Origin of the sequence: Pseudorhodoferax aquiterrae, from assembly GCF_014652235.1 — a bacterium.
In the GTDB taxonomy this organism is placed as follows: Bacteria; Pseudomonadota; Gammaproteobacteria; order Burkholderiales; family Burkholderiaceae_C; genus Pseudorhodoferax; species Pseudorhodoferax aquiterrae.
The window spans coordinates 1-55,789 of the sequence record NZ_BMYK01000027.1 but is presented as its reverse complement, the minus strand read 5'-3'; the positions used below and the strand labels follow the sequence as shown (position 1 = coordinate 55,789).

At 70.0% G+C, this 55,789-nt stretch carries 49 protein-coding genes and 1 other RNA gene (1 of these 50 cut by a window edge); 26 read left to right on the top strand and 24 right to left on the bottom strand.

The features are described 5' to 3' along the window. Positions 1-845, bottom strand: partial view of a TRAP transporter substrate-binding protein gene (locus tag IE209_RS27545; protein WP_189690082.1) — the 5' portion only. 124 nt of this gene lie to the left of the window's left edge; only the first 845 of its 969 coding nucleotides appear in the window; its start codon is at positions 843-845; the stop codon falls past the left edge of the window. Positions 846-961: 116 nt separating this feature from the next. Between IE209_RS27545 and IE209_RS27540 the strand changes: the two genes are divergently transcribed. Further along, positions 962-4,636: a hydantoinase B/oxoprolinase family protein gene (locus IE209_RS27540; RefSeq protein WP_189690081.1), complete on the top strand. Its 3,675-nt coding sequence runs from the start codon at positions 962-964 to the stop codon at positions 4,634-4,636. Here IE209_RS27540 and IE209_RS27535 read toward each other — a convergent pair. The 12 genes from IE209_RS27535 to gyrA form a co-directional block, all read right to left on the bottom strand. Further along, a complete protein-coding gene (locus IE209_RS27535; RefSeq protein ID WP_189690080.1) occupies positions 4,588-4,887 on the bottom strand; it encodes a ComEA family DNA-binding protein in 300 nt (99 codons plus the stop codon). The genes IE209_RS27540 and IE209_RS27535 overlap by 49 nt on opposite strands. A gap of 4 nt (positions 4,888-4,891) precedes the next feature. Further along, a complete protein-coding gene (gene rfaD, locus IE209_RS27530; protein ID WP_189690079.1) occupies positions 4,892-5,890 on the bottom strand; it encodes an ADP-glyceromanno-heptose 6-epimerase in 999 nt (332 codons plus the stop codon). 1 nt (position 5,891) lies between these two features. Further along, a complete protein-coding gene (gene rfaE1, locus IE209_RS27525) occupies positions 5,892-6,857 on the bottom strand; it encodes a D-glycero-beta-D-manno-heptose-7-phosphate kinase (RefSeq protein WP_189690078.1) in 966 nt (321 codons plus the stop codon). Continuing rightward, entirely contained in the window at positions 6,854-8,011 is a 1,158-nt protein-coding gene (gene lapB / locus IE209_RS27520; protein ID WP_189690077.1) for a lipopolysaccharide assembly protein LapB, read from the bottom strand. The genes rfaE1 and lapB overlap by 4 nt, the downstream gene beginning before the upstream one ends. Further along, positions 8,001-8,333 carry a lipopolysaccharide assembly protein LapA domain-containing protein gene (locus IE209_RS27515; RefSeq protein WP_189690076.1) on the bottom strand — a complete coding sequence of 111 codons (333 nt, stop codon included), beginning with the start codon at positions 8,331-8,333 and terminating at the stop codon, positions 8,001-8,003. The genes lapB and IE209_RS27515 overlap by 11 nt, the downstream gene beginning before the upstream one ends. Positions 8,334-8,397: 64 nt before the next feature. Then, complete coding sequence (locus IE209_RS27510) at positions 8,398-8,712, bottom strand: integration host factor subunit beta (RefSeq protein WP_189690075.1); 315 nt, start codon at positions 8,710-8,712, stop codon at positions 8,398-8,400. 120 nt (positions 8,713-8,832) lie between these two features. Then, positions 8,833-10,791: a 30S ribosomal protein S1 gene (gene rpsA / locus IE209_RS27505; protein WP_268245978.1), complete on the bottom strand. Its 1,959-nt coding sequence runs from the start codon at positions 10,789-10,791 to the stop codon at positions 8,833-8,835. Then, positions 10,703-12,718 carry a bifunctional 3-phosphoshikimate 1-carboxyvinyltransferase/cytidylate kinase gene (locus IE209_RS27500; protein WP_189690073.1) on the bottom strand — a complete coding sequence of 672 codons (2,016 nt, stop codon included), beginning with the start codon at positions 12,716-12,718 and terminating at the stop codon, positions 10,703-10,705. Before IE209_RS27500 ends, rpsA begins: the two co-directional genes overlap by 89 nt. Before the next feature lie 3 nt (positions 12,719-12,721). After that, a complete protein-coding gene (locus tag IE209_RS27495; RefSeq protein WP_189690072.1) occupies positions 12,722-13,600 on the bottom strand; it encodes a prephenate dehydrogenase in 879 nt (292 codons plus the stop codon). Positions 13,601-13,613: 13 nt separating this feature from the next. Beyond that, complete coding sequence (gene pheA / locus IE209_RS27490; RefSeq protein WP_189690071.1) at positions 13,614-14,720, bottom strand: prephenate dehydratase; 1,107 nt, start codon at positions 14,718-14,720, stop codon at positions 13,614-13,616. Between the two features lie 28 nt (positions 14,721-14,748). Beyond that, on the bottom strand, positions 14,749-15,858 hold the full coding sequence (serC, locus tag IE209_RS27485; RefSeq protein ID WP_189690070.1) for a 3-phosphoserine/phosphohydroxythreonine transaminase: 1,110 nt from the start codon (positions 15,856-15,858) through the stop codon (positions 14,749-14,751). A gap of 70 nt (positions 15,859-15,928) precedes the next feature. Further along, positions 15,929-18,562: a DNA gyrase subunit A gene (gyrA, locus tag IE209_RS27480; RefSeq protein ID WP_189690069.1), complete on the bottom strand. Its 2,634-nt coding sequence runs from the start codon at positions 18,560-18,562 to the stop codon at positions 15,929-15,931. A gap of 212 nt (positions 18,563-18,774) precedes the next feature. On the opposite strand from gyrA, the gene ompA reads away from it, so the two are divergent. The 4 genes from ompA (at position 18,775) to ssrA (ending at position 21,309) form a co-directional block, all read left to right on the top strand. After that, positions 18,775-19,419: an outer membrane protein OmpA gene (ompA, locus tag IE209_RS27475; protein ID WP_189690068.1), complete on the top strand. Its 645-nt coding sequence runs from the start codon at positions 18,775-18,777 to the stop codon at positions 19,417-19,419. Positions 19,420-19,512: 93 nt separating this feature from the next. Further along, complete coding sequence (gene ubiG / locus IE209_RS27470) at positions 19,513-20,241, top strand: bifunctional 2-polyprenyl-6-hydroxyphenol methylase/3-demethylubiquinol 3-O-methyltransferase UbiG (protein WP_189690067.1); 729 nt, start codon at positions 19,513-19,515, stop codon at positions 20,239-20,241. Beyond that, positions 20,231-20,914 (top strand): HAD-IA family hydrolase, encoded by a 684-nt coding sequence (locus IE209_RS27465; protein ID WP_189690066.1) that lies wholly within the window; start codon positions 20,231-20,233, stop codon positions 20,912-20,914. Before ubiG ends, IE209_RS27465 begins: the two co-directional genes overlap by 11 nt. Positions 20,915-20,922: 8 nt before the next feature. Continuing rightward, positions 20,923-21,309, top strand: a transfer-messenger RNA (tmRNA) gene (ssrA, locus tag IE209_RS27460). Positions 21,310-21,362: 53 nt separating this feature from the next. Here the strand turns inward: ssrA and IE209_RS27455 are convergent. Next, a complete protein-coding gene (locus IE209_RS27455) occupies positions 21,363-21,596 on the bottom strand; it encodes a hypothetical protein (RefSeq protein ID WP_189690065.1) in 234 nt (77 codons plus the stop codon). 104 nt (positions 21,597-21,700) lie between these two features. After that, positions 21,701-22,456, bottom strand: a complete 756-nt coding sequence (locus IE209_RS27450; RefSeq protein ID WP_189690064.1) for a response regulator — start codon at positions 22,454-22,456, stop codon at positions 21,701-21,703. Positions 22,457-22,745: 289 nt separating this feature from the next. On the opposite strand from IE209_RS27450, the gene IE209_RS27445 reads away from it, so the two are divergent. Beyond that, a complete protein-coding gene (locus IE209_RS27445; protein ID WP_189690063.1) occupies positions 22,746-23,045 on the top strand; it encodes a response regulator transcription factor in 300 nt (99 codons plus the stop codon). Between the two features lie 3 nt (positions 23,046-23,048). Here the strand turns inward: IE209_RS27445 and IE209_RS27440 are convergent, their stop codons facing one another. After that, positions 23,049-25,400, bottom strand: coding sequence for a PAS domain-containing sensor histidine kinase (locus tag IE209_RS27440; RefSeq protein WP_189690062.1), 2,352 nt, complete (start codon positions 25,398-25,400; stop codon positions 23,049-23,051). Between the two features lie 77 nt (positions 25,401-25,477). Next, on the bottom strand, positions 25,478-26,128 hold the full coding sequence (locus IE209_RS27435; protein ID WP_189690061.1) for a LuxR C-terminal-related transcriptional regulator: 651 nt from the start codon (positions 26,126-26,128) through the stop codon (positions 25,478-25,480). 273 nt (positions 26,129-26,401) lie between these two features. On the opposite strand from IE209_RS27435, the gene IE209_RS27430 reads away from it, so the two are divergent. After that, positions 26,402-26,986, top strand: a complete 585-nt coding sequence (locus IE209_RS27430) for a LuxR C-terminal-related transcriptional regulator (RefSeq protein WP_189690060.1) — start codon at positions 26,402-26,404, stop codon at positions 26,984-26,986. Positions 26,987-27,025: 39 nt separating this feature from the next. Here the strand turns inward: IE209_RS27430 and IE209_RS27425 are convergent, their stop codons facing one another. After that, the gene (locus IE209_RS27425; RefSeq protein ID WP_189690059.1) at positions 27,026-27,937 is read right to left on the bottom strand and encodes a YihY/virulence factor BrkB family protein; all 912 of its coding nucleotides are present in this window, start codon (positions 27,935-27,937) and stop codon (positions 27,026-27,028) included. Between the two features lie 233 nt (positions 27,938-28,170). On the opposite strand from IE209_RS27425, the gene IE209_RS27420 reads away from it, so the two are divergent. Together IE209_RS27420 and IE209_RS27415 are read left to right on the top strand one after the other, a co-directional pair. Beyond that, complete coding sequence (locus tag IE209_RS27420; protein ID WP_189690058.1) at positions 28,171-29,601, top strand: catalase; 1,431 nt, start codon at positions 28,171-28,173, stop codon at positions 29,599-29,601. A gap of 13 nt (positions 29,602-29,614) precedes the next feature. Next, positions 29,615-30,121 carry a hypothetical protein gene (locus IE209_RS27415; protein WP_189690057.1) on the top strand — a complete coding sequence of 169 codons (507 nt, stop codon included), beginning with the start codon at positions 29,615-29,617 and terminating at the stop codon, positions 30,119-30,121. A gap of 11 nt (positions 30,122-30,132) precedes the next feature. Here the strand turns inward: IE209_RS27415 and IE209_RS27410 are convergent, their stop codons facing one another. The 3 genes from IE209_RS27410 to IE209_RS27400 all read right to left on the bottom strand — a co-directional run bounded on the left by IE209_RS27410 (position 30,133) and on the right by IE209_RS27400 (position 32,232). Further along, positions 30,133-30,816 (bottom strand): MOSC domain-containing protein, encoded by a 684-nt coding sequence (locus IE209_RS27410; protein ID WP_189690056.1) that lies wholly within the window; start codon positions 30,814-30,816, stop codon positions 30,133-30,135. Then, positions 30,813-31,514: a glutamine amidotransferase gene (locus IE209_RS27405; protein WP_189690104.1), complete on the bottom strand. Its 702-nt coding sequence runs from the start codon at positions 31,512-31,514 to the stop codon at positions 30,813-30,815. The genes IE209_RS27410 and IE209_RS27405 overlap by 4 nt, the downstream gene beginning before the upstream one ends. A gap of 169 nt (positions 31,515-31,683) precedes the next feature. Beyond that, positions 31,684-32,232 (bottom strand): carboxymuconolactone decarboxylase family protein, encoded by a 549-nt coding sequence (locus tag IE209_RS27400; RefSeq protein ID WP_189690055.1) that lies wholly within the window; start codon positions 32,230-32,232, stop codon positions 31,684-31,686. A gap of 80 nt (positions 32,233-32,312) precedes the next feature. Here IE209_RS27400 and IE209_RS27395 point away from each other — a divergent pair, with 80 nt between their 5' ends. The 4 genes from IE209_RS27395 to IE209_RS27380 all read left to right on the top strand — a co-directional run bounded on the left by IE209_RS27395 (position 32,313) and on the right by IE209_RS27380 (position 38,170). Then, positions 32,313-33,188, top strand: coding sequence for a helix-turn-helix transcriptional regulator (locus IE209_RS27395; protein ID WP_189690054.1), 876 nt, complete (start codon positions 32,313-32,315; stop codon positions 33,186-33,188). Between the two features lie 120 nt (positions 33,189-33,308). Further along, complete coding sequence (locus IE209_RS27390) at positions 33,309-34,268, top strand: Bug family tripartite tricarboxylate transporter substrate binding protein (RefSeq protein ID WP_189690053.1); 960 nt, start codon at positions 33,309-33,311, stop codon at positions 34,266-34,268. An 80-nt stretch (positions 34,269-34,348) separates the two neighbouring features. Continuing rightward, entirely contained in the window at positions 34,349-35,287 is a 939-nt protein-coding gene (locus tag IE209_RS27385) for an oxidoreductase (RefSeq protein ID WP_189690052.1), read from the top strand. Positions 35,288-35,311: 24 nt separating this feature from the next. Then, the gene (locus tag IE209_RS27380; RefSeq protein ID WP_189690051.1) at positions 35,312-38,170 is read left to right on the top strand and encodes an ATP-binding protein; all 2,859 of its coding nucleotides are present in this window, start codon (positions 35,312-35,314) and stop codon (positions 38,168-38,170) included. A gap of 53 nt (positions 38,171-38,223) precedes the next feature. On the opposite strand, the gene IE209_RS27375 is transcribed toward IE209_RS27380, so the two are convergent. Continuing rightward, positions 38,224-39,186 (bottom strand): alpha/beta fold hydrolase, encoded by a 963-nt coding sequence (locus IE209_RS27375; protein WP_229883079.1) that lies wholly within the window; start codon positions 39,184-39,186, stop codon positions 38,224-38,226. 166 nt (positions 39,187-39,352) lie between these two features. Further along, positions 39,353-40,444, bottom strand: a complete 1,092-nt coding sequence (locus tag IE209_RS27370; protein WP_189690049.1) for an SMP-30/gluconolactonase/LRE family protein — start codon at positions 40,442-40,444, stop codon at positions 39,353-39,355. A 159-nt stretch (positions 40,445-40,603) separates the two neighbouring features. On the opposite strand from IE209_RS27370, the gene IE209_RS27365 reads away from it, so the two are divergent. From IE209_RS27365 to ntrC, 13 genes are all read left to right on the top strand, one after another. Beyond that, positions 40,604-41,509: an alpha/beta fold hydrolase gene (locus IE209_RS27365; RefSeq protein WP_189690048.1), complete on the top strand. Its 906-nt coding sequence runs from the start codon at positions 40,604-40,606 to the stop codon at positions 41,507-41,509. Positions 41,510-41,752: 243 nt separating this feature from the next. Further along, complete coding sequence (locus IE209_RS27360; RefSeq protein WP_189690047.1) at positions 41,753-42,505, top strand: 16S rRNA pseudouridine(516) synthase; 753 nt, start codon at positions 41,753-41,755, stop codon at positions 42,503-42,505. Positions 42,506-42,897: 392 nt separating this feature from the next. After that, a complete protein-coding gene (locus IE209_RS27355) occupies positions 42,898-43,974 on the top strand; it encodes a glycosyltransferase family 4 protein (protein WP_189690046.1) in 1,077 nt (358 codons plus the stop codon). Positions 43,975-44,087: 113 nt separating this feature from the next. Continuing rightward, a complete protein-coding gene (locus IE209_RS27350) occupies positions 44,088-45,287 on the top strand; it encodes an O-antigen ligase family protein (RefSeq protein ID WP_189690045.1) in 1,200 nt (399 codons plus the stop codon). Between the two features lie 136 nt (positions 45,288-45,423). Further along, positions 45,424-46,410 carry a YncE family protein gene (locus IE209_RS27345; RefSeq protein WP_189690044.1) on the top strand — a complete coding sequence of 329 codons (987 nt, stop codon included), beginning with the start codon at positions 45,424-45,426 and terminating at the stop codon, positions 46,408-46,410. Then, entirely contained in the window at positions 46,397-47,230 is an 834-nt protein-coding gene (locus IE209_RS27340; RefSeq protein ID WP_229883077.1) for a polysaccharide deacetylase family protein, read from the top strand. Before IE209_RS27345 ends, IE209_RS27340 begins: the two co-directional genes overlap by 14 nt. Beyond that, on the top strand, positions 47,218-48,189 hold the full coding sequence (locus tag IE209_RS27335) for a sterol desaturase family protein (RefSeq protein WP_189690042.1): 972 nt from the start codon (positions 47,218-47,220) through the stop codon (positions 48,187-48,189). Before IE209_RS27340 ends, IE209_RS27335 begins: the two co-directional genes overlap by 13 nt. A gap of 21 nt (positions 48,190-48,210) precedes the next feature. Continuing rightward, on the top strand, positions 48,211-49,131 hold the full coding sequence (locus tag IE209_RS27330; RefSeq protein ID WP_145546146.1) for an EI24 domain-containing protein: 921 nt from the start codon (positions 48,211-48,213) through the stop codon (positions 49,129-49,131). Beyond that, positions 49,103-49,939, top strand: coding sequence for a competence/damage-inducible protein A (locus IE209_RS27325; RefSeq protein ID WP_189690041.1), 837 nt, complete (start codon positions 49,103-49,105; stop codon positions 49,937-49,939). The genes IE209_RS27330 and IE209_RS27325 overlap by 29 nt, the downstream gene beginning before the upstream one ends. 216 nt (positions 49,940-50,155) lie before the next feature. Further along, complete coding sequence (gene glnA / locus IE209_RS27320) at positions 50,156-51,571, top strand: type I glutamate--ammonia ligase (RefSeq protein ID WP_189690040.1); 1,416 nt, start codon at positions 50,156-50,158, stop codon at positions 51,569-51,571. Between the two features lie 158 nt (positions 51,572-51,729). After that, entirely contained in the window at positions 51,730-52,221 is a 492-nt protein-coding gene (locus IE209_RS27315; RefSeq protein WP_189690039.1) for a hypothetical protein, read from the top strand. A 41-nt stretch (positions 52,222-52,262) separates the two neighbouring features. After that, positions 52,263-53,327 (top strand): nitrogen regulation protein NR(II), encoded by a 1,065-nt coding sequence (glnL, locus tag IE209_RS27310; RefSeq protein WP_189690103.1) that lies wholly within the window; start codon positions 52,263-52,265, stop codon positions 53,325-53,327. 43 nt (positions 53,328-53,370) lie between these two features. Next, a complete protein-coding gene (gene ntrC, locus IE209_RS27305; protein WP_189690038.1) occupies positions 53,371-54,906 on the top strand; it encodes a nitrogen regulation protein NR(I) in 1,536 nt (511 codons plus the stop codon). Here ntrC and xth read toward each other — a convergent pair whose 3' ends face one another. Further along, the gene (gene xth, locus IE209_RS27300) at positions 54,907-55,680 is read right to left on the bottom strand and encodes an exodeoxyribonuclease III (protein ID WP_189690037.1); all 774 of its coding nucleotides are present in this window, start codon (positions 55,678-55,680) and stop codon (positions 54,907-54,909) included. It abuts the gene before it with no gap. Positions 55,681-55,789 lie beyond the last annotated feature (109 nt).

Sequence of the window (55,789 nt, the reverse complement as noted above, 5' to 3'; positions counted from 1 at the left end):
TTCATGCCGTTGGCCTTGAGCTTTTCCTGCGTGTCGGTGTTTTCCTTCTTGGACGCCGCCCAGCCGCGCGTCTCGGCCTCGGCAGCGGCCTTGAGCAGCGCTGCCCTGGTCGTTGCGTCGAGGGCGTCGAGCGCGGCCTTGTTGACGATGACGGCGTTCTTGGGCAACCAGGCCTGGGTGTCGTACCAGTACTTGATGTGTTCGTAGGTCTTGGTGTCGAAGCCGGTGGACCCCGAGGACATGTAGGACTCGATGACGCCGGTGGCCATGGCCTGCGACAGTTCGGCGGCCTGCACCGTGACGGGCTGGGCGCCCACGAGCTCGGCGATGCGGGCCGTGGCCGGGCTGTAGGCGCGCCACTTCACGCCCTTGAGGTCGGCGGCGGACTGGATCGGCTTCTTCACGTAGATGCCCTGGGGCGGCCAGGCCACGGTGTAGAGCAGGGCCATGCCCTGTTCGCCGAGCTTCTTGTCCAGCAGCGGCTTTTGCGCCTGGTAGAGCTTCCAGGCGGAGTCGTAGCTGTCGGCCAGGAACGGGATGCCGTCGGCGCCGAACACCTGCCATTCGTTCTGGAAGTTCACGAGCAGGATCTCGCCTGCCTGGGCCTGGCCACCCTGCACGGCGCGCTTGATCTCGGGCGCCTTGAACAGCGAGGCGTTGGCATGCACCGTGATCTTGAGCTTGCCGCCGGTGGCCTTGTCCACGTCGGCCGCGAACTGGTTCAGGTTGACGGTGTGGAAGTTGGTGGCCGGGTAGGCGGCCGGAAGGTCCCACTTGGCCTGGGCGGATGCATGGGACGCACAGGCCAGCGCGGCAGTCGCGAGCAGGACGGAATGAAGCTTCATGGTCTCTCCGGTGGATGGGGAAGGCGAAGAAAGCCAGCATAGACGCAATTCCCGGGCCACCCGCCCCGTGTTTGTCCGCAAGGGCGGGCACGTACCATGCATGCGGAGTCCTGCGCATGCAAACCAACGAAACCGCTTCCCCTTCCCCCGCCCGCTGGCAGTTCTGGATCGACCGCGGCGGCACCTTCACCGACATCGTGGGCCGCCGGCCCGACGGCAGCCTTGTCACGCACAAGCTGCTGTCCGAGAACCCGGAGCGCTATGACGACGCGGCCGTGGCCGGCATCCGCGCACTGCTCGGCCTGGCCAGTGGGGAGCCCATCACGGCCGAGCGCGTGGCCTGCGTGAAGATGGGCACCACGGTGGCCACCAACGCACTGCTCGAGCGCAAGGGCGCGCCCACGCTGCTGGTGACCACGCGCGGCTTTCGCGATGCGCTGCGCATCGCCTACCAGAACCGGCCCCGGCTGTTCGACCGCCACATCGTGCTGCCCGAGCTGCTCTACAGCGCCGTGGTCGAGGCCGAAGAACGCGTGGCGGCCGATGGCGCGGTGCTGCAGCCGCTGGACGAGGACGGGCTGCGCGTGCAGCTGCAACAGGCCTTCGACGGCGGCCTGCGCAGCGTGGCCATCGTGTTCCTGCACGGCTGGCGCTTCACGGCGCACGAACAGGCGGCCGCGCGCATCGCCACCGAGCTCGGCTTCACCCAGGTCAGCGCCTCGCACCGCACCAGCCCGCTCATGAAGCTCGTGAGCCGCGGCGACACCACGGTGGTCGATGCCTACCTCTCGCCCATCCTGCGCCGCTACGTGGACCGCGTCGCAGAGCAGATGCCGGGCGTGCGGCTGCTGTTCATGCAGTCTTCCGGCGGGCTGGCCGATGCCCATGCCTTCCAGGGCAAGGACGCGATCCTGTCGGGCCCGGCCGGCGGCATCGTGGGCATGGCGCGGACAGCGGAGCTGGCCTGCACCGATGACGCGGCAGCGCCGGGCGGCGAGGCGCGCGTGATCGGCTTCGACATGGGCGGCACCTCGACCGACGTGTCGCACTACGCCGGCAGCTTCGAGCGCGAGTTCGAGACCCAGGTGGCCGGCGTGCGCATGCGTGCGCCCATGCTGTCCATCCACACCGTGGCAGCCGGCGGCGGCTCCATCCTGCAGTTCGACGGCCAGCGCTTTCGCGTGGGACCGCAGAGCGCGGGCGCCAACCCGGGGCCGGCCAGCTACGGCCGTGGCGGCCCGCTCGCGGTGACCGATGCCAACGTGCTGCTGGGCAAGCTGCAGCCTGACTGGTTCCCGCGCGTGTTCGGACCGGGCGGCGAGGCGCCGCTGGACCTGGCCGTGGTGCGCCAGCGCTTCGCCGAACTCGCGGCCCAGGCCGGGCGCAGCGCCGAGCAGGTGGCCGAGGGCTGCATCGCGATCGCGGTGCAGCAGATGGCCAATGCGATCAAGAAGATCTCGGTGGCGCGCGGCTACGACGTGACGCGCTACACCCTCCAGTGCTTCGGCGGCGCGGGCGGCCAGCATGCCTGCCTCGTGGCCGATGCGCTGGGCATGGACCGGGTCTTCGTGCATCCGCTGGCCGGCGTGCTGAGCGCCTACGGCATGGGCCTCGCGGACCAGGCCGTGATCCGCGAGCAGGCCCTGGAGCTGCCGCTGCTGTCCGAGCATCTGCCGGCCGTGGTGGCCGCGCTGGAGCGCCTGGTCGATGCGGCCGGCACCGAACTTGCGCGCCAGGCCTTCGGCGAGGGCGCCGCCCTGGTGCACCGGCGCGTGCACCTGCGCTACCAGGGCAGCGACACGGCGCTGGTCGTGCCCTTCGGCGGTCTGGACCAGATGCAGGCCGCGTTCGAGGCCGCCTACCGCCAGCGTTTCTCCTTCGGGATGCCGGGCAAGGCCCTGGTGGTCGAGGCCGTGTCGGTCGAGGCGGTGCTGGCGGGCGATGCACCGGCCGAGCCGCTGCTGCCGCTGGCCGCGCCACGGCCCACGCCGGTGCGCGCGCAGGTGCGCATGTACTGCGATGGCGCCTGGCGCGAGGCCGCGCTGGTGGTGCGCGAGGACCTGCGGCCCGGCGACCGCATCGCCGGCCCGGCCATCATCGCCGAGCGCAATGCGACCACGGTGCTGGAGCCCGGCTGGGAGGCCAGGCTGACGGGCCGAGACCACCTCGTGCTGCAGCGCCGCCAGGCCCGCGCCCTGGCCCATGCGGCCGGCACCACGGTGGACCCGGTGCTGCTGGAGGTCTTCAACAACCTGTTCATGAACATCGCCGAGCAGATGGGCCTGCAGCTGCAGAACACCGCCCACTCGGTCAACATCAAGGAGCGCCTGGATTTCAGCTGCGCGCTGTTCGACGGCGCCGGCCACCTGGTCGCCAATGCGCCGCACATGCCCGTGCACCTGGGCTCCATGGGCGAGAGCATCCAGGCCGTGATCCGCGCCAACCAGGGCCGGATGCAGCCGGGCGACGTGTTCGCGCTGAACGATCCCTACCACGGCGGCACGCACCTGCCCGATGTGACGGTGATCACGCCGGTCTACCTGCGCGACGACGACGCGCAGCCGCTGTTCTACGTGGGCTCGCGCGGCCACCATGCCGACATCGGCGGCAGCACGCCGGGCTCGATGCCGCCGTTCTCCACGCGCATCGAAGAAGAGGGCGTGCGCATCGTCAACTTCAAGCTGGTCGAGCGTGGGCAGCTGCGCGAGGCCGAGCTGCTGGCCCTGCTGCGTTCCGGGGAGTTCCCGGCGCGCAATCCGCAGCAGAACCTGGCCGACCTCAAGGCGCAGATCGCGGCGAACGAGAAGGGCGTGCAGGAGCTGCGCCGCATGGTGGCGCAACACGGCCTGGACGTGGTGCGCGCCTACATGGGTCATGTGCAGGACCACGCCGAGGAATCGGTGCGCCGCGTCATCACGCGCCTGAAGGACGGTGCCTTCAGGCTGCCGCTGGACAACGGCGCGCAGATCCAGGTGGCGGTGCGCGTGGACGCCGCGGCGCGCAGCGCCGTGATCGACTTCACGGGCACCTCGCCCCAGCAGACGCACAACTTCAACGCGCCCACGGCGGTCTGCATGGCGGCCGTGCTCTACGTGTTCCGCACGCTGGTGGACGACGACATCCCGCTCAACGCGGGCTGCCTCAAGCCGCTCAAGGTCATCATCCCGCCGGGCTCCATGCTGAACCCGAACCCGCCGGCCTCGGTGGTGGCGGGCAACGTGGAGACCTCGACCTGCATCACCAATGCCTTGTTCGGCGCGCTGGGCGTGATGGCGGCCGGCCAGTGCACGATGAACAACTTCACCTTCGGCAACGCGCAGCACCAGTACTACGAGACGATCGCGGGCGGCTCGGGCGCGGGCCAGGGTTTCGATGGCACCAGCGTCGTGCAGACCCACATGACGAACTCGCGCCTGACCGATCCCGAGGTGCTGGAGCACCGCTTCCCGGTGCGGCTGGAGAGCTACGCCATCCGCGCCGGCTCGGGTGGCGCCGGCCGCTGGCGCGGCGGCGACGGCGGCGTGCGGCGCGTGCGCTTCCTGGAGCCCATGACGGCCAGCATCCTGTCGAACGGGCGCGTGCACCCGGCCTTCGGCATGGCCGGCGGCGACCCCGGTGCGCCGGGCCTGAACCGCGTGCTGCGCGCCGATGGCCGCGTGGAGGCACTGGGCCACATCGGCCAGGTGCAGATGCAGCCCGGCGACGTGTTCGAGATCCACACGCCGGGCGGCGGGGGCTTCGGTCAGTGCGCGGCGGAGGCGGCCTTGGACGCTGGCGTGGGCGGTTCGTAGGCCTGGCCGTTCACGCGCAGGCCCTGGGCCGAGAAGCGCGCCGCGTTGCCCGGCCCGATCCCCTTGATGCGGGCCATCAGATCGGCCCAGTCGCGGAACGGCGCCTTGGCGCGCTCCTCGAGCATGGGCGTGGACAGGCCGGGGCCGATGCCGCGCAGGCCGTCCAGCTCTGCGGCGCTGGCCTGGTTGACTTCGAGCGCCCAGACGGGCGTGGCCAGGGCCAGCAGCACGGCGACCAGGGCGCTGCGCATGGGCTCAGGCGCCCGCGAGGGCCAGGGCCTGCATGTAGGCCGTCACGCCCGTGCGCACGTCGGCGAAGGCATGGTCGCAGCCGGCCGCGCGCAGGGCGGTGAGGTCGGCCTGGGTGTGGCACTGGTACTTGCCGCGCAGCGCATCGGGGAAGGGCGTGTAGACGATGGCCTCCTGCTGCACGGCCTCCTCCAGCGTCAGCGCAGTGCCGCGGCGGGCGTTGACCACGGCCAGCGCCACGTCGTTGAAGGGTTGGGCCCGGCCCGTGCCGAGGTTGAACAGGCCCGAGCGTTCCGGGTGGTCCAGGAACCAGAGGTTCACGGCCACCACGTCGTCGATCCAGACAAAGTCGCGCTCCTGCTCGCCGGGTGCGTAGCCGCCGTACTCGCCGAACAGGCGCACCTGCTGCTCGGCCTGGAACTGGTGGTACTGGTGGAAGGCCACGCTGGCCATGCGGCCCTTGTGCTGTTCGCGCGGGCCGTAGACGTTGAAGTAGCGGAATCCCACGGTCTGCTGGCGCGCGCGCTCGAATGCGGTGCCGATCTCGCGGCGCAGGCGCTGGTCCACCAGCAGCTTGGAGTAGCCGTAGACGTTGAGCGGTGCTTCGTTGGCCGGCTCTTCCTTGAACACGGCCGAGCCGCCGTAGGTGGCGGCCGAGGAGGCATACAGCAAGCGCGTGCGCTGGCGCTGGCAGGCTTCCCAGAGGTGCACCGTGAGCGTGTAGTTGTTGGCCATCATGTACTGGCCATTGCTCTCCATGGTGTCGCTGCAGGCGCCTTCGTGGAACACGGCCTCGACGCGGCCGTAGTGGCCCTGGTCGAAGCGGGTGTAGAAGTCGGCCGCGTCCACGTAGTCGGCGATCGAGAGGTCCACGAGGTTGCGGAACTTGTCGCCCTGCGTGAGGTCGTCCACCGCGATGATGTCGGTCTCGCCGCGGGCGTTCAGACCCTTCACGAGGTTGCTGCCGATGAAGCCGGCGGCGCCGGTGACTACGTAGCGTGGCATCTCAATCGGTCCCGAACAGTTCTTCGTAGCTGGCCGTGGCCGTGCCGAACTTGCCGACCACGATGGCGCCGGCCTTGTTGGCCATGGGCATGGCGTCGCGCAGGCTGCAGCCGGCGGCGACCAGCGCGGCCATGGTGGCGATCACGGTGTCGCCGGCGCCCGTCACGTCGAAGACTTCGCGCGCCTGGGCCGCGACATGGGCCTCGCCATGTTCGTCGAACAGCGTCATGCCTTCCTCGCTGCGCGTGAGCAGGAGCCCTTCGAGCGCGAGTTCGCTGCGCAGGCGCTGGGCCTTGGCGCGCAGTTCGTCCTCGTTGCGCCAGCCGCCGACCACCTGTTGCAGTTCGGCGCGGTTGGGCGTGATCAGCGTGGCGCCGCGGTAGCGCGAGTAGTCGCTGCCCTTGGGGTCGATCAGCACGGCCTTGCCGGCCGCGCGCGCGGCTTCGATCATCTGCTCCACGTGGGCCAGGCCGCCCTTGCCGTAATCGGAAAAGAGCACGGCGGCATGCTGCGGCATGAGTTCGGCGAACAGCGCGGACTGCGAGGCCAGCGTCTCGGTCTCGGGCACGGTCTCGAAATCCAGCCGCAGCAACTGCTGCTGGCGGCCGATCACGCGCAGCTTGACCGTGGTGCGCATCTGCGCGTCGCGGCCGAAATGCGGCACGATGCCGGTGGCGGCGACCAAGTCCTCGAGCTTGTGGCTGGCTTCGTCCTCGCCGACCACGGTCAGCAGCGAGGCCTGCGCGCCCAGCGTGACGATGTTGTAGGCCACGTTGGCCGCCGCGCCGATGCGCTCTTCCTCGCGCGTGACGCGCACCACGGGCACGGGGGCCTCGGGCGAGATGCGGTCGACCGCGCCGTACCAATAGCGGTCCAGCATGGCGTCGCCGACGACGAGCACGCGGGCTTCGGCGAGCGCGTCGCGGCTCGGAAAGGGGTTGCGCAGCAGCGCAGGGGTGGTCGTCATAGTTCCTCCACGCGGCGCGGCGGATAGCTGTCCCAGGCCTGGCAGCCCGGGCACTGCCAGAAGTGCTGCTTGGCCTCGAAACCGCAGGCGGCGCAGCGGTAGCGCGTGAGCGGCCGCGTGGCGTGCTCGATGGCGCGCTGCACCTGGGGATGGAACTGCTCGTGCTCGAGCTTCTCGCCGGCCAGCCAGCGCGCCGTGGCCACCAGCGACTGCTCGCGCTCCAGGTGCTGCAGGTAGCGTTGGCGTGCCTGGTCGCGCCGGTCGCCCTGTGCGCCTTCGAGGGCCACGATGGCGTCCAGCACGTCCAGCGAGGGGAAGTGGTCGTAGCTTTCCTGCAGCGCGGCCAGCGTGCGTTCCGCCTGGCCGCTGGCGCTGCCGGTCTGGGCCAGCGCGTGGGCGATCAGCGGCACAGACTGCGGTGCGACGGCGGCCAGTTCCAGCAGCGTGTGCAGCGCGTCGGCATGCCGCTCGGCCTTGACCTGCATCAGCGCCTGGTCGATGCGCGGGCGCGGTGCTTGCGGCGCGGTGACGATGGCACGCGCGAGCAGCTGCGCCGCGCCGTCCGGGTCGCCCGCCGCGTTGCGCGCGGCAGCCTGCTCGCACAGGTAATGGGCCATGCGCCCGCTGAAGCTGCCCTCGCCATGGTCCTGCAGCTTCTGCGCGATCTCGGTGGCCTGCGGCCAGTCGCGCGAGCGTTCGTAGATGGCCAGCAATGCAAGCAGGGCCTGGGCCTCGTAGCGCGTGCCTTCGAGCTTGCGCAGCGCGTCTTCGGCGCGGTCGAGCAGGCCCGCCTTGAGGAAGTCCAGCGCCAGATCGTGCTGGGCGCGGTGGCGGTCGGCGGCGCTGAGGTCGGCGCGCGAGAGCAGGTGTTCGTGCACGCGCACGGCACGCTGGTATTCGCCGCGGCGGCGGAACAGGTTGCCCAGCGCGAAGTGCAGCTCGGTGGTGTCCGGGTCCTTCTGCACGGCCTCGATGAAGGCGTCGATGGCCTGGTCCTGCTGCTCGTTGAGCAGGTAGTTCAGGCCCTTGAAGTAGGCCTTGGGCGCGCGCCGGTTCTCGATGCGCAGCTGGCGCAGGTCCAGCCGCGAGGCCAGCCAGCCCAGCACGAAGGCCACCGGCAGGCCCAGCAGGATCCAGCCGAGATCAAAGTCCATGACGCGGCACGTTGCCCAGGCTGGTGTCGGTGGCGGCCTCGGCAGGCGGTGGCGGGGCGATGGGCGCGGGCACGGGCGGCTCGACCACCATGCCACGCTGGGCCTGGCGCTGGCGCCACCAGCGCGGCGCCATAGCGACCACGCCGAGCGCCAGGCCCAGCGCGAACGCGGCCAGCACCACGAGCACCATGGGCGCACGCCATTCGGTGCCGAAGAAAAAGCGCACCGCACCCTCGTGCTGGTTGTTCAGCGCGAATGCGAACAGGGTAAAAAAAATGGCTGCTTTCAGTATCCACTTGAGCAGCCACACCAGATTCTTCATGAAGCGAATGTCCTCATCCAGGGCATTCTACGGTCGGGCCGCAGGCCCGAAAGACCACGCCGCGTCAGCGGTCGTAACGCCGATCGTCGGCGTCCAGCGGACCCTTGTCCACGGCCTCGCGCAGCGCCTTGCCGGGCTTGAAATGCGGCACGCGCTTTTCGGGAATGGCCACGGCCTCGCCGCTGCGCGGGTTGCGGCCCATGCGCGGCGGACGCCGGTTGATCGAGAAGCTGCCGAAGCCGCGGATCTCCACGCGGTGGCCTCGGACCAGCGCGTCGCCCACGGCGTCCAGGATGGTCTTGACCGCGTGCTCGGCATCGCGGTGGGTCAGCTGGCTGAAGCGGGCCGCCAGTTCTTCAACGAGATCGGATCGGGTCATGTCGGTTCAAGGCTGCATCAATGGAATCGGGCCAGTCCTCCAACCCCTGGTGGGGTGGCGGTGCTGGCCCGACGAATGTCGCACAGGAACATGCGTTCCCGTGCGCCTTTCAAGCAACGCTCAGTTGTTGCTGTTGTTGTCCAGCTTGGCGCGCAGCAGGGCGCCCAGGCTGGTCGTGCCGGCGTTCTCACGCGCGGATTGCTGGGCCAGCGAGGCCATGGCTTCGTTCTGGTCGGCAGCATCCTTGGCCTTGATGGACAGCTGGATGTTGCGCGTCTTGCGGTCCACGTTCACGACCACGGCCGTGACTTCGTCGCCTTCCTTCAGCACGTTGCGCGCGTCTTCCACGCGGTCGCGGCTGATTTCGGAGGCACGCAGGTAACCGATGACGTCGCCGCCCAGGTCGATCTCGGCGCCGCGCGGGTCCACCGTCCTGACCTTGCCGGTCACGGTCTGGCCCTTGTCGTTGACCGTCACGAAGGTCGTGAACGGGTCGCCGTCGAGCTGCTTGATGCCCAGCGAGATGCGCTCGCGGTCCACGTCCACGGCCAGCACGATCGCCTCGACTTCCTGGCCCTTCTTGTAGTTGCGCACGGCGGATTCGCCGGGCTCGTTCCACGAGAGGTCGGACAGGTGCACCAGGCCGTCGATGCCGGCAGCCAGGCCCACGAACACGCCGAAGTCGGTGATCGACTTGATCGGGCCCTTGACGCGGTCGCCGCGCTTGGTGTTCTGCGCGAATTCCTGCCAGGGGTTGGCCTTGCACTGCTTCATGCCCAGGCTGATGCGGCGCTTGTCTTCGTCGATCTCCAGGACCATGACTTCGACTTCGTCACCCAGCGAGACCAGCTTGGAGGGGGCGATGTTCTTGTTGGTCCAGTCCATCTCGGAGACGTGCACCAGGCCTTCGATGCCGGGCTCCAGCTCGACGAACGCGCCGTAGTCGGCGATGTTCGTGACACGGCCGAACAGGCGCGTGCCTTGCGGGTAGCGGCGCGAGACACCCATCCACGGGTCGTCGCCCATCTGCTTGAGGCCCAGCGAGACGCGGTTCTTCTCGGTGTCGAACTTGAGGATCTTGGCCGTGATTTCCTGGCCGGCCTGCACCACTTCGCTCGGGTGGCGCACGCGACGCCAGGCCATGTCGGTGATGTGCAGCAGACCGTCGATGCCGCCCAGGTCGACGAACGCACCGTATTCGGTGATGTTCTTGACCACGCCTTGCACGATGGCGCCTTCCTTCAGCGTTTCCATCAGCTTGGCGCGCTCTTCACCCATGGAGGCTTCCACCACGGCGCGGCGCGACAGCACCACGTTGTTGCGCTTGCGGTCGAGCTTGATGACCTTGAATTCCAGGGTCTTGTTCTCGTACGGCGTCAGGTCCTTGACGGGGCGCGTGTCGATCAGCGAGCCGGGCAGGAAGGCGCGGATGCCGTTCACGAGGACGGTCAGGCCGCCCTTGACCTTGCCGCTGGTCGTGCCGGTCACGAACTCGCCGGACTCCAGCGCCTTTTCCAGGGCCATCCAGGAGGCCAGGCGCTTGGCGGTGTCGCGGCTGACGATGGTGTCGCCGTAGCCGTTCTCGATGGCGACGATGGCCACCGGCACGAACTGGCCGATCTGCACTTCGACTTCGCCCTGGTCGTTCTTGAACTCGTCGACCGGAACGTAGGACTCGGACTTGAGGCCGGCGTTGACGACGACGAAGTTGTGCTCGATGCGAACGACTTCGGCGGTGACGACTTCACCGACGCGCGTTTCGGTTTTCTGCAGCGACTCGGCGAACAGATCGGCAAAAGATTCAGACATGTATTTCCTTGACCACGGAGCAGGGTTTGCCTGCGCGGGATTGCGCGGGCTTCTAAGGCTGTCGTGGCGGTAGTTGCGGGAGCGTCCCGCGACGGTTGGGTTGCGATCCACCCGGCCGATGCGCTTGCTGCGCGGGCTGGCCGGATGGGCCTGGTTCTTCGTGCGGCCTGGAGCGTGTGCCTCAGAACCCCTGCCGCTGATCCCACCAGGCCAGGACCCGATCGACACAGGCTTGCACTGTGAGATCGGAGTTGTCCAGGGTGAGGGCATCGGCTGCGGCGCGAAGCGGGGCGACGGGGCGGGAGGCATCCCGCGCGTCGCGCGCCTCAAGGTCCGCGCGAAGGGTCGCAATTGTAGTTGAAATCCCTTTGGAAATCAATTGCTTATGCCGGCGCTCCGCGCGCCTCTCGGCGCTGGCCGTCAGATACACCTTGAGCGGGGCTGCCGGGAAGATCACCGTGCCCATGTCGCGACCGTCGGCGACCAGCCCCGGCAGGCGGCGAAAGCTCAGTTGCAGGTCGACCAGCGCAGCGCGCACGGATGGCAGGGCCGACACCTTGGAGGCGTTCATGCCGGCCTCCTCGGTGCGGATCGCGTCGGTCACGTCCTCGGTGTCCAGCCAGATGCGGCCGTCGTCGAAGCGCACGGGCAGTGTGGCGGCCATGGCAGCGATGGCCGTTTCGCTCTCGGGGCCGATGGCGTGGCCCGCACGTAGCGCCGCGTAGGCCGTGATGCGGTACATCGCGCCCGAATCGAGGAAGTGGTAGCCCAGCGCGCGCGCCACGGCGGCGGCCACCGTGCCCTTGCCCGAGGCCGTCGGTCCGTCGATGCACAACACCGGCACCTGGGAGGTGGGGGCGCGGCAGACCGACAGCAGCGTCTCAAAGTAGTCCGGGAAGGTCTTGGCCACGCACTTGGGATCGAGGATGCGCACCGGCGAGCCCGAGGGCGCCGCGCCCGGGCGCAGCCGGTGGAACGCGGCCAGCGAGAAGCACATGGCGACGCGGTGGTCGTCGTAGGTGTGGATGGCCGCGCTGGGCCAGGGCTGGTCGGCCGGCGGCGGCACGATGCGCAGGAAGTCCTGGCCTTCCTCGACCTCGGCACCGAACTTGCGCAGCTCGGCGGCCATGGCGGCGATGCGGTCGGTCTCCTTGACGCGCCAGCTTGCGATGTTGTGCAGCCGGCTCGGCCCGTCGGCGTACAGCGCCATGACGGCCAGCGTCATGGCGGCATCGGGAATGTGGTTGCAATCGAGGTCGATGGCCTTGAGCGGCCAGGCGCCGCGCGCCACCTGCAGCCAGTTGGGACCGGCCTCGACCGCCGCGCCCATGGCCTGGGCGGCTTCGACGAAGCGGATGTCGCCCTGGATCGAGGCTGCGCCCACGCCCTCGATGCGCAGCGGCTGGGCGGCGTCGGCCGCGATGGCGCCCAGCGCCACGAAGTAGCTGGCCGACGAGGCGTCGGCCTCGACATGGATCTCGCCGGGCGACTGGTAGCGGCTGCCGGCCTGGATCGTGAAACGCTGCCAGCCCTCGCGCGCGACCGCGATGCCGAAGCGCGCCAGCAGGTTCAACGTGATCTCCACGTAGGGCTTGGAGATCAGTTCGCCGACCACCTCGACCACGATGTCGCGCCGGGCCACCAGCGGCAGCGCCAGCAACAGCGCCGTGAGGAACTGGCTGGAGACGTCGCCGCGCACGCGGATGGGCTGGTCCAGTTGCAGCACGCCCGGCATGCCGATGTCCAGCGGCGGGTAGCCGGGGTTGGCGCCATAGCCGATCGCACACCCCAGCTGCACGAGCGCATCGACGAGGTCGCCGATGGGCCGCTCGTACATGCGCGGCACGCCGGTCAGCGTGAACTTGCCGCCCAGCAGCGCCAGCACGGCGGTCAGCGGCCGGATCGCGGTGCCGGCATTGCCCATGAACAGTTCGGCCTCGGTCGTCGCGAGCTTGCCGTCCAGGCCGGTGATGGTGACGGTGCTGCCTTCGCGCGCGATGCGGCAGCCGAGCTGGGCCAGCGCGGCCAGCATCACGCGCGTGTCGTCGGAATCCAGCAGGTCGCGCACGACGGTCTGGCCGGCCGACAGCGCAGCCAGCAGCAGCACGCGGTTGGAGATGCTCTTGGAGCCCGGCAGCGCCACCGTTCCGGCGGCTCCCTGCAATGGGGGGAGGTCCAGGAAGGCGGTGTCGAACATTCTTCAGGTCCCGGGTTTGAATGAATCCATGTGCCAGGCGGCGCGGATGCCGCTGGCCTGTGTGATCAGCTGTTCCAGCGCGGCGCCGTCCCCGGCCACGATCTGCTGCTCGAACTGTGCCAGCGCCTGCTGGTGTGCACGCAGCTGGGCCAGCAATTCCTGGCGGTTGGCCAGGAAGATGTCGCGCCACATGCGTGGATCGGCGGCAGCAATGCGCGTGAAATCGCGGAAGCCCGGCCCGCCCAGCGCCAGGATGGCGGGGCCGTCGGGCTGTTGCGCGATGCCTTGGATGAAGGCGAAGGCCAGCAGGTGCGGCAGATGGCTGACGGCGGCGAAGGTGGTGTCGTGCGCGGCCGGCGTCATCTCGACCAGGCGTGCGCCAAGGGCCGTCCAGCAGGCCTGTGCCTGGGCCAGCTGGGCGGCACCGGAACTGGCCATGGGCGTCAGGATCACGTGGCGGCCCCGGTACAGCGCGGCATCGGCATGGTCGACGCCGGCGCGCTCCTTGCCGGCGATCGGGTGGGCCGGCACGAAGCAGGGCAGGGCCGCGCCAAGCGCGCGCTCGGCCGCGGCCACCACGTCGCTCTTGGTCGAGCCCACGTCCATGAGCAGCGTGTCCCGGCCCAGCGTGGCGCGGATGGCCGCGAAGGTGGCTTCGGTCGCGGCCACCGGCACGGCGACGAGCACGAGGTCGGCACCGGCTGCGGCTTCGGCGGCCGAGCCGGCCTGCCGATCGATCACGCCCAGTTCGAGCGCACGCTGCGTGGTGCCGGGAGAGGCGCTGAAGCCCACGATCTGGCGCACCAGGCCAGCCTGGCGCAGCGCCAGCGCGAAGGAGCCACCCATCAGGCCGCAGCCGATCAGGCCCAGGCGTTCGAACATCGCAGGGCGGCCCTCAGGCGCTGACCGGGTAGGTGCCCAGCAGCTTGTAGAAGGCGCAGATCTCGCGCAGCTCTTCGAGGGCCTTGCCCACGTGCGGCTGGGACGGATGGCCGTCCAGGTCGATGTAGAAGTAGTACTCCCACTGCCCCGTGCGGGCCGGGCGCGACTCGAAGCGCGTCATCGACACGCCGTGGGTCTTGAGCGGCACCAGCAGGTCGTGCAGCGCGCCCGGCCGGTTCGGCACGGACACCACGAGGCTGGTGCAGTCCTTGCCCGAGGCCGGCGGTGCGTCCAGCGTCTCGGGCAGGCAGATGATGGCGAAGCGCGTCCGGTTGTGCGCGTTGTCCTGCACGGCGCGTGCCACCATGTGCAGGCCGAATTGCGTGGCGGCGCGTTCGCTGGCGAGGCCCGCCCAGGCCGGGTTGGTCGCGGCCAGCCGCGCGCCCTCGGCGTTGCTGGAGACGGCCCGGCGCTCCGCGTGGGGCAAGTGGGCCGACAGCCAGTTCTGGCACTGGGCCAGGGCCTGTGGGTGGGCCAGCACGGCCTCGATCCCGTCGAGCGAATCCGACAGCCGCAATAGGTTGAACTGCACCGCCAGGCTCACCGAGCCGACCATGTGCGTGGGCGTGTTGAGCAGCAGATCCAGCGACCGCGTGACGCCGCCTTCGGCCGAGCTCTCGATGCCCACCACGCCGAAATGCGCGGCGCCCGAGGCGGTGGCATGGAACACTTCGTCGAAGTTGGCGCAGTACTGCAGCTCGACCGCGCTGCCGAAGTACTGCAGTGCGGCCTCTTCGCTGAAGGTGCCTGCCGGGCCCAGCACGGCCACGCGCTGCGGCGCTTCCAGGGCCAGGCAGGCCGACATGATCTCGTTCCAGATGGCGGCCACATGTTCGTTGCGCAGCGGGCCGGTGTTGCGCGACTGGATCTTGGCGATCACCTGCGCCACGCGGTCGGGCCGGTAGAAGGGCGAGCCCTCGCTGCGCTTGACCGCTCCCACTTGCTCGGCCACATGGGCCCGCTTGTTCAGCAGGGCCAGCAGTTCCTGGTCGAGCGCGTCGATCTGCACGCGCAGCGCCGCGAGGTCGGGAGAGGAAACGGCGCTGGGCTCGGCTGGCATGGCAGGTCTTGTCTCTTTCGGGCGTGTGTCAGGCTTGTGTCTGTGCAAATTCTCGCATGTAGGCCACGAGCGCCTGGACGCCCGCCAGCGGCATGGCGTTGTAGATGCTGGCGCGCATGCCGCCCACGGACTTGTGGCCCTTGAGCTGCAGCAGGCCGCGTGCCTTGGCCCCCGCGAGGAAGGCTTCGTTGCGGCTTTCGTCGCGCAGGAAGAAGGGCACGTTCATGCGCGAACGGCAGTCGGGTGCGACCTTGTTGACGTAGAAGTCCGAGCCGTCGATGAAGCTGTACAGCAGTTCGGCCTTGGCGCGGTTGCGCTGCTCCATCGCTGCGATGCCCGTGTGCTCGCCTTCGCGCTGGCGCAGCAGCCACTGGAAGGTCAGGCCGGCGATATAGATGCCGTAGGTCGGCGGCGTGTTGAACATCGACTCGTGCTCGGCCACGGTCTTGTAGTCGAAGGCGCTCGGGCAGGCCTGGAGTGCATGGCCCAGCAGGTCCTCGCGCACGATGACCAGCGTGAGGCCGGCCGGGCCCAGGTTCTTCTGTGCGCCCGCGAAGGCCAGGCCCACGCGCGACCAGTCGATCGGGCGGCTCGCCACATGCGAGGAGCAGTCGATCACGAGCGGCGTGTCCGAGCCCAGGGCCTTGAGGTCGGGCAGGGTCTGGAACTCCACGCCGTGGATGGTCTCGTTGCTGCAGATGTGCAGGTAGCGCGCGTCCGCGCTGAGCTTCCATCCGGCCGGATCGGGCAGCGTGGTGTGTTGCGTGTCGGCGTTGCTGGCCGCCAGCTGCGGCTCGCAGTAGCGCGCGGCTTCCTTGATCGACTTCTGGCTCCAACTGCCCGTGACGACGAAATCGACTACGCCGCCACGCGAGAGGTTCAGCGGGACGATGGCGTTCTCGCCCAGGCCGCCGCCCTGCATGAACAGGATCTTGTAGTGGCTCGGGACGGCCAGCAGCGCGCGCAGGTCGGCCTCGGCGCGCTCGTAGATCGAGATGAACTCCTTGCCGCGGTGGCTCATCTCCATGACGCCCATGCCGCTGCCATGCCAGTCCAGCATTTCGGAGGCGGCCTCGCGCAGCACCTCTTCGGGGATGGCGGCCGGGCCGGCGGAAAAGTTGTAGGGGCGCTGTTGCATGGGCACTCCGTTGGCAAGAGAAGAAAAAGGCCCCGGCCGCTTGCGCAGGCCGGGGCCGGGCAGGGCAGGATCAGCTGGCGGGTGTTTCGCCTTCGCCGCCTTCGTCGGAGGCTGGTGCGTTGGCGTCGTTCTCGACGATGCGCTGCAGGCCGCTGAGCTTGGAGCCTTCGTCCAGGCCGATCAGTGTCACGCCCTGGGTGGCGCGGCCGAGTTCGCGGATCTCGCTGACGCGGGTGCGCACCAGCACGCCCTTGTCGGTGATCAGCATGATCTCGTCGTCGGCATGGACCAGCGTGGCGGCCACGACCTTGCCGTTGCGCTCGCTCTGCTGGATCGCGATCATGCCCTTTGTGCCACGGCCGTGGCGCGTGTACTCGGTGATCGGCGTGCGCTTGCCGTAGCCGTTCTCGGTGGCGGTCAGCACCGACTGCTGTTCGTCTTCGGCCACCAGCATGGCGATCACGCTCTGGCCCGGCTCCAGCGTCATGCCCCGCACGCCGCGCGCGGCACGGCCCAGCGGGCGCACGTCGTCCTCGTCGAAACGCACGGCCTTGCCGCCATCGGAGAACAGCATCACGTCGTGCTTGCCGTCGGTGAGGGCGGCGCCGATCAGGTAGTCGCCCTCGTCCAGGTTCACGGCGATGATGCCGCCCTTGCGCGGGTTGCTGAACTCGTCCAGCGCCGTCTTCTTGACGGTGCCCATGGACGTCGCCATGAAGACGTAGTGCGTGGACGGGAAGCTGCGGTTTTCACCCGTGAGCGCCAGCACCACGTTGATCTTCTCGCCCTCGGCCAGCGGGAACATGTTGACGATGGGCCTGCCGCGCGAGCCGCGCGAGCCCTGCGGGACTTCCCAGACCTTGAGCCAGTAGAGCCGGCCGCGGTTGGAGAAGCACAGGATGTAGTCGTGCGTGTTGGCGATGAAGAGCTGGTCGATCCAGTCGTCTTCCTTCGTGGCGGTGGCCTGCTTGCCGCGGCCGCCGCGCTTCTGGGCGCGGTATTCGGACAGCGGCTGGCTCTTGATGTAGCCCGAGTGCGAGAGCGTCACGACCATGTCGGTCGGCGTGATCAGGTCCTCGGTGCTCAGGTCGTAGGAGCTGTGCTCCACATGGCTGCGGCGCGCGCCGATCTTGGTCTGGCCGAACTCCTGCTTGATGGCCGTGAGCTCCTCGCCGATGATGGTCGAGACGCGCTCGGGCTTGGCCAGGATGTCCAGCAGGTCCTCGATCTCGGCCATCACGTCCTTGTACTCGGCCGTGATCTTGTCCTGTTCCAGGCCGGTCAGGCGTTGCAGGCGCATCTGCAGGATTTCCTGGGCCTGCGTGTCCGACAGCCGGTACAGGCCGTCGCCGCCCATGCCGTAGATGCGGTCCAGGCCCTCGGGGCGGTAGTCGTCGGCGTTGACGATGCCGCCGTCGGCGCGCGTGCGGGTCAGCATCTCGCGCACGAGCTTGCTGTCCCAACTGCGCGCCATGAGCTCGGCCTTGGCGACGGGCGGCGTGGGCGACTCGCGGATGATGCGGATGAACTCGTCGATGTTGGCCAGCGCGACGGCCAGGCCTTCCAGCACATGGCCGCGCTCGCGGGCCTTGCGCAGGTTGAAAATGGTGCGCCGCGTGACGACCTCGCGGCGGTGGTCCAGGAAGACCTCGATCAAGTCCTTCAGGTTGCACAGCTTGGGCTGGCCATTGACCAGCGCCACCATGTTCATGCCGAAGGTGTCCTGCAGCTGGGTCTGCTTGTACAGGTTGTTCAGCACGACCTCGGGCACTTCGCCGCGCTTGAGCTCGATCACCAGGCGCATGCCCGACTTGTCGGACTCGTCCTGGATGTGGCTGATGCCCTCGAGCTTCTTCTCGTGCACCAGCTCGGCCATGCGCTCCTGCAGCGTCTTCTTGTTGACCTGGTAGGGCAGCTCGTCGACGATGATCGCCTGGCGCTGGCCGCGGTCGATGTCCTCGAAGTGGCACTTGGCACGCATCACGACCTTGCCGCGGCCCGTGCGGTAGCCTTCCTTGACGCCGCTGATGCCGTAGATGATGCCGGCCGTGGGAAAGTCCGGCGCCGGCACGAACTCCATCAACGCGTCGATGTCCGCGTCCGGATGGCGCAGCAGGTGCAGGCAGGCATCCACCACTTCGTTCAGGTTGTGCGGCGGGATGTTGGTAGCCATGCCCACCGCGATGCCGCCCGAGCCGTTCACGAGCAGGTTGGGCAGCCGCGTCGGCAGCACCAGCGGTTCCTTCTCGCTGCCGTCGTAGTTGGGGCCGAAATCGACGGTTTCCTTGTCCAGGTCGGCCAGCAACTCGTGCGCGACCTTGGCCAGCCGGATCTCGGTGTAACGCATGGCGGCGGCGTTGTCGCCGTCGACCGAGCCGAAATTGCCCTGGCCATCCACCAGCATGTGGCGCATGGAGAAGTCCTGCGCCATCCGCACGATGGTGTCGTAGACCGATTGGTCCCCGTGCGGGTGGTACTTGCCGATCACGTCGCCGACGATACGCGCCGACTTCTTGTACGGCCGGTTCCAGTCGTTGTTGAGCTCGTGCATCGCGAACAGCACACGGCGGTGCACCGGCTTGAGTCCGTCCCGTGCGTCGGGCAGCGCCCGGCCCACGATCACGCTCATCGCGTAATCGAGATAGCTCCGCCGCATCTCCTCTTCGAGACTGATCGGCAGGGTTTCTTTGGCGAATTGGGTCATGGTGTGAGCAGCAGGGAAGGCCGCGCATTTTAGGCGCCGGCATCTGTCGCGTTGTTGCAACAAACCGCTGGGTTTTGGCTTTTGTCCTACGGTCTGTGAACCGGTCGGCTAGGGGGCGTATGGCACAATCAATGCGTACGTGCTCAGTGGTGGTCACTGAAGGCGTTCCGGTTTCGCAGCGCTGCTGCGCCTTTTTCCCCCAGAGGAGAACCATGAAGAAATTGAACAAAGTGGCGATGTTGTTGGCCTCCGCAGCGCTCGCTACCGCCGCAGGTGCTCAATCGGTCGACAACTGGCGTACCGCCGATGGCACGCTGGTGTGGAAGACCGCTGACCAGGCCCTGTGCTGGCGCGATGCCTACTGGACGCCTGCCACCGCCGCCAAGGGCTGCGATGGCGCCATCGTCGCCCAGGCTGCTGCCGCCCCGGCGCCGGCTCCGGCCGCTGCTCCGGCTCCGGCCCCCGCTCCGGCACCGGCCGTCGCACCCCAGCCGCCCGCAGCCACCAAGGTGACCTACGCTGCCGACGCCTTCTTCGACTTCGACAAGTCCGTGCTGAAGCCCGAAGGCCGCGCCAAGCTGGACGACCTGGTCGGCAAGATCAAGGGCATCAACCTGGAAGTCATCATCGCCGTGGGTCACACCGACTCCGTTGGTACCGATGCCTACAACCAGCGTCTGTCGGTCCGTCGTTCCGAAGCCGTGAAGGCGTATCTGGTGTCCAAGGGCATCGAACGCAACCGCGTCTACACCGAAGGCAAGGGCGAGAAGCAACCCGTCGCTGACAACAAGACCGCCGAAGGCCGCGCCAAGAACCGTCGCGTGGAAATCGAAGTGGTTGGCACCCGCGCCAACTGATTCTCGTCAGAGAACACCTGCAGGCCCGCGGTCTGCAGGCATCAAAGCCCGCGAGTCGAACCGCGGGCTTTTTTCTTTGCGCAGAGGAAGACGATGAATGCTGCCCTGAACGCCGACCCGGCCGAACTCGCCAAGTTCTCCGAGCTCGCGCACCGCTGGTGGGACCCGGAGAGCGAGTTCCGCCCCTTGCACCAGATCAACCCGCTGCGGCTGAACTGGATCCTGGAGTCGGCCGCCCTGGCCGGACGCCAGGTCGTGGATGTCGGCTGCGGCGGGGGCATCCTGGCCGACAGCATGGCACGGCGCGGCGCCAACGTACTGGGCATCGACCTGTCGACCAAGGCGTTGAAGGTGGCGCAGCTGCACGCGCTCGAAGCCGGCACGCCCAACATCCGCTACCGCGAGGTCAGCGCCGAAGAGTTGGCGGCGGAGCAACCGGCGAGCTTCGACGTCGTCACCTGCATGGAGATGCTCGAGCATGTGCCCGATCCGGCGTCCGTGGTGCGCGCCTGCGCGCAGCTGGTCAAGCCCGGCGGCTGGGTGTTCTTCTCCACGCTGAACCGCAATGCCAAGTCCTTCCTGTTCGCCATCCTGGGAGCCGAGTACCTGCTGAATCTGCTGCCGCGCGGCACCCACCACTACGACAAGATGATCCGGCCCAGTGAACTCGGGCGCCACTGCCGCGCTGCCGGCCTGGAGCTGCAGCACAGCAGCGGCCTCGAGTACAACCCGATCACGCGGCGCTATTGGCTCAGCAGCGACACCAGCGTGAACTACATGCTGGCCACGCGCCGGCCGCCGGAGACGCCCGATGGCGCGTGAACTGAAGGCCGTGTTGTTCGATCTGGACGGCACGCTGGTCGACAGCGCAGGCGACCTGGGCGCGGCCGCCGACCAACTGCGCACCGACCGCGGCCTGCCGCCCCTGGGCTTGGCCGCCTACCGTGCGATGGCGGGCGCCGGCGCCCGCGGCATGCTGGGCGTGGCCTTCGGCATGGCACCCGACCATCCGGACTTTCCGCTCTTGCGCGAGGAGTTCTTCCAGAACTACGAACGCCGGCTGACCGAGCTCACGCGGCCGTTCGACGGCGTCGTCGCGCTGGTCGAGGAACTGCATGCGCGTGGCCTGCGCTGGGGCGTGGTCACCAACAAGCCTTTGCGCTTCTCCGCGCCGCTGACCGCCGGCATGGCGCTGTTCGCCCGCAGCGGCGTGCTCGTGAGCGGCGACACCACGCCTTACACCAAGCCGCATCCGGCGCCCTTGCTGGAAGCGGCCCGCCTGCTGCAGGTCGACCCCGCGGCCTGCATGTACGTGGGCGACGATGCGCGCGACATCGTCGCGGGCCGGGCGGCCGGCATGACCACCGTGGCCGCCTGCTACGGCTACCTCGGGCCGGTCGACACGGCCGAATGGGGCGCGGATGCTGCGATCGATGCGCCTTTGGGCCTGTTGTCCGTGCTGGATCTTGCAATCGAGGCCAATGGCCTAAAATAGCCGTCTCTGGGGCTGCATTGGTTTCGACGTGGGTTCGGAATCGCTGTGGTGCATGTCGAGCTGAATGCGCTCGTTAAACAGATTCAAACAAACTAACTGCAAACGACGAACGTTTCGCACTCGCCGCTTAAACACCGGTGAGCCTTACAACAGCATGCCAGCGGGCTGGGCAAGGGGTGATGGATGCGAATCCTGAGCTCCCGGCTGTAAGGTTATTCACGTTGGCTGGCTCCCTGCCGGGTACCTTGGCAAGGGGCGAGATCCAAGGGTACTGGCGTCCTGTGTAGCGTGCGGCTGCGCGACACAGGAAGCGAGACCTAAAACAGACCGCTAAACATGTAGATCTGCGCGAAGATGGCTTGCGGACGGGGGTTCAAATCCCCCCAGCTCCACCAACCACCCGAAAGGCGTCCACCGGCATCCGGCGGACGCCTTTTTCTTTGTCTGCTCACAGCAGAGCCTCGGGCAGGATCGGCGTCAGCGGCCAGCGCTTGAACCGCAGCCAGGGGTGCAGACCGGATTCGGCATCCAGCCAGGGATCAAGTAAGGGCAGACGATCAGCACGCGCCGCTGCGCCGCGGATCAGGTCCAGCCTGCGTTCGGCGCGCCGCGCCAGTGCCAGGCGGGCGTCCAGCGCGAAGTGGAAGGGCTTGCGCCCGTCAGCGCAGATCGCGGCGTTCATGGCGGCTCCTCGGCGATGCCGCCAGTGTGGGTCGGGCTGCGCGTGCGCGGATGCCGTGGACGCACCGGTGCCACCCCCGCCAAAAGGAATGGCCGCTCAGCTTCTCAGTCGTGCAGCACGTCGACCTCGGCCGCGAACAGGTAGCCTGCGTGCCGCTCGGTCACGATCAGCCGCGGCCGGCGCGGGTCGGCCTCGATCTTGCGCCGCAGCCGGCCGACCTGCACGTCGATGGAACGGTCGTAGACCTCGGCGTTGTGCAGGCGCGAGAGGTCCAGCAGTTGCTCGCGCGTGAGCACGCGCTGCGGTGCCGAAAGGAAGGCCAGCAGCAGGTTGAACTCGCTGTTGCGCAGCGCGACGGGCCGGCCCGCCGGGTCGTTGAGCCGGCGCAGGCGCAGGCTCAGCGTCCAGCCTTCGAAGCGGTAGGCGCGCACGCGGGCCACGGTCTCGGCCAGCGAGGCGTGCATCTGCGTGCGCCGCAGCAAGGCGCGTATGCGCGCCAGCAGCTCGCGCGGCGAGAAGGGCTTGGTCAGGTAGTCGTCGGCGCCCAGTTCCAGGCCCATGACGCGGTCGGCCTCCTCGGTGCGGCCGGTCAGGATGATGATGGGCAGCTTGGATTGGGCGCGCAGGTCGCGCGCGATGGCCAGCCCGTCCTCGCCCTTCAGGCGCAGGTCCAGCAGCACCAGCTGCACGGCCTCGCGCTCCAGCACCGCGCGCATCTCGGCCTCGCGCGCGACCGCGGTCACGCGCAGGTCGTGGTCGCCGAGGTAGGTGCTGATCAGCTCGCGCACCGAGGGGTCGTCGTCGACGGCCAGCACATGGGCTGGGATCGGCGTGCCGGCGTGCGGTGACTGGCTGTGCATGGAGCAACGCGGTGGTCTGGACGCGGCAGTGTAGACATTTGTGTCGTGCGGCGTCTCGCGCAGGCCGCGCCGTGCCGGGATGTCGGCTGCGTGTCAGCCGCTGGCGGCAGGCGGTCTTGTGTCAGATGACATCTGGGCGCCGGGTGCGGACATTGGGCGCATCCGGGGCGCCGCTGTAATGGGGGCGGCGGTCGGCGCGTCGGCAGCAGCGCGCCGGCCGGCGGAAAGGGCCAAGGAACTGCGATTGCCGCCACCGTTCAGGATTGCCGTCGTCGAATCGGACGACCTCATGCGCCAGCTCCTTCTGCGCTGGCTGGACGACGCGGGCTACCGCGCCACCGAGGCCAAGGCGGCCGGCCTGGCGGGCCAATCCTTCGACCTCGTGCTCGCCGACGTGGCGGGGCCGCGCAGCGTGGCCATGCTGGTGCGCAGCGTGCGCACGGCGCACGCCGGGCCCTTGATCCTGCTGTCCGCGCGCTTCGGGCGCGGCAGCGGCGCGACACTGGGGCTGCAGGGCGTCTCTGCGGCGCTGGCCAAGCCGCTGGCGCGCGATGAGCTGCTGCAGGCCGTGCGCGCCGCGCTGCCCTGAGCTCTAGGCGGCCCGGCCCGCCGCGTTCGCCAGCACGCGCGCGAGCGCCCGTGCCAGGTCCTGTTCGGCCAGCGGTTTGCGCAGCACGGCGCTGGCGCCGGCGGCGCGCGCGCGCTGCACCCGCTCCGCGTCGGTGTAGCCGGTGAGCAGCAGGATCGGCATGCCGGGGCGCAGCGCATGCACTTCGCGCACGAGCTCGGTGCCCGACAGGCCGGGCATGCGTTCGTCGGTCAGCACGGCGTCGAAGCGCTCGGGGTGCGCCGCGAACGCTGCCAGCGCTTCCGTGCCCGAGCGGAAACCCACGGGCACGTAGCCCAGCTCGGCCAGGCGCTGCGTGGCCAGGTGCAGCAGTGCGTCCTCGTCGTCCACCACGAGGATCTGCTCGTGCCGGCCGCGTGGCAGCCGTGCCGGGGTGCTGTCTGCCGGCACGTCCGCGTCGCCCGTGCGCGGCAGCCACACGCAAAAGCGACTGCCGGCGCCGGGCTCGCTGCGCACGTCGACCGCGCCGCCGAACTCGGAGACGATGCCATGCACGAGCGACAAGCCCAGGCCCGTGCCCGAGCCGGCCTCGCGCGTGGTGAAGAAGGGGTCGAAGATGCGCGCCAGGTGTTCGGGCGCGATGCCGGCGCCCGTGTCGGCCACCTCCAGCACCAGGTACTCGCCGGGGCCCAGCTGTCCCGTGGTGGCCACGCGCGGGCGGTCCAGCCCCTGCAGCGTGAGCCCCACATGCAGCGCGCCGCCCTCGGGCATGGACTGCAGCGCATTGGTCACGAGGTTCATCACCACCTGGTGCCATTGCGTGGCATCGCCCAGGCTGGCGGCGCGGCCCGTGGCCAGGTGCTGCGTGAACTGCACCTCGGCCGGAATGGCGGCCGACATCAGCTGCAGCGTCTCCTGCGTCACATGCGCGATGTGCACCGGCACGCGCGCGATCAGCCCGCTGCGGCTGAAGGCCAGGATGCGCTCGACCAGCGCGCGGCCGCGCTCGGCCGCCGTCATGATGAAGTCGATGTCGCGGCGCGCGCGGCTGCCGGCGCGCGTGCTGCGCTGGGCCATTTCACCGAAGCCCAGCACGGCGCCCAGGATGTTGTTGAAGTCGTGCGCGATGCCGCCGGCCAGCGTGCCCACGGCCTCGAGCCGCTGGGTCTGGCGCAGCGCGGCTTCGGCGCGCTTGTGGGGATCGATGTCGCTGATGGAGCCGGCCATGCGCAGGGGCCGGCCGCTGGTATCGCGCACGCACAGGCCCTGGATCCGCACCCAGCGGTACAGGCCATCGGGATACAGGATGCGGTACTCGCCGTCGTAGGCCGGCAGCCGGCCTTCCAGGTAACCCCACAGCGTGGCCGTGCGCCGTGCCGCGTCGTCGGGGTGCTGGCGCAGCATCCGGACCCAGTCCTCGCGCCGGCGCACCTCGGGGCCGGGCTCCAGGCCGTACAGGCGCTGGGCGCGCTCGGACAGGTACATGCGGTCGTTCGGGATGTCCCAATCGAAGATGCCGTCGTTCGAGCCCGCCGCCGCCAGCGCGAAGCGGCTCTCGGAGATGCGCAGTGCGGCCTCGGCTTCCTTGCGCTCGGTGATGTCGGTGGAGATGCCGGTCACGCGGCCGATCCAGTCGTCGGAAATCATCACGCCGCGCTCGTGGATCCAGCGCACGGCGCCGCCGGGCTGGACCACGCGGAACTCGGCGGTCCAGGGCACGTCGGCCCCGCCCTCGATCCAGGCGCCGAAGGCATGCTCCACGGTCGCGCGGTCTTCCGCGTAGATGCTGGCCGTCCACAGCCGCGGGTCGCGGTACAGGTCCTCGGCCTTGCGGCCCCAGACCCGCTCGAAGCTCGGGCTCACGTAGACCACGCGCTCGGGCACCAGCTCGGTGATCCAGATCACGTCGGGGGTGGCGTCGGCCATGCGCCGAAAGCGCTGCTCGCTCTCGGCCAACGCGGCTTGCACGCGTGCGCTCTGGCGCTCGGCCTCCTGGCGCTCGCGGATCTCGCGCCGCAGCTCGTCGATCAGGCGGGCGTCCTGCGTCTCGTGGGCGCGCAGGAAGGCGTGGGCCTGCTCGAGTTCGCGCCGCCGGGCGTCGGCACCGCACCGTGCGTGGGCCGCATGGGCCCGGCGCCAGTGTGCCTCGCTGGCCGCGGCCAGACCCAGCGCGGCCAGGCATTGGGCCGCACCCTCGTGCGCGAGCGCCTCGTCGGGCAGCCAGCCCTGTGCCTGGGCCTGCTGCGCCGCCTGCGCATAGCGCTGTGCGGCTTCCAGGTGACGCTGCGCGCGGTGGGCGCGCTCCGCATCGGCCAGCGCGCGCGCGACCTGCTGCTGCAGCAGGGAAGCGTCGCGGGCCGGGTCGGGTTGCTGCACGGTGCGCCTGTCCGATCGATGGAGGAAAAGCCCCGCGGCGTGTCAGCGTGGGGCCGGCGCATCATAGGCCCACGTTCCTACAGCGCGATCAGCCCGCGCTGCACCGCGATCGCCACCGCGCCGGTGCGGCTGGTGGCGCCCAGCTTGTGGAAGATGCGCTTGGTGTGCGATTTGACCGTGCCGTCGCTGATGCCGAAGGCCAGGCCGATGCGCTTGTTGCTGTGGCCGGCCGCCACCTGTTCCAGCACCTGCATCTCGCGCTGGCTCAGCACGCCGCCGTGCAGGCGCGCGGCCAGCCGCGCCGCCACGGCCGGCGGCATGTAGCGGCCCCCGGCGTGCACGGTGCGCAGGCCCTGCAGCAGTTCTTCGGCCGGGCTGTCCTTGAACAGGTAGGCGTCGGCGCCGGCGCAGACGGCACGGTAGATGTCTTCCTCGCCGGCCCGCTGGGTCAGCACCACCACGCGGCAGGCATGCTGGCCGTGGCGCAGCGCGGCCAGGCGCTCGGCCGGCTGCGGGTCCAGCAACGCGATGTCCAGGCAGACCAGGTCGGGCCGGTGGCGCGCGAGCAGTGCCTGCAGCGCGTCCAGACTCGCGGCCTGGGCCACCACGTGCATGTCGGCCTGCGCATCGACCAGCGCGGCCACGCCCAGGCGCATCAGAGGCTGGGCGTCCGCCAGCAGCACCGAGAACGGCGCGGGTTCGGGCAGGTCCGGAAGGTCGTCGGGCATAAGGTCCTCGCGGGTGTTGTGCCGCAGTCTAGGCAGCGTGCTGCGCTGCGCCACGAACGCAGTGCATCGCCAGATGTCAGATGACATCTGGCGGTCACCGCGGATGCCGTCCGCGGACGAAGATCGTGCCGTGCACCGCGCTTTGCGCGTACCCATCGGGGGCAAGCCTTAGCAAGGCTTGCCAAGCCTTAACTGGCGTTGGGCGAAGCGGGTGGCCAAGATCGCCTCCATCGGCGCCGCGGCGTCGCCCGTTCCCACACAGGAGTCCACACCATGACCAAGCTGCCCGCATCCCGCATCCAGGTTCTCGTCGCCCACCCCGATCCGCTGCTGGCCCTGGGCCTGGTGGCCGCCCTGGGCCAGCAGCCCGGCATCGAAATCGTGTCCTCGGGGGCGGCCGACGTGGTGCTGACCGACTACGCGGGCGGACTGGCGCTGGCCGGCCAGCGGAGCGCGGGCACGCCGGCCCGCATCCTGGTGCTGGCCGTGCAGGACCGCGAGCAGGAAGTGCGCACCGCGCTGGAGCGTGGCGTGCACGGCTACCTGCTGGCCGGCAGCCGCGTCGACGACCTGCTCGAGGGCATCCGTGCACTGGCCCAGGGCCAGCGCTACCTGAGTCTGGCCGCGGCCCAGCGCATGGCCGACAGCATGACGCGCGAGCACCTCACGGGCCGCGAGTCCGACGTGCTGCGCCTGCTGGTGCAGGGCTGCTGCAACAAGACCATCGCGCGCCAGCTGGAGATCGCGGTCGGCACGGTCAAGGCGCATGTGAAGGGCATCATGTCCAAGCTGCAGGCCAACAGCCGCACGCAGGTGGTCAGCATCGCGATGGCGCGGGGGTTGGCGGCAAGGCCTTGAGAGGATCTTCCGTCGTGCTGGCCTGCGCGCGCCGCAGTGTCAGGCGGCCGTCGTCGTGGCCGCGCCGTCCACCGGCTGCGGCCGGGCGTCCGCGCACCGCCGCGTCCGCAGCACCCCATTGACCTCCGCGCCGAAGATCAGCGTGGTCCCGCTGGCGTAGAGGAAGACCAGCGTGGCCACCACACCCGCGAAACTGCCGTACACCAGCGCCAGCTTGCCCGCGCTGTGCAGCGTGTACGAGAGCAGGGCGGCCGCGCCGGCCCACAGCGCAGCGCCCACCACCGCGCCGGGCAGCACGGTGCCGAAGCGCTGGCGCGTGTCCGGCAGCCAGGCGTAGGCGATGGCGTAGAGCCCGCTCAGCACCACGAAAGCCGAGCCGTAGCGCACGCTGTTGCGCAGCCAGGGCGTCTCCTCGCCGGCGCCGATCTGCTGCTGCAGCAGCTGCCACAGGTAGGGCATCACGATCACCGAACTGAACGCGAGCAGGATGCCGCCGCCCACGACCACGGTGAACAGCGTGACCTTGAGCCTGGCCTTCCAGAACGCCGTGCCGCGCTCGATGCCGTAGGCGCGGTTGAGCGCCGTGCGCACGGCCTGCATGCCCGAGGACGCGGTCCACAGCGTGACCACCAGGCCGATGGCCAGCAGCGCCTGGTTGCGCTGCGCCAGCACTTCGTCGATGACGGGCTGCACCGCTTCGCGCACGAGCTGGGGCGCGTAGCCCATCACGCGGCCGACCAGTGCGGCGGCGTCGCCGGGCTGGCCCACGTAGCCGGCCGCGGCGGACAGCAGCAACAGCAGCGGGAACATCGACAGCACCGTGGAGAAGGCCAGGCTGCCGGCCTGGTTGGCGCTCTGGTGCAGCACGTAGTTGCGGATGGCCCGCAGCAGCACGCCCAGCCCTGGGGCGGCCAGCGCAGCGTTCTTGAGGCGGCGCCAGATGGCGGTCATTCGGTGGTCCCGGCGGTGCTTGGAAGGCGCCAGACTAAGGGCCGCTCCGGGCCGCCGCTGCCGGACAAGGGCGACAGCCCCTGTGGGTGACACGGCCGCTGGGTGGGGGCGGCCATGCCCCATTGGTCGGATGCTGCCGGCTGTTGCAGGAGGGATGGCGGCACGCCGGCGGCCGCGCATGCTCCATGGCCAGGGGAGTTCCCTGCTTCCCGACCGTTCCCGAGGAAACCGCCATGACCCGACTGACCCATGCCGCCGGCGCGCCGGTGGTCGACAACTTCAACATCCAGACCGCCGGCCGGCGCGGTCCTGCCGTGCTGCAGGACGTGTGGCTGCTGGAAAAGCTCGCGCATTTCGACCGCGAGGTGATCCCCGAGCGCCGCATGCACGCCAAGGGCGCCGGCGCCCACGGGCACTTCACGGTCACGCAGGACATCACGGCCTTCACGCGCGCCGCGCTGTTCGCGGCCGTGGGCAAGCGCTGCGAGGTGTTCGTGCGCTTCTCCACCGTGGCCGGCGAGCGCGGCGCGGCCGATGCCGAGCGCGACATCCGCGGCTTCGCGATCAAGTTCTACACCGAGGAGGGAAATTGGGACCTGGTGGGCAACAACACGCCGGTGTTCTTCCTGCGCGACCCGCTGCGCTTTCCGGACCTCAACCACGCCGTCAAGCGCGATCCGCGCACAGGCCTGCGCAGCGCCGCGAGCAACTGGGACTTCTGGACGCTGCTGCCCGAGGCGCTGCATCAGGTCACCTACGTGATGGGCGACCGCGGCCTGCCGCGCAGCTACCGCCACATGCACGGCTTCGGCAGCCACACCTTCAGCCTCGTCAACGCGGCCGGCGTTCGGCACTGGGTCAAGTTCAGCTGGAAGACGCAGCAGGGCATCGCCAACCTCACGGACGAGGAAGCGCAGGCCGTGGTCGGCAGCGACCGCGAGAGCGCGCAACGCGATCTGTACCAGGCCATCGAAGCCGGCGACTTTCCGCGCTGGACGCTGTACGTGCAGACCATGACCGAGGGCGAGGCGGCACGCCACCCGGTCAATCCCTTCGACCTGACCAAGGTCTGGCCGCACGGCGACTTCCCGCTGCGCGAGGTCGGCGTGCTGGAGCTGAACCGCAACCCCGCCAACTTCTTCGCCGAGGTCGAGCAGGCCGCGTTTTCGCCGGCGCAGATCGTGCCCGGCATCGGCTTCTCGCCCGACCGCATGCTGCAGGCGCGGCTGTTCTCCTACGGCGACGCGCAGCGCTACCGGCTCGGCGTGAACCACCACCAGATCCCGGTCAACGCGCCGCGCTGCCCCTTCCACAGCTACCACCGCGACGGCGCGATGCGCGTGGACGGCAACGCCGGCGGCACCATCGCCTACGTGCCCAACAGCGCGGGAGAGTGGGCCGACAACCCGCAGGCCGGCGAGCCGCCGCTGGCGCTGGAGGGCGCGCTGCGCCACTGGGAGCACCGCGACGACGAGGACCACTACGCCCAGCCCGGCGCGTTGTACCGGCTCATGGCGCCGGCCGAGCGCGCGCGCCTGGCGGCGAACACGGCGCGCGCCATGGGCGACGCGCCGCTGCACATCCGCCAGCGCCATGTGCACAACTGCACCCTCGCCGACGCGGACTACGGCGCGCGCGTGGCCGCGGCGCTGGGCCTGCGCTGAACGGGAGAAGACCATGTTCGGACTCACGCCCCTCGGCTTGCTGCACACCGCCATCAGCCTGGTCGCGCTGTGGGCCGGCTACCAGAGCCTGCTGCAGCGCGGTGCGATCGACCCGCGCCAGCGCCTGGGCCAGGTCTACCTGTGGAGCACGGTGCTGACCTGCCTGACGGGTTTCGGCATCTTCCAGCGCGGCGGTTTCAACGAAGCCCACATGCTGGGCGTGCTGACCCTGCTGGTGCTCGGACTGGCGCTGCTGCCGCTGCGCATGCGCTGGTGGCCCTACGCGCAGACCGCGCTGTGGACACTGACGCTGTTCTTCCACATGGTCCCGGGCCTGACCGAAACCTTCACGCGCGTGCCTCGGGGCGCGCCGCTCTTCACCGGCCCGGACGACCCGCAGCTGCAGGCCACGGTCGGCGTGGTGTTCTGCGCCTTCGCCGTGGTCATGCTGCTGCAGATGCTGCACCGGCGCCGGCGCGCCAGGTCGCGCGGCCCTGCCGGCACGCGCACGGCCCTCTGAGCGCGCGGCCGTCAGCCCTGCAGCCGCGCCGCCCAGTCCTCGGCCCGGCCCTGCTCGCGCCGACGGCGGAACAGCCGCTCCCACGAGGGCGGCAGCGGCAGGGACAGCACCTCGTCCAGGACGTCCGGCGCGCAGCTGCGCTCGGCGATCAGCCGCAGCAGCCGGGCGATGGACCAGTCGGCATGCGGCCGTGCCAGCAGCAGCACGTTGTCGCCGGCCTGCAGCTGGCCCGGCTGCACCACACGCAGGTACCAGCCGGCGCGGCCGCTGTCCTGCACGCGGCGCGCCATGTCGGGCACTTCGAACCGGTCGTTGAGCTTCCAGCAGGGCTGGCGGCCCTGGCTGACGGTGAACAGCGCGCTGCCGATCTGCCAGCGGTCGCCGATGCAGGCGCCGTGTTCGTCCAGGCCGTCCAGGCTCAGGTTCTCGCCGAAGGCGCCGGGGGCCTGCAGCAGCGGCGTGGCCGGCAGCGCGCCGCGCCAGTGCGCGTAGTGGCGCCAGGCATAGCAGTGCACGGCCTTGTCCGGGCCGCCGTGCACGCGCAGGTCGCCCTGTTCGTCGCCCGCCAGGCCCAGCGCATGCACGTCCACCGGGCCGGTCAGGGGCGACTTGGCGATGGCGCTGCGGCTGCCGGGACGGGTGTAGAGGCGCGCCGGCCCGGCCAGCACGGCGCGCACGCGTCCGATCTGCGTCATCGCCCCTCCAGCCAGGCGCCCACCACGCGCTCCAGCGCAGCCGACAGGCCGGCGCCGTGGCGCGCGGCGTCGGCGCGCAGGGCCGGGATGTCGATGCCGGCCTGCGCCAGCTCGTCGACGTGGCCGACCAGCCATTGCTCGATGCGACGCGGGTCGGCCTCCAGGTGGAACTGCAGCGCCAGCGCCGCCGGGTGCGGCATGAAGGCCTGGTGCGGGCACAAGGCGGTGTTGGCCAGGCTGTCGCAGCCCGTGGGCAGCGCGAACTGGTCGCCGTGCCAGTGCAGCACGGGCTGGTCGCCCAGCGCGGCCAACGGCGAGGCCTGGCCGGCCGCGGTCAGCGCGAGCGGGCCGAAGCCGATCTCCTTGCGGCCGTGCGCCATCGGCGCGACGCGCGCGCCGAGCGCACGCGCCATGAGCTGGGCGCCCAGACAAATGCCCAGCAGCGGCCGGCCGCTGGCCAGGCGGCGCGCGATGAGCTGCACCTCGTCGGCCAGCCAGGGATACAGCGCGTCGTCGTGCGCGCCGATCGGCCCGCCCAGCACGACCAGCAAGTCGATGGCATCCAGGTCGATGGTCGCCGGATCGTCTACACCAGCGTCGTGGGTCAGGATGCGCGTGGCGCCGCGGCGGCGCAGCAGGGGCTCGAGCAGGCCCAGGTCTTCGAAAGCCAGGTGGCGCAGGGCCAGAACGGTGCGGATGCTCATGGCGCGGCAGGGTAAGAAGGGCAGCGGCGATCATCGCAGGCGCTGGCGGCCGCCAGCCTCCGCGGGACGTTCTGCACGGCGACGCGGCCGTGCAGCGGGGCCCGCACGACCAGCGCCGGCGGGTGGATGCAGGGCGCGACCAGCGGCGCCGTAGGGTTCACGTTCAGGCGTCCTGGCGGTGCAGGCGCACGGCCGGGAAGTCCACCGGCACGTCGAAAGCCATATTCACGTAGTTCGTGAACAGGTTCAGCGCCACATGCGCCACGATCTCGACGGCCTCTTCGTCGCTGAAGCCGGCGTCGCGCAGGGCCTGGACCTCGGCGGCATCGACCTGGCCGCGCGCCTCCACCAGCCGCAGCGCGAAGCGCAGCGCCGCGGCGGTCCGCGCATCGGCCGATTCCCCGCGTTGGGCCGCGGCCATCTCGTCGGCCGTGGCGCCGGCCTTGCGGCCCAGCAGGGTGTGGGCGGCCAGGCAGTAGTGGCAGGCGTTGCGCTGCGCCACGGCCACGGCGATCTGCTCGCCGAGCTTCGCCGGGATCACGCCCGCGCCCAGCGCGCCGAAGCTGCCCCACATGCTCTTGAGCGCGGCGCTGGAGTGGGCGACGGCACGGAACATCGCGGGCGTGGCGCCGAAGGCGCCGTGGATCTGGGCCAGCAGCTGCTGGCGCTCACCGTGGGTGTCGGACGCGGAGAGCAGGGGGATGCGGGACATGGTGATTTCCTTTCGGTGTGGATGAGGGCTTCAGTGTGCGCGCCATGTCTGTACCATTGGGCGCGAATCGTCCATTGATCATGCCGAATCGTCCAGAAACTCCGATCGACCCGCTGGACCGCCTGTCCGCGCTGCTGGAGCGCTGCCGCGTGCGCGCACGGCTGTTCCACCAGGGGCCGCTGTGCGGCGTGAGCCCGTTCCCGGCGCTGCCGGGCCGCGGCTTCCTGCACGTGATGCGCAGCGGCCGCCTGGAACTGCGCCACGCGGCGCGCAGCGGCCTGCCGCGCGTGCTGCAGGTCACGGAACCCAGCCTGCTGTTCTACCCGCGGCCCCTGGCCCATGTGTTCCACAACCCGCCTGTGGAGGGCTCGGATTTCGTCTGCGCCGAGCTGGAGTTCGAAGGCGGCGCGGCCAACCCGCTGGTGCGCGCCCTGCCCGCGCTGGTGCTGTTGCCGCTGGCGCGTGTGGAGGGGCTGCAAGCCGCGCTGGCGCTGCTGTTCGCCGAGACCGAGCGGCTGCGTTGCGGCCAGCGCCTGCTGGCCGACCGGCTGTTCGAGATCGTGCTGATCCAGTTGCTGCGCTGGTGCATCGACCACCCGGCCGAGGCCGGCATCCAGAGCGGTCTGCTGACCGGCCTGGCCGACGCGCGGCTGGCGCGCGCGCTGGTGGCGGTGCACGAAGCCCCTGGCCACGGCTGGACCTTGGAAGCGATGGCCCAGCGGGCCGGCATGTCCCGCAGCGCCTTCGCCGCGCAGTTCCACGCCGTGGTCGGGCAGACGCCGGCCGCCTACCTGGCCGATTGGCGGCTCACGCTGGCCCAGGCCGGATTGCGTGCAGGCCGTCCGGTCAAGCAGCTGGCCGACGAGCTCGGCTACGGCGGTGCGTCGGCGCTGTCGCGGCTCTTCAGCCAGCGGCTGGGCCTGTCGCCGCGGGAATGGCTGGCGCGGGCCCGCTGAAGGCGCCGGTCCGGCGGTGCCCATCTGTCCGTACGGCGCGCTGGTTGCCCCTTCTGGGGGATGGCCGGCCGCGCCATGCCTGCCTAGCATGCGCGCCAGCCCGATGAACTGGAGGTGCGGATGCGGCGGTGGTGGACGGCATGCTGGATCGTCCTGGGCCTGGCCCTGGGCCCGGGCGCCCAGGCGCAGGACGGGCGCAGCCTGCGCCTGGTGGTGCCTTATCCGAGCGGCGGCATCCTCGACGCGCAGGCGCGCCTGGTCGCGCCCACGCTCCGGCACCACCTGCAGCGCGAAGTCGTCGTCGACAACATCGCCGGTGCGGCGGGCGCCATCGGCCTGCAGCATGCGCTGGCGGCCGCCGATGGCGCTGCGCTCGTGGCCGGGACCGACAGCGATGTGGTGCTGGCCCCCTTGTTCAACGCCGAGTTGAAGTACCGCCCAGAGCAGTTCCGCCTGCTGGCAGTACTGGGCAGCGCGCCCATGGCCCTGCTGGCCCGCCCCGGCCTGGACCTGGCCTCATGGGCCAGCCTGGCCGCTGGCGCGGTGCGCGGTGATGCCGAGCTCCGGCTGGCCAGTTACGGCGTGGGCTCCAATGCCCATCTTGTGGCCGACGACTACGTCCGCCGGACGCGTGCCCGCTGGCTGCACGTGCCCTACCGTGGCGTGGCGCCCCTGCTGCAGGACCTGATGGGCGGCGTCGTGGATGCCGCTTTCCTGCCGCTGGCAGCCGGCGTGCCCGACCTCGTGCGGGCGGGCAGGCTGCAGCTCCTGGCGGTGGCGGCCACGGAGCGCGTGCCAGGCTTCGCGCAGGTCCCCACGTGGGAGGAGCTCGGCCTGGACGGTTTCGTGCACCGCAGCTGGAGCGCGCTGCTGGTGCCGGCCAGCGTGCCCGCGCCGGCGCTGGAGCCGCTGCGTGCAGCAGCCCTCGCGGCGGTGCAGGACGCCGCGGTGCAACAGCAGCTGGCCGCCATGGGCCTGGCGCCGGTGCCGCTGGCCACGGACGCCGAGGCGCAGTCCTTCCTGGCCGCCGAGGTGCGGCGCTACCGGGGGCTGGCGGGGGCCGCCCGGGCGGTGCCGTGAGCTGCGGCCGGCGACTCTTAACAAGCCTTAACTTGCGCCGCCGCAGGCGCTGCGCCGATGCTCGTGCCGAAGGATCCGACATGAGCGTTCTGACATTGCCCACCGCCGCCGGCCAAATGGCCGCGGGGCCTGCTTCGCCCCTGTTCATGCCGCTGCGCATTGGCGACATCGCGCTGCGCCACCGCGTGGTGGTCGGCGCCTGGGCGCTGCGCCGCGCGCTGCCGCCGCGCGGCGTGCCGACGCCGCACATGGTGTCCTACTACGCGCAGCGCGCCACACCGGGCGGCATGGTCGTCTGCGAACCGGTGCTGGTGGCGCCGGGCGATGCCTTCGGCCGCACACCCGGCCTGTACGCTGCCGACCAGGTCAACCTGTGGCGCGACGTCACCGACGCGATCCACGCGCGCGGCGGCTACGCCGTGGCCCACCTGTGCCACCCGGGCGCGCTGCTGAGCGACCGGCTGGCGCCGCTGGAGGCCGTGCTGGAGGACTACCGCTGCGCTGCGGAGAACGCGGGCGACGCCGGCTTCGACGCCGTGGAGCTGGACGCGGCGCCCGCCGCGCTGCCGGCATCGCTGATCGCGGGCTATGCCAGCCTGCCCGGTCTGGCCGTGGGAGGGGACGGCGGGCGCGGCCTGCGCCTGCTGGCCGACGTGGTGCAGGCCTTGCTGGGCGTGTGGCCGGCGCGCCGCGTCGGCGTCTGGCTGTCGGCCCTGCGGCCGGCCGTGCCGATGGCCCGGCAGCTGGCGGACATGGACATCGCCTACCTGCACGCCGCCGCCGCCGAGCCTGCCGCCATGGCGCAGATGCGGCGCGTCTTCGCCGGGCCGCTGGTGCTGGCGGTGCCAGGGCAGGCCGTGCCGGCGGTGCTGGCCTGCGGCGGCGGCCTGGCCGATGCACTCTCGTTCGGCGAGGCCTTCCTGCACGAGCCCGATCTGGTCGCGCTGCTGCGCCAGGGCCGCCCGCTGCGGCTGCGCCGACCGGCGCCGCAGGCCGGGCGCCGCGCCGTGCCGCGCTGAACTGGCCGGCTCGCCACGCGCACCATGGCCCATCCATCCCGTCCCGCCGACGAGGCTCCCGCCGGGCGTGCCGTCCCGGCGGGCCGCGGCGCGGAGGCGGCGCCGGTGGAGTACCGCTTCGGCCCCTTCCTGCTGAGCCCGGGCCGGCGCGCGCTGCTGCAGGCAGGCGAACCGGTGCGGCTGGGCAGCCGCGCCATGGACATCCTGGTGGCGCTGGTCGAGCAGGCCGGCGAGATCGTCGGCAAGGACGCCCTGATGCGCCGCGTCTGGCCCCAGGCGGTGGTGGAAGAGGGTGCGCTGCGCGTGCACATGACGGCCCTGCGCAAGGCCCTGGGCGAGGGGCAGTCGGGCGCGCGTTTCATCACCAACGTGCCGATGCGCGGCTACTGCCTGGTGGTGCCGGTCGTGCGGCTCGCGGCCCGGCCGGAGACCCAGGGGCCGGCGCTGCAGGATGGCGCGCGTGAGCCCAGTCCGCTGCCGGCGCCGCTGACGCGTGTGATCGGCCGCGGCGAGGCCATCGCCGCCGTCTGCGCGGCCCTGGCCGAGCGCCGCCTGGTCACGCTGGTGGGCCCGGGCGGCATGGGCAAGACCACGGTGGCGCTGGCGGCCGCCGACCGGCTGCGCGCGCAGCAAGCCGACGGCGTGCGCTTCGTCGACCTCGGCGCGCTGGGCGATGGCAGCCTGATTCCCAGCGCGCTGGCGACCGCCCTGGGCGTGCCGCTGCGCACCGAGGACCCGTTGCGCGACCTGCTGGCCTGGCTGGCCGACCGCCGGCTGCTGGTGGTGCTGGACAACTGCGAGCACCTGGTGGCCGACGCGGCGCGCTTCGTCGAGACGCTGCTGGCCGGTGCACGCCAGGTGCAGGTGCTGGCCACCAGCCGCGAGCCGCTGCGGGCGCGTGGCGAATGGGTGCAGCGGCTGGGCTCGCTGCCGGCCCCGCCGCCGGACGAGGCGTTGAACTATGCGCAGTCGCTGGCCTATCCCGCCTTCGAGCTGTTCGTCGAGCGCGCCGCGGCCAGCCTGGACGGCATCAGCTTCGGCGATGCCGACGCGGCCGCCATCACCTCGGTCTGCCGGCGCCTGGACGGCATGCCGCTGGCCATCGAGCTGGTGGCCGCCCAGGTCGGCTTCTTCGGCCTGGCGGGCTTGCTGGAGAAACTGGACGACCATCTGTCCCTGCCCACGCTGGGTCTGCGCACCGCCTTGCCGCGGCACCAGACGCTGCGCGCCACGCTGGAGTGGAGCCACCAGCTGCTGTCCGCGCCGGAGCAGCGCGTGCTGCGGCGGCTGTCGGTGTTCCGCGACCGTTTCAGCCTGCAGGCTGCCGAGCGCGTAGCGCAGTCCGACGAGGAGAGCGTGGCCCGCGCCGTGATGGGCCTGGTGCACAAGTCCCTGGTGGTGGCCGACGCGTCCGACGACGGCGTGCACTACCGGCTGCTGGAGACCACGCGCAGTTACGCGCGCGAACGGCTGCAGGCCGACGACGACCACGCCGACATCGGCCGGCGCCACTGTCTGTACTGCCTGGCGGCGGTGGCCACCGCGGCTGTCGAACTGGACACGCTGCTGCCGCGGCGCTGGCGCGACCGCCACGGCCGCCTGGTGGACGACATGCGGGCCGCGCTGGCCTGGGCCTTCGGCGCGCACGGCGACGCACACCTGGGCGCGCGGCTGGTGGCCGAGTCACCGGCGCTGTGGTTCGGGCTGTGGCTGGTCAAGGAGTACCAGGGCCGGCTGGCGCTGGCGCTGCAGCGGCTGCCCCTGCAGGACAGCGGCGGCACGCTGGAGATGCAACTCTCGCTGGAGTTCGCGCAGGCCACGGTGGCGCTGCGCGGCGGCGCCCCGGAAGCCGTGCAGGCGCTGGAGCGCAGCCTGGAGATCGCGCGCGCTCTGGCCAGCCCGGGCGATGAGCTGCGCGCACTGTGGGTGCGCTACGGCACGCGCTTGCTGCGCGGCGAGTACGCCAGCGCACTGGAAGACACCGATGCCTACGGGCTGGCCGCGCAGCGTGCAGCCGATCCGCAGCTGGCCTACATCCACCACCGCATGCGGGCCGTGTGCCTGCACTTTCTGGGCCTGCAGGAGCCCGCGCAGCAGCATGCGGAGCAGGCACTGCATCCGTCGGCAGAAGCAGTGCGGTACACGCGCGGCAACGGCTACCAGTTCGAGCACCGGCCGGCTTCGCTCACGCACCTGGCGCGCATCCTGTGGTTGCGCGGGCGGCCCGATGAGGCGATGCGCCTCGCCCAGGAAGCGGTGGAGGCTGCCAAGGCCGTGGACCACGCACTCTCCCTGGCCTATGCGCTGGCGTTCGCGGCCTGTCCGGTGGCGCTGTGGTGCGGCAACGCAGTGGCGGCCAGCGCGTATGTGCAAGAGCTGGACGAATGCAGCCGTGAGCACGGCCTGGTGTTCTGGCAATCCTGGCCCAGGGTGTACCGCGCGGCGATGCAGGTGCAAGCCGGTGCGCCGCTGCCCTTCGATCCGGAACAGGCCGGTTTGCAGGCAGGCCAGCTCGACGTGCTGGCGACGCTGCATGTGGACCTGGTCGGCCCCACGGTGCTGCGCCGCGCGGCGGACGATCTGGTGCGCTGGTGCGCGCCGGAGGTGCGGCGCGCCCAGGCCTTGCGCGGCTTGGCGGCAGGCGAGCTGTCGCGTGGGCAGGCGGCCGGGATGCTGTCCGCGGCGATCGCGTTGGCGGCCAGCCAGGGGGCTTTGGCCTGGGAGCTGCGCTCGCGCACCACGGCGCTCGAACTGAAGCTGTGCACGGACGCAGCCCGCGCCCGGGCCGAGCTGGCCGAGCTGCTGGGACGCATGCAGGGCGGCACCGGCACGGCCGACGTGCGCCGTGCGCGCGCACTCGTCGGCCAGCCTGCGGCGCGCTGACCGGCGTCTGCGGCATCCGCGCCAGCGCCTGCGCACGGAGGCTGCGTGCTGCCTCACGCGCGCGCGAACGCCAGCAGGTCCGCGTTGAGCTGCTCCTTGGCCGTGTCGCCCAGGCTGTGGCTGCCGCCCTTGTAGATCTTCAGTTCCGCGCCCTTGACGAGCTTGGCCGACAGCAGGGCCGCGCCCTGGATCGGCACGATCTGGTCGTCGTCGCCGTGGATGATCAGCGTGGGCACGTCGAAGCGCTTCAAGTCCTCGGTGAAGTCGGTCTCGCTGAAGGCCTTGATGCAGTCGTAGGCGTTCTTGTGGCCGGACATCATGCCCTGTGTCCACCAGCTGCGGATCAGGCCTTCGGAGACCTTGGCGCCGGGCCGGTTGAAGTTGAAGAAGGGGCCGCTCGCGACATCGAGGAAGAACTGCGCGCGGTCGGCCAGGTAGGCCGTGCGGAAACCGTCGAAGACCTCCATCGGCAGGCCGACCGGGTTGTTGGCCGACTTCAGCATGATGGGCGGCACCGCCCCCATCAGCACGGCCTTGGCCACGCGGGCGCTGCCGTGGCGGCCGATGTAACGCGCGACCTCGCCGCCGCCCGTGGAGTGGCCCACCAGCATGGCGCCGCGGATGTCCAGCTGCGTGAACAAGGCGTGCAGGTCGTCGGCGTAGGTGTCCATCTCGTTGCCGTTCCAGGGCTGGCTGGAGCGGCCGTGGCCGCGGCGGTCGTGCGCGATGCAGCGAAAACCGTGCGAGGCCAGGTGGTACATCTGCGCTTCCCAGGCGTCGGCGCTGAGCGGCCAGCCGTGGCTGAAGCTGACGACCTTGCCGTCCTTGGGCCCCCAGTCCTTGTAGTAGATCTGGGTGCCGTCTTGGGTGGTGATGGTGCTCATGGCTTGGGTTCCTTTGGTGGAGGGGTGGGGGGATCGGGCCCGGGCCGGCAGGACCAGCGCGGCCGAGGCAGCGCCGGCCAGCAGCGCCTGGCGGCGGGAGGCGGTTGCCGTGGCGAGGGACGAGGGGGGCATGGGAGATCCTTTCGAGGAAAGCGTTGTGCGCCTGTGCATGGCACGCCGCCATGGTCGGCTGCGCCGCCTTGCGCGGCATCCCGCGTCGGAGTGGGGCTGCTGCAGCGCCTTGGTGGGGGGAGGCCGGCATTGGATGGGGTGTGCGCGCACTGCTCCTTGGAGAGAGCTACGGGCGGGCCGGCAGCCGAAAGCGCGACAGCGACCAGCGCTGGACCTCCTCTTCCCATTCGTCGCCCGTGCGGGCGGTCAGCGGCAGCGCCAGGTTGGTGACGAACATCCAGTCGCCAAGCACGGCCGTGCTGGCCGGGAACAGCAGGCCCTCGGGCGCGCCGTCGGCCGCGATGCCGAGGAATGCGCCGGCGCGCCCGCGCACGCGGCCGGCCTCGTCGAGCGCGAGCACGGTGTCGATCTGGTTGGCCACGACCCACAGCCGGCCGCCGTGGAACTGCAGGCCGTCGGCGCCGTAGAGGCCTTCGGCCAGCACCGTCAAGGGCCCATCGGGCAGGGGCAGGCGCAGCACGCGGCCGTCGCCGGCGTTGTTGATGTAGAGCACGCTTTCGTCGGCGTTCAGGGCCAGGCCGTTGGCGCCGAAGGGCAGGGCACCAGCCGTGGCCAGCAGCGGGTCGCGCAGCAGCGTGCTCACCGTGCAGGGTGCGCAGCGCGTGGCCTGGGCGATGCGGTAGATCGCGCCCTGGAACGAGTCCGACACGTAGAGGTTGCCGGCGCGGTCGAACACCATGCCGTTGATGGCCGGCAGGCCGGCCGCGCCGAAGACCACGGTGTCCTGGCTGCCGTCCGGGTTGTCGATGCGCCGCGGTGCGGGTGCTGCGGGTGCCAGGGCCTCGAAGCGCGCGACGTCCTCGACCGGCGCCGCGGCGTCGAAGTCCAGCGCGATGCGCTGCAGGCGCCCGGCGCCGAAATTCAACAGGTAGAGCTTGCCGTCCGCGACCGCCAGGCCGGTCAACGGGCTCTCGCCGAAGCTGCGCTGCGCCAGCAGCCGGCCGTCGGCGGCGTAGCGCAGCAGCTGGTTGTTGCGCGCGGATGGCGGCATGCGCGCGTCGAAGGTCCCGACGTAGAGCTGCTCCGAGGCCGGATCGGCCGCCAGGCCCTCGGGGTGGCGCACGTCGGCGGACAGCAGCACGAAACGCTCGACCTCCCAGCGCGCGACGCGCTGTGGCTCAGCTTGCGCAGCGGAGCAGGCCAGCGCGGTGGCGCAGGCCAGGAGGACGGGCAGGAATCGGGGAAGGCGAGGGTGCATGGCGGTCCTTGGCATACGGAGGAGGAGCCTTGGTTGTAGAGGCGCCACGGCATGGCGGCATCGCCGTTAGGCGGGGTCTGCAGCCAGGTCCGCAGGGGGATGGCAGCTGCGCGCGCCGGTCCGAAGATGCAGGCACTTTCAGCCACCGGAGCCTTCGCCATGCCGCTTCTTCGCCTTCCCTTGCGCCCTTGTGCTGTCTTCGCCGAGCCGGCGGCGGCCACGTCTGCCACGCACGCGCCCACCCGCACGGTGCGCGTGGGCGGCGACCTCGTCGCCTACCGTGCGCTGGGCCCGGAGGGCGGTGTGCCGCTGCTGCTGCTGAACCGTTTCCGCGGGACCATGGACCATTGGGACCCCGCGCTGCTCGCGGTGCTGGCGGCCGAGCGCCGCGTGCTGTTGTTCGACCAGCCCGGCTTCGCGCGTTCGGAAGGCACGCCGCCTGCCAGCGTGGCGGCCTTCGCGGCCAACGCCGCCGCCTTCGCGCAGGCGCTGGGCATCGCCGAGCTGGACGTGCTGGGCTTCTCCATGGGCGGTACCGTGGCGCTGCAGCTGCTGCTGGACCATCCGGCGCTGGTGCGCCGCGCCGTGGTCGCCGGCTCCGGCCCCGGCCATGTGCCAGGCCTGCCGGAAGACCCGGACGTCGGCAGCCCGGCGGTCTGGCAGGTGGCGACCAAGCCGGTCAACTCCGACGAGGATTTCCTGTTTCTGTTCTTCGAGCCCACGGCCACGAGCCAGCAGGCCGGGCGCGACTACCTGGCGCGGCTGCGCCAGCGGCCCGACGCCTTCGTGCGGCAGGTCGAGGCCGCGGCCTGGCAGGCGCAGCTGGCCTCGGCCCTCGCGCTGCAGGACCCGGCGGCCTCGCTGCTGCCGCGGCTGGGCGCGGTGCGCCAGCCGGTGCTGGTCGCCAACGGCCGGCACGACACCATGGTGGCCACCTATGCCTCCTATGCGATGGCCCAGGCCCTGCCCGACGCCACGCTGGTGCTCTACCCGGATGCGGGCCACGGCTTCCTGTTCCAGTATCCCGAGCGCTTCGGCGGGGACGTGCTGCGTTTCCTGCGCTGAGAACGTGGGAACGGCCCCTCCCACCCGAGCCCTGGCTGCGGCCTGCTTCTGGCGCCTGGGGACAGCAGCCGTCGTGGGCGCGATTCAGGGCCTGGACGGCCAGGGCGCCGGCGATCAGTACGGTGGATTCTTGCATCGGGGCCGTGCCAACTGCCGCGCTCCTAGGCCATAGGCGGGGGGGCGTGTGCCCTGCCGCTATCATCTGCGGCCGTTTTTTGCGGGCCGCGCCTGGCCCGTCCACCCATGCAGCTGCAGGACATCCTCTTTTCTCAAGGCTTCGGCACGCGGCGCGTCTGCGCCGGGCTGGTCCAGCAGGGCCATGTGGCCGTGGCGGGCGCCGATGGCGTCTTCCTGCCCTGCACCGAATCGGCCGCGGACTTCGAACCCGAAGGCCTGCGTTTTCGCGTGCAGGGCCAGGACTGGGAGTACTTCGAGAAGGCCTACGTGCTGCTGCACAAGCCGGCCGGCACCGAGTGCTCGCACAAGCCCTCGGCCTACCCCAGCGTCTACACGCTGCTGCCCGCGCCGCTGCGCCAGCGCCCGCAGAAGGGCGCACTGCAGGGCGTGCAGGCCGTCGGCCGGCTCGACCAGGACACCACCGGGCTGCTGCTGCTCAGCGACGACGGCCAGTTCCTGCACCGCATGACCTCGCCCAAGAAGCTCACGCCCAAGGTCTACGAGGTGCAGGCCAAGCATGCGCTGGATGCCAGGCAAGTCGATGCGCTGCTGCGCGGCGTGGTGCTGGACGACGACCCGCGCCCGGTGCAGGCCGCAGCGGCCGAGATCGTCGATGCCGACGGCGCCGCGCGCCACCTGCGGCTGACGCTGACCAGCGGCAAATACCACCAGGTCAAGCGCATGCTGGCCGCGGTGGGCAACCGCGTCGAAGGCCTGCACCGTTCGCGCATCGGCGCTTTGGCCCTGCCCGCCGACCTGGCGCCCGGCCAATGGCGCTGGCTGCGCGCCGCGGACTTGGCGGCCCTGACGGCTGGGTGACAGACGGCGGCGCTACACGCAGCGACGCCTTGCATGCGGCGCACCCTAGGCGATCGGAAACTCCTGCATAGACATGCTGACAGTGCCGACATGCCTTGCGCATGTCGCGGCGGTGCTGGGTTCCAGGTGGGCGAACGTTTCTCAGGCCATGGCAGAGCAAAACGCGCTGCCGCTATCATCGGCGGCCCACTTTTTACCGGCTTGTCGCGGAGGTCTCTGACCCAGCGTTCACCCATGCAGTTGCAGGACGATCTGTTTTCCCCAGGCCACGTGGATGTGGCGCACACGGAAGTGGAAGTTTCGCTTCGCATCGGCGCCGCCCTGGCCCCCCTGTCTGCGGGCCTCCGCTCTGGTGAGCGTAGGCACCGGTTCTCTTTCCCGCGGGTCATGGCATGAGGCTGGGCATCGCTTGCCACCGCTTTGGCTACGGTGGCGGCATGGAGCGTTACACCGTCGACCTGGTGAAGGGTTTGCGTGAGTTGGGCCTGCAACCGGTCGTTTTCGCCCGGGATTTCGACACGGCGATTCCCGAGTACAGCTGGATCGAGCCGGTGCGTATTCCCGTATGGGCGCTACCGGGCAAGTTGCGGGACCATTACGTCTCGGCACGCATGCGGGCGTTGAAGGCACGCTACCGCATCGACCTGCTGATCGGTTGCAGCCGCACCGTGATCTCGGACATCGCCATTTGCGGCGGCACCCATCTGGGCCACCTTCGGCATTCGGGCCGTCCTGCCACCCGTTGGGACCGATGGCAGGTCGCACTGGAACGCCAGCACTACGCGAACGCGCATCTGGTGTTGGCACACTCGGAAATGATGGCGCGTGAGTTGCGCGACTTCTACGACGTGTCCGCCGAACGGCTCCGGGTTTTGTATCCGCCTGTGGATCCTGTAATGTTTTGCCCCGTGGACGCCCGTCGCCGTGCCGAACTGCGGTGCGCCTTGGGCATCGCTGCGGGCACGACGGCATTTCTCTTTCCCTCGACTAGCCATGAGCGCAAGGGCTATCCATTGCTTGAGCGCTCCTTTGCCGCCCATCCATCGCCGGTCGTGCTGCTCGTGGCGGGCCGGCCCGTCGACGCGCGCTCTGACCGCATCCGATATATGGGCTATCGGCAGGACATTCAGGATTGCTACCGCGCCGCAGATTTCACGATCCTGGCATCCAGCTACGAGCCGTTTGGACTGGTCGGACCGGAGTCTGTCTTGTGCGGCACGCCTGCCGTCTTGCCGAGCGGGATCGGCAGTACCGAAGCGTTGTCACCACAGGCCTGCCTGACCTTTGATGCCAGTCATCCCGAATCCCTGACCGATGCCATTGGCCGAGCAGTTCGGCGTGCTGCTCAGCCGGATGCACGCTTGGCCGATCCTCTCGCGCACCTGTGCTATTCGCCTCGTGTGCGAACGCATGTCGAAGATCTCTTGGCGTTCTCGGTCAGCCTGCGCCGCGCATTGCCAGCCCCATGATGCGGGTGTCGAACGCGACCATGCCGCTTCCCGGTCCGCTCCTAGGGCTGGCTGCCTGCGCAACTGCCTTGCTTCCGGCCTCGACTTTGGTGCTGCGCGGCAGTGCCAACCGCTTGCTGTTCCTGCTGTTGGTTCTGGCGCTGGTGGGCGCGCTGTGGCGGTGGCGGCGAGCTTCTGCGCCGCTGCCCGGCGGCGTTCGCTGGTGGCCAATTTGCGTCGGCCTGGCCTTGCCTCTGGTGGCCGCCGGCCTCAGCACGCTGGCGGTGGCCCTGCGCGAGCCGCAGGTGTTGCAGGACCTGAAAGAGTTGGACACGCCACTTCGACTGGCGTTGCTGGCACCCATCCTCTGGTTGCTTCGCCAGGTGCCAGCCCGCTGGCTCAAGCTCTTCGAGTGGGGATGCGTGGCAGGCGCTGTGGCCGCTGCAGTCATCCTGACGCACCGGTTTGCCGTGTCCGAGGAGATACGGCCGAACCAAATCCTCTTCACCAATCTGCTGCCATTCAGCGGCATTGCCATGTTGTTGGGGTTGTTTTCCTTGATCTCGATCGGTTGGTCTGATCCGGCAACGCGTGCCGGACGCGCTGCTGTGGTCGCCAAGATGATCGGTGCCATCGCAGGACTCTATGTCCTGCTGTTGTCTGGCGCGCGTGGTAGCTGGCTCGCGCTGGCGCTGTTGATGCCCCTCCTGTATTGGCTCGCGCCGTTGCGCTCGCGCACCAAGCTGGCCGGAATCGGGCTGCTGCTGGCGACGCTCGTTCTGGCTTACCACTTCAGCGGGCATGTTCGCGAGCGCATCGATTCTGCGTACACCGAGGTGATCGAGTATCGAGCGGGCCACGGCCTGGACAGTTCGGTTGGCAATCGCCTCCAGCTCTGGACTGCTGCTTGGGTGGTGTTCCAGTCCAATCCCATCCTGGGGGTCAGCCGCCAGCACTATGGCCAGGCCATGGTCGAGATGGCGCGCAAGGGATGGATCACGCCGACTGCAACAGGCTACCGCCATTCGCACAACGAATTCCTGTTCAATCTCGCAACACTGGGCATCGTCGGTGGAGTCGCGATCCTTGCTGTGTGGCTGGTGCCCGCTTGGTACTTCTTTAAAGCCATGCGTCACGGGGCAAAAGACCAACGCATTGCAGGACTGATGGGCCTGCTGCTGGCCTTGGGCTTTTTGGGCGTCGGCCTGACCGAGGTCATGTTCGCAACGTCCATGGTCGCGGCGTTCTACTGCGTGATGACAGCGCTGTTGCTCGCCCTGGCCTACCCGCCGCACGGGGGCATTGCGGCGGGCGGGGCTGGTAGAGCGCCATGAACTGGCCACACGTTCTGTGCTTCCTATGGTGACACCCTGGCTTTTCATGCGCTGGCTGCGTACCGCGGACCTGGCGGCCTTGACGGCTGGCTGACAGACGGCGGCGCTACACTGCGCGCTCCGTGCAAAGGGTGTCGTGAAATCCTCGTTTCTGTTTCGGCTCGGCGCCGCGCTGCTCGCGCTGGCCGTGCTGTCTCCGTTGGCGGCCCGGGCGCAGCGCGCTCCGGTCTTCGTGCTGAACTCCCTGGACGCCTCCGTCAGCGTGATCGACCCGGTCAGCTGGCAGGAAACGCGCCGCATCGCCACCGGCAAGGAGCCGCACCACCTGTACATGACGCCGGACGAGAAGTCGGTGATCGTCGCCAACGCGCTGAGCGATTCGCTGACCTTCATCGACCCGCGCACGGCCGAGGTGCAGAAGGTGGTGCCGGGCATCGTCGACCCCTACCATCTGCGCTTCTCGCCCGACATGAAGTGGCTGGTGATCGCCGCCAACCGGCTCAACCACGTCGACCTGTACCGCTGGAACGGCCAGGACCTGCAGCTGGCGCGCCGCCTGTCCACCGGCAAGACGCCCAGCCACATCTGGATCGACGCGCGCAGCACCACGGCCTACGTCTCGGTGCAGGACAGCGACGAGCTGATCGCCGTGGACCTGGCCACCCAGCAGATCCGCTGGCAGGTGCCCACCGGCAAGATGCCGGCCGACGTGTTCGGCACGCCGGACGGCAAGAGCCTGCTGGTCGGCCTGACCGGTGCCGACGGCGTGCAGGTGTTCGACATTTCGGGCAAGGAACCCCGCGCCGCCAAATTGATCAAGACAGGCAACGGTGCCCATGCCTTCCGCAGTGCGGGCGACGGGCGCCACGTCTTCGTCAGCAACCGTGTCGCCAACACCATCAGCAAGATCGACCTGCAGACCCTGGAGGCCGTGGCCAGCTTTGCCGCGCCCGGCGGGCCGGACTGCATGGACCTGTCGGCCGACGGCCGGCTGCTGTACTTCACCTCGCGCTGGGCGCGCAAGCTCAGCGTGCTCGATCTGCAGACCGGCAAGCTCGTGCAGCAGGTCAAGGTCGGCCGTTCGCCGCATGGCGTCTGGACCCTGGACCATGCCACGCGCTGAGCGTGGCCTGTTCTTGCGCAAGGCCATCGCGGCCGCCGTCGCGCTGGTCCTGAGCGGCCAAGCTGCGGCCAACTGCACGCGGCCGGTCTACCTCACGCTGGACACCGGCCACATGGGCGTGGCCCCGCTGATCGCCGACGTGCTCAAGCGCCAGGACGTGCGCGTGACCTTCTTCGCCGCCAACGAGGCCACGCAGCAGGGCGACGGCAGCCTGGGCGACGACTGGGCCGCCTGGTGGCGCGCACGCGCGCAGGAAGGCCATGCCTTCGCCTCGCACACCTACGACCATGTCTACTGGAGCGCCGACGTGCCGCCCGGCCGCGACGGCACGGCGCGCTTTCGCATCCGCGCCTCGGCCGGCCCGCAGATCGGCCAGACCCGGCTGTTCACGGCTGCCCAGTACTGCGAGGAAATCGGCCGCGCCGCGCGCCGGCTCGAGGAGCTCACGGGCCAGCCGCCGCTGCCGCTGTTCCGCGCGCCGGGCGGGCGCACCTCGCCGACGCTGCTGTCGGTGGCGCGCGGCTGCGGCTATGCCCATGTGGGCTGGGCGCCGGCCGGCTTCCTGGGCGACGAGTTGCCCAGCGAGCGCTATTCCAACGCCGAGCTGCTGGCCAAGGCGCTGCGCGACATCAGGCCGGGCCAGATCCTCGTGGCCCACCTGGGCATCTGGTCGCGCAAGGACCCCTGGGCCCCTGCCGTGCTGGAGCCGCTGATCGAGGGCCTCAAGGCCAAGGGCATGTGCTTCGCGACGCTGCGCGAGCACCCCGACTACCAGCGCTGGATCGCCGCGCACAGGGACGACCCGCCATGGAGTCGCTGACCGACCTGTTCGGCACGGCCCAGCAGTGGCTGTTCGAGTCGCTGGTGCAGCCCGCGGTGTTCGCCATCGGCCTGGGCGGTTGGCTGGAGGACGCGTTCACGGCCACCGGCTGGTTGCTGGTCGGCCTGCTGCAGATCGCCGCCATGCTGCTCGTGATCGGCCCCCTGCAGCGCTGGCGGCCCGTGGAGCCGGTGACCGACCGCGCCGCCATCCGCACCGACATCCTCTACACGCTGGTGCACCGGCTGGGGCTGTTCCGCCTGGCGCTGTTCTTCACGCTCGAGCCCTGGATGGACGATGTGTTCGGCTGGCTGCGCGTGCAGGGCCTGTCGACCTGGCACCTGGACGGGCTGTGGCCCGGCGTGACGGACGTGGCCTGGGTCAGCTTCGTGCTCTACCTCCTGGTGTTCGACTTCGCCGACTACTGCATCCACCGCGGCCAGCACCGCTTCCAGTGGTGGTGGAGCCTGCATGCGCTGCACCATTCGCAGCGGCAGATGACCATGTGGAGCGACAACCGCAACCACCTGCTGGACGACGTGCTGCGCGACGCCATCCTGGTCGTCCTGGCGCAGCTGATCGGTGTGGGGCCGGGCCAGTTCGTCGCCATCGTAGCGCTCACGCAGCTGTCCGAGAACTTCCACCACGCCAACCTGCGGCTGTGGTTCGGCCGCTGGGGCGAGCGGCTGTGGGTCAGCCCGCGCTTCCACCGCCGGCACCACAGCATCGGCATCGGGCACGAGTCGCAGCAGCAGCCCAGGCGCCTGGGCGGCGTCAATTTCGGCGTGCTGCTGCCCTGGTGGGACATGCTGTTCCGCACGGCCGACTTCGCGCTGCGCTACGACCCAACCGGCATCCGCGACCAGGTCGAGCCCGGCGCGCGCGGCCTGCGCGACTACGGCCGCGGCTTCTGGCGCCAGCAATGGCTGGGCGTGCTGCGCCTGGTCGGGCGGGCCTGAGCAGCGGGGTATCCTCCAGCCATGCGTCTGCTCATGGATTCCTTCTGGCGCGCGGCGGCGTACTGCCTGCATCCGCGCGTCATCGCCCTGTCGGTCCTGCCCCTGGTGCTGATGGCGGTGCTCTCGCTGGGCCTGGGTTACTTCTTCTGGGAGCCGGCCGTGGCCTGGATGCGCGCCTGGCTGCACGGCTGGCCGCTGTTCGGCACCGTCATGGGCTGGCTGCAGGGCCTGGGCTTCGGCGGCGTGCAGGCGGCCGTGGCGCCGTTGCTGCTGATCGCGCTGGTCACGCCGCTCGTGGTGGTGCTCTCGCTGCTGCTGGTCGCGGGACTGGTCACGCCCTCGGTGGTCGCGCTGGTCGGCGACCGGCGCTTCCCGCGGCTGGAAAAGCGCCGCGGCGGCTCCTTCCTCGGCAGCCTGTTCGGCGCGCTGTGGGCCACCGTGGCCGCGCTGGTGGTGCTGGTGCTGTCGATCCCGCTGTGGCTGATCCCGCCGCTGGTGCTGGTGCTGCCGCCACTGATCTGGGGCTGGCTGACCTACCGCGTGATGTCCTACGACGTGCTGGCCGAGCACGCCAGCAAGGCGGAGCGCACGGAACTCATGCGCGAACACCGCTTCACGCTGCTGACGCTGGGCGTGCTGACCGGCTACCTGGGCGCCGCGCCCGCGCTGGTCTGGGCCTGGGGCGCGCTGACGGTGGTGCTGGCCCCGGTGCTGGTGCCGGTCTCGGTCTGGCTCTACACGCTGGTGTTCGCCTTCTCCGCCCTGTGGTTCACGCATTACGCGCTGGCCGCGCTCGAAGCCATGCGGGCCAAGGCCGCCAGCGTGCAGGTCGCCCCGGCCGATGCCGCCTGGCCAGCGCCCAGCGCGGTGCTGGTGGAGCAGGGCGACGCCGATTCCTCTTCTTCCCGTCCCTATGCCCCCACGCCACTCCCCCCTCCCTGAGACGCTGCCGACAGCGGTCGGCCTGGTCATCGTCGGCGACGAGATCCTCTCGGGCAAGCGCGCCGACAAGCACATGGCCAAGGTCATCGAACTGCTGTCTGCGCGCGGCATGCAACTGGCCTACGCCGACTATGTGGGCGATGCGCCCGAGCGCATCACGGCCACCCTGGCGCGCGCCTTCGCTTCGGGCGACCTGGTGTTCTCCTGCGGCGGCATCGGCGCCACGCCGGACGACCACACGCGGCAGTGCGCCGGTGCCGCGCTGGGCCGCCCGCTCGTGCTGCATCCCGAGGCCGCGGCGCTGATCCGCGAGCGCATGCAGGACGTCGCGCGCGAACAGGGCCTGCCCTACGAGCCGGACCGGCCGGACAACCAGCACCGGCTCAACATGGGCGTGTTCCCCGAGGGCGCGGCCATCATCCCCAACCCCTACAACAAGATCGCCGGCTTCAGCCTGGGCCATGTGCACTTCGTGCCGGGCTTTCCGGTCATGGCCTGGCCCATGATCGAGTGGGTGCTGGACACGCACTACGCGGGGTTGCACCGGCGCGCGGCGTGGGTCGAGCGCTCGGTCGTCGTCTACGGCGCCATGGAATCGGCCCTGGTGCCGCTCATGGAGCGCATTGAGCGTAGCCATGCCGGCGTCAAGGTGTTCAGTCTGCCCAGCGTCGACCACCCCGAGCACGGCCGCCACATCGAACTCGGTGTGAAAGGCGATCCGGCGGCCGCGGCGCCGGCCTATGCCGAGTTGCTGCAGGCCTTGCAGGACCAGGCCCTGCCGCTCGGCCCTGAATTGGTGCGCTCGTAGGCACCAAATTGGAGATTGATTCATTTCGCACCAGAAGCGTGCATAACAACCGGTTTGGCGCACGTGCGCTGTAGGATGTAGGCCCGTCGCGGCGGGCCTTTCGCGCACGGGTCCGCGCAGATCGGCCGGTTTTGGTGCGCACCCATTTGGCACGGAACCTGCATCCGAGTCCCCCGTCTTATCCGTAGACCCCAAACCAACCCCAGGAGCTTTTTGATGGCCAAGACCGTCGCAGACGTGATGAAAATGGTGAAGGAGAACGAAGTCAAGTTCGTCGACTTCCGCTTCACCGACACCCGTGGCAAGGAGCAGCACGTGACCGTGCCGGTGTCCCACTTCGACGAAGACAAGTTCACGTCGGGCCATGCATTCGACGGTTCCTCGGTCGCCGGTTGGAAGGGCATCGAAGCCTCCGACATGCAGCTCATGCCCGATCCGAGCACCGCGAACATCGACCCCTTCTTCGAAGAGACCACGCTGTTCCTGCAGTGCGATGTGATCGAGCCGGGCGACGGCAAGGCCTATGACCGCGACCCGCGTTCCATCGCCAAGCGCGCCGAAGCCTACCTGAAGGCCTCCGGCCTGGGCGACACCGCCTACTTCGGACCGGAACCCGAGTTCTTCATCTTCGACGGCGTGCGCTGGAGCAACGAGCCCGGCCGCGTGTTCAGCGAGATCGAGGAGTACGAAGCCCCCTGGAACAGCGGCGCCAAGCTGGAAGGCGGCAACCGCGGCCACCGTCCCACCGTCAAGGGCGGCTACTTCCCGGTGCCCCCGGTCGACAGCACGCAGGACATGCGCGCCGAGATGGTCCTGATCCTGGAAAGCCTGGGCATCCCGGTCGAGGTGTTCCACCACGAAGTGGCGGGCGCCGGCCAGAACGAGATCGGCACCAAGTTCTCCACGCTGGTCGAACGTGCCGACTGGACCCAGGTGCTGAAGTACGTGGTCTGGAACGTGGCCAACACCTACGGCAAGACCGCCACCTTCATGCCCAAGCCCTATGCCGGCGACAACGGCTCGGGCATGCACGTGCACCAGTCCATCTGGAAGGACGGCAAGAACCTGTTCGCCGGTGACGGCTATGCCGGCCTGTCGGACTTCGCGCTGTTCTACATCGGCGGCATCATCAAGCACGCCCGCGCGCTGAACGCCATCACCAACCCCGGCACCAACAGCTACAAGCGCCTGGTCCCCGGCTTCGAAGCCCCGGTCAAGCTGGCCTACTCGGCCCGCAACCGCTCGGCCTCGATCCGCATCCCCTACGTGGCGAACCCCAAGGGCCGCCGCATCGAGGCGCGTTTCCCCGATCCGTCCGCCAACCCCTATCTGGCCTTCTCGGCCCTGATGATGGCCGGCCTGGACGGTGTGGAAAACAAGATCCACCCGGGCGAAGCCGCCACCAAGGACCTGTACCACCTGCCGCCGGAAGAGGACAAGCTGGTCCCCACCGTCTGCCACAGCCTGGACCAGGCCCTGGAGTACCTGGACAAGGACCGTGCCTTCCTGACGAAGGGCGGCGTGTTCACCGACTCCATGCTGGACGCCTACATCGAACTCAAGATGACCGAAGTGACGCGCTTCCGCATGGCGCCGCACCCGGTCGAGTTCGACATGTACTACTCGCTGTAAGCCGCATGCCGGTCCGCCGCAACTTGTGGCGGCCGGCGCGGTCACAGCAAAGGACGGCCCCGGCCGTCCTTTTTTCATGGAGCGTGCCGCCGGGAAGGATCAAAGGCGCGCGCTACCATGCGCTGCGACCGACCCGAAGGACCCTCTTGATCCGACGCATGAAGACTGCCACCGTTCTTGCCCTGTGTTCCGCCATGCTCGCGCCCGCCGCCTGGGCCCAGGTCTACCGCTGCGGCAACGAGTACACCAACAACATCCGCGACGTGCGCGAGGCGCAGCAGCGCGGCTGCAAGCTCGTGGAAGGCGGCAACGTGACGGTCATCGAAGGCCCCAAGCCGCGTCCTGGCGCCACCGCCGGCCCCGTCCGCGCGCCGGCTGCCGCCGCGCCGCGCAGCGAGGACAGCGCGCAGCGCACGCGCGATGCCGAGGCGCGCCGCATCCTCGAGGCCGAACTCAAGAAGGCCGAGGCGCGCCAGGCCGAACTGCTCAAGGAATACAACAACGGCGAGCCCGAGAAGATGGGCATCGAGAGCCGCAACCACCAGCGCTACCTGGACCGCGTGGCCGAGATGAAGGCCGCCATCGCCCGCAACGACAGCGACATCGCCGGCATCAAGCGCGAGATCGCGCGCCTGCCGGCCGCCCAATGAGCCCCACCAGCCCCCCCGGCAAGACCCGGCCCGTGCGGCCCATGTCGCCCGCGACGAGTTCGCGCTTCCACGCCTTCGACCTGCTGGCCACGCTGGTCACGGTGCTGCGGGCCGACGGCACGGTGCTGTTCGCCAACGCCGCGCTCGAGGACGCCCTGGGCTTTTCGCGCCGCACGATCGAGGGCTCGTCCTTCGCCGACTTCTTCACCGAGCCGCACCTCGTGCAGAACGCGCTGGACGGGGCGCAGAGCAACGAGTTCGCCGCGCTGCGCTACGACGCCTTCCTCAAGCGCGCCACCTACGACCCGCTGCCGGTGCACGTGATCGTGGCGCCGGCCGAGGAGCCGGGCGAGATCATCATCGAGCTGCTGCCGCTGGAGCAGCAGGCGCGCCAGGACCGCGAGGAGCGCCTGATCGACCAGGCCCAGGCCAACAAGGAGCTGATCCGCAACCTCGCGCACGAGATCAAGAACCCGCTGGGGGGCATCCGCGGCGCGGCGCAGCTGCTGGAGATGGAGATCGACTCGCGCGACCTCATCGAGTACACGCAGGTCATCATCCACGAGGCCGATCGGCTGCAAAGCCTCGTGGACCGGCTGCTGGCGCCGCACCGGCGTCCGCACGTGGTGGGCGACGTGAACATCCACGAGGTCTGCGAGCGCGTGCGCTCGCTGATCGTGGCCGAGTTCCCGCGCGGCCTGAAGGTCGTGCGCGACTACGACACCTCCATCCCCGAATTCCGCGGCGACCGCGAGCAGCTGATCCAGGCCCTGCTCAACATCACGCACAACGCGGCCCAGGCGCTGGCCGAACGCGTGGCCGCGGGCGATGCCGAGATCACCTTGCGCACGCGCGTCGCGCGGCAGGTTACCTTTGGTAAGCAGCGCTATCGACTGGCACTGGAATTGCATGTCATCGACAACGGACCGGGGGTCCCGGAGTCGATCAAGAGCCGCATCTTCTACCCGCTGGTGTCGGGCAGGGATGGGGGATCGGGACTGGGGCTCACGCTCGCGCAGACCTTCGTGCAACAGCACCATGGACTGATCGAATGCGAGAGCGTTCCTGGCCGAACCGATTTCAAGCTATTGATCCCGCTGCCCTGAGCAACCGCTCGCGGCTTCCGAGGCGGGCCGACCCGAGGTGACGATGAAGCCGATCTGGATAGTAGACGACGACCAATCCATCCGCTTCGTGCTGGAGAAAGCGCTGCTGCGCGAGAACCTGCCCACGCGCAGTTTCACGAATCCACGCGAAGTGCTGGCCGCCCTGGAGGGTGCCGGCGACGAGGACGGGCCGCAGATCCTGGTCAGCGACATCCGCATGCCCGGGGGGTCGGGCCTGGATCTGCTGGGCAAGGTCAAGGAGCTGCATCCCGGCCTGCCGGTCATCATCATGACCGCCTTCTCCGACCTGGACAGCGCCGTCTCGGCCTTCCAGGGCGGCGCCTTCGAATACCTGCCCAAGCCCTTCGACCTGCCCAAGGCGGTGGAACTGATCCGCCGCGCGGTGGAGGAAAGCCAGCGCGAGGAAGTGTCGGAAGAGCGCATGGCGGCCGCGCCCGAGATGCTGGGTCAGGCGCCGGCCATGCAGGACGTGTTCCGCGCCATCGGCCGGCTCAGCCAGAGCAACGTGACGGTCATGATCACGGGCGAGTCGGGCTCGGGCAAGGAGCTCGTGGCGCGCGCGCTGCACAAGCACTCGCCGCGCGCCAACGGTCCCTTCGTCGCGATCAACACCGCCGCCATCCCCAAGGACCTGCTGGAGTCCGAACTCTTCGGCCACGAGCGCGGCGCCTTCACGGGCGCGCAGACCATGCGGCGCGGGCGCTTCGAGCAGGCCGAGGGTGGCACGCTGTTCCTCGACGAAATCGGCGACATGCCGTTCGACCTGCAGACGCGGCTGCTGCGCGTGCTGTCCGACGGCCACTTCTACCGCGTGGGCGGGCACAACGCCGTGAAGGCCCATGTGCGCGTGATCGCCGCCACGCACCAGGACCTGGAGCAGCGTGTGCGCGAAGGCGTGTTCCGCGAGGACCTGTTCCACCGCCTCAACGTGATCCGCTTGCGCCTGCCGCCGCTGCGCGAGCGCAAGGAGGACGTGCCCATGCTCACGCGGCACTTCCTGCAGCAAAGCGCCGCGCAGCTGGGCGTGGAGCCCAAGCGCATCTCCGATGCCGCGCTGGCCCAGCTCGGCCTGTTCAACTTTCCCGGCAACGTGCGCCAGCTCGAGAACGTGTGCCACTGGCTCACGGTGATGGCGCCGGCCCAGGTCATCGAGGCCAAGGATCTGCCGCCGGAGGTGCTGACCGTGGCCGTCAATGCGGCAGCCCAGCCGCCGGCGGCGGTGCCGCGGCCGCTGGCCGGCTACGAGCCGCAGGACCCCGTGGCCGGCAGCCCGGTGCCCGAGGCGTTCGTGCCGGGCGAGCCGGCGCCCGTGGCGGACGTGCTGGTGCCGCCGGGCGGGGCAGCGGCCGCCTGGGAGCGCGGCCTGGAGGCCGAGGCGCTGGAGCTGCTGGCGGCCGACCGCCACGACGTGTGGGACGTGCTCACGCGGCGCTTCGAGTCCAAGCTGATTCTGACCGCGTTGAACAACACGCGCGGCCGCCGCATCGAGGCCGCGCAGAAGCTCGGCATCGGGCGCAACACCATCACGCGCAAGATCCAGGAACTGGGCCTGGAGTGATCAGAGTTCCAGGACCACGGGCGCGTGGTCGCTGGGCTTTTCCCACTTGCGCGGCACCCGGTCGATCACGCAGCCCAAGACCTGCGGCTTGAGCGCCGCGCTCACGAGGATGTGGTCGATGCGCAGGCCGCGGTTCTTCTGGTAGCCCAGCATGCGGTAGTCCCACCAGCTGAAGCTCTTGGGCGGCTGCTCGAACATGCGGAAGCTGTCGGTGAGGCCCAGGTCCAGCAGCGCCCGGAAGTGCGCGCGCTCCTGTTCGGTGTGGTGGATGGTGCCGGCCAGGCCCACGGGGTCGTAGCTGTCCTGGTCCTCGGGCGCGATGTTGAAGTCGCCCAGCAGCACCAGCTGCGGATGGGCGGCCAGCTCGGCGCGCAGATAGGCCTGCAGGCCGTTGAGCCAGTTCATCTTGTAGACGAACTTCTCGGAGTCGGGCGCCTGGCCGTTGACGAAGTAGCCGTTGACCACGCGCAGCGGCCCGCTGGGCCCGTCCACCGTGGCCGCGATCACGCGCGCATGCTCGTCGTCGAAGCCCACGATGTTCTTGACGACCTCGCGCGCCGGCTGGCGCGATAGGATGGCCACGCCGTTGTAGGTCTTCTGGCCGAAGACCGCCGCCTCATAGCCCGCCTCGCGCAGCGCGTCCAGCGGGAACTTGTCGTCGGTCATCTTCAGTTCCTGCAGGCACAGCACGTCCACGGGGTTAGCGGCCAGCCAGCGCAGCACGTGGTCCAGGCGGGCGGTGAGGGAGTTGACGTTCCAGGTGGCGATCTTCATGACCGCGAGCCTATCACCGCGGCGACGCCCGCCAGCGCGGCGTGCGCAGCGCTGCTAACCCGGATCTTTCGTGAAGAAGGGGTCGGCAGCCTCGTGCCGAGGCGCGTTG

Bases quoted from the DNA above. Each gene is read 5' to 3' on its own strand.
- IE209_RS27540 (WP_189690081.1), top strand. From the start codon at position 962: ATGCAAACCAACGAAACCGCTTCCCCTTCCCCCGCCCGCTGGCAGTTC.
- IE209_RS27535 (WP_189690080.1), bottom strand. From the start codon at position 4,887: ATGCGCAGCGCCCTGGTCGCCGTGCTGCTGGCCCTGGCCACGCCCGTC.
- rfaD (WP_189690079.1), bottom strand. From the start codon at position 5,890: ATGCCACGCTACGTAGTCACCGGCGCCGCCGGCTTCATCGGCAGCAAC.
- rfaE1 (WP_189690078.1), bottom strand. From the start codon at position 6,857: ATGACGACCACCCCTGCGCTGCTGCGCAACCCCTTTCCGAGCCGCGAC.
- lapB (WP_189690077.1), bottom strand. From the start codon at position 8,011: ATGGACTTTGATCTCGGCTGGATCCTGCTGGGCCTGCCGGTGGCCTTC.
- IE209_RS27515 (WP_189690076.1), bottom strand. From the start codon at position 8,333: ATGAAGAATCTGGTGTGGCTGCTCAAGTGGATACTGAAAGCAGCCATT.
- IE209_RS27510 (WP_189690075.1), bottom strand. From the start codon at position 8,712: ATGACCCGATCCGATCTCGTTGAAGAACTGGCGGCCCGCTTCAGCCAG.
- rpsA (WP_268245978.1), bottom strand. From the start codon at position 10,791: ATGCCCTCACCCTGGACAACTCCGATCTCACAGTGCAAGCCTGTGTCG.
- IE209_RS27500 (WP_189690073.1), bottom strand. From the start codon at position 12,718: ATGTTCGACACCGCCTTCCTGGACCTCCCCCCATTGCAGGGAGCCGCC.
- IE209_RS27495 (WP_189690072.1), bottom strand. From the start codon at position 13,600: ATGTTCGAACGCCTGGGCCTGATCGGCTGCGGCCTGATGGGTGGCTCC.
- pheA (WP_189690071.1), bottom strand. From the start codon at position 14,720: ATGCCAGCCGAGCCCAGCGCCGTTTCCTCTCCCGACCTCGCGGCGCTG.
- serC (WP_189690070.1), bottom strand. From the start codon at position 15,858: ATGCAACAGCGCCCCTACAACTTTTCCGCCGGCCCGGCCGCCATCCCC.
- gyrA (WP_189690069.1), bottom strand. From the start codon at position 18,562: ATGACCCAATTCGCCAAAGAAACCCTGCCGATCAGTCTCGAAGAGGAG.
- ompA (WP_189690068.1), top strand. From the start codon at position 18,775: ATGAAGAAATTGAACAAAGTGGCGATGTTGTTGGCCTCCGCAGCGCTC.
- ubiG (WP_189690067.1), top strand. From the start codon at position 19,513: ATGAATGCTGCCCTGAACGCCGACCCGGCCGAACTCGCCAAGTTCTCC.
- IE209_RS27465 (WP_189690066.1), top strand. From the start codon at position 20,231: ATGGCGCGTGAACTGAAGGCCGTGTTGTTCGATCTGGACGGCACGCTG.
- IE209_RS27455 (WP_189690065.1), bottom strand. From the start codon at position 21,596: ATGAACGCCGCGATCTGCGCTGACGGGCGCAAGCCCTTCCACTTCGCG.
- IE209_RS27450 (WP_189690064.1), bottom strand. From the start codon at position 22,456: ATGCACAGCCAGTCACCGCACGCCGGCACGCCGATCCCAGCCCATGTG.
- IE209_RS27445 (WP_189690063.1), top strand. From the start codon at position 22,746: ATGCGCCAGCTCCTTCTGCGCTGGCTGGACGACGCGGGCTACCGCGCC.
- IE209_RS27435 (WP_189690061.1), bottom strand. From the start codon at position 26,128: ATGCCCGACGACCTTCCGGACCTGCCCGAACCCGCGCCGTTCTCGGTG.
- IE209_RS27430 (WP_189690060.1), top strand. From the start codon at position 26,402: ATGACCAAGCTGCCCGCATCCCGCATCCAGGTTCTCGTCGCCCACCCC.
- IE209_RS27425 (WP_189690059.1), bottom strand. From the start codon at position 27,937: ATGACCGCCATCTGGCGCCGCCTCAAGAACGCTGCGCTGGCCGCCCCA.
- IE209_RS27420 (WP_189690058.1), top strand. From the start codon at position 28,171: ATGACCCGACTGACCCATGCCGCCGGCGCGCCGGTGGTCGACAACTTC.
- IE209_RS27415 (WP_189690057.1), top strand. From the start codon at position 29,615: ATGTTCGGACTCACGCCCCTCGGCTTGCTGCACACCGCCATCAGCCTG.
- IE209_RS27410 (WP_189690056.1), bottom strand. From the start codon at position 30,816: ATGACGCAGATCGGACGCGTGCGCGCCGTGCTGGCCGGGCCGGCGCGC.
- IE209_RS27400 (WP_189690055.1), bottom strand. From the start codon at position 32,232: ATGTCCCGCATCCCCCTGCTCTCCGCGTCCGACACCCACGGTGAGCGC.
- IE209_RS27395 (WP_189690054.1), top strand. From the start codon at position 32,313: ATGCCGAATCGTCCAGAAACTCCGATCGACCCGCTGGACCGCCTGTCC.
- IE209_RS27390 (WP_189690053.1), top strand. From the start codon at position 33,309: ATGCGGCGGTGGTGGACGGCATGCTGGATCGTCCTGGGCCTGGCCCTG.
- IE209_RS27385 (WP_189690052.1), top strand. From the start codon at position 34,349: ATGAGCGTTCTGACATTGCCCACCGCCGCCGGCCAAATGGCCGCGGGG.
- IE209_RS27380 (WP_189690051.1), top strand. From the start codon at position 35,312: ATGGCCCATCCATCCCGTCCCGCCGACGAGGCTCCCGCCGGGCGTGCC.
- IE209_RS27375 (WP_229883079.1), bottom strand. From the start codon at position 39,186: ATGCCCCCCTCGTCCCTCGCCACGGCAACCGCCTCCCGCCGCCAGGCG.
- IE209_RS27370 (WP_189690049.1), bottom strand. From the start codon at position 40,444: ATGCACCCTCGCCTTCCCCGATTCCTGCCCGTCCTCCTGGCCTGCGCC.
- IE209_RS27365 (WP_189690048.1), top strand. From the start codon at position 40,604: ATGCCGCTTCTTCGCCTTCCCTTGCGCCCTTGTGCTGTCTTCGCCGAG.
- IE209_RS27360 (WP_189690047.1), top strand. From the start codon at position 41,753: ATGCAGCTGCAGGACATCCTCTTTTCTCAAGGCTTCGGCACGCGGCGC.
- IE209_RS27355 (WP_189690046.1), top strand. From the start codon at position 42,898: ATGAGGCTGGGCATCGCTTGCCACCGCTTTGGCTACGGTGGCGGCATG.
- IE209_RS27340 (WP_229883077.1), top strand. From the start codon at position 46,397: ATGCCACGCGCTGAGCGTGGCCTGTTCTTGCGCAAGGCCATCGCGGCC.
- IE209_RS27335 (WP_189690042.1), top strand. From the start codon at position 47,218: ATGGAGTCGCTGACCGACCTGTTCGGCACGGCCCAGCAGTGGCTGTTC.
- IE209_RS27330 (WP_145546146.1), top strand. From the start codon at position 48,211: ATGCGTCTGCTCATGGATTCCTTCTGGCGCGCGGCGGCGTACTGCCTG.
- IE209_RS27325 (WP_189690041.1), top strand. From the start codon at position 49,103: ATGCCCCCACGCCACTCCCCCCTCCCTGAGACGCTGCCGACAGCGGTC.
- glnA (WP_189690040.1), top strand. From the start codon at position 50,156: ATGGCCAAGACCGTCGCAGACGTGATGAAAATGGTGAAGGAGAACGAA.
- IE209_RS27315 (WP_189690039.1), top strand. From the start codon at position 51,730: ATGAAGACTGCCACCGTTCTTGCCCTGTGTTCCGCCATGCTCGCGCCC.
- glnL (WP_189690103.1), top strand. From the start codon at position 52,263: ATGTCGCCCGCGACGAGTTCGCGCTTCCACGCCTTCGACCTGCTGGCC.
- ntrC (WP_189690038.1), top strand. From the start codon at position 53,371: ATGAAGCCGATCTGGATAGTAGACGACGACCAATCCATCCGCTTCGTG.
- xth (WP_189690037.1), bottom strand. From the start codon at position 55,680: ATGAAGATCGCCACCTGGAACGTCAACTCCCTCACCGCCCGCCTGGAC.